Here is a 57,003-nt window from a genome sequence, read left to right on the forward strand (position 1 = left end):
CGCCGAAGGCGGCGCTCTTCCTCTTGCTCGCTGCGCTCGCGACCCACCCCTAACCCCTCCCTAAAAGGGAGGGGAATGTCTCAAATCCACCCCAAGGCGGACATCCCGCCGTCGGGTTTCAATCGGTATCATCGCCTCGTCTTTTGTGAAGCGGCACTAGCGCAGTTGCCGCCAGGCGTTGCTGACCGTCAAAATCCCGTCGAGCAGATCCTTGAGCCCCGCCTCGTCATTTGCCGCGACGACCTCGTCGAGCTTGCGGCGCATGCTGCGATAGACGCGCGACAGCGCTTCGGCGACATCGCCGCCGGCCTCGCGGTCGAGCCCGGCATCGAGGCCGATCAGGATCGCGCGCGCGCGGTGCGCGGGCTCGGTTGCCGACACGCGCTGTCCTTGCCGGACCATCGCGGCGAGCACGCCCACCGCGACCTCCAGCTCGTCGTAAAGCATCGTCACCAGCTCGACCGGGTCGGCGGCGGCGGCGCGGCTTTCATGCTGCAATCGGCGATAAAGCCCGGTCGCACGAACGGTCGAGGCGGTGGCATTCACGGCGGCGGCCCTTAATTATTCTGGTTGTTCCACATCTCGATCTGCTGTTCGAGATAGGATTGCGTCGCCTTGAACGCCGCGAGCTTGGCGTCGAGCCCGCCGAATTGTTTCTCGAGCCGCGCTTTGTAACTGCCCTCGCGCTCCTCGATCTTTTCGAGCTGCTCGGCGAGCGTTTCCTTCTTGGCGTCGAGCGATTTCGCCACCCGGTCGATGACGCCGTCGGTCGCCACCGCCTTGTCGCGGATCGCGTCGAGCGCGAAGGCGATGCCGGGGTCGCTCGTCTCGGTATGCGTCGCGTCGCGTCGCGGATTGAACAGCGCCTCGACCGCCCCCGCGTCGGCCGCCAGAGCCTTGTCGAGTTTGGCCGAATCGAGCGACAGCAGGCCGTCGCGCGTCGACGAAACGCCGATGTCGCTCAGCTTGTTGATGCTGCCGTGGCTGGTGACGACCTTGCTGACGAGCGCTGCAAGTTCGCGTTCGAGTTCGCGCAGCGCCGTCGTCGAACCCGACATATTGGCCGCCGACGACAGGCTCTTCTTCATCTGGTTATAGACCGCGACGAAATCGCCGACGGTCTGCTTGATCATGTCGAGCGGCCGGCTCGCCCCGATATCGACCGGCTGGCCGGGCGCCGCCTTCTTGAGGGTCAGCGACATGCCGGGAACGACGTCGTCGACGATGTTGGAGGCGCGGCTGAACGCGACGCCGTCGATGGTGAACTCGGCATTGGCGGCGCTCTGGCCCAGCGTCATGCCGCCGCCCGAACCATAAGCGAATGTCGAAAGGCCGGGATCGGCCCCGCTGTCGGCGGTCAGGGTGAAGGCGCCGGTTTCGCCCGTCGGCCCTTTCAGGATGATGCGGTGGCCGCCGTCGTCGGCGATGATCGACGCGGTGACGCCCGAGCCGCTCGCGTTGATTGCCTTGGCGAGGCCATCAAGGCTGTTGTTCGTGGCGCCGATGGTGATCGTCTTGTTCACCCCGCCGACGGTCAGCGTCATCGTGCCCGTGCCGATCGCGGCAGTCTTGTCGGCGACGACGCCCGAATAGGCGGTCTGCGCGCGCGCGAGCTGCGTCACCTCGACCGTTGCGGCAAAGCTGTCGGCGGCGATGCCGGCGCGCGATGTGGCGGACAGCACGCTGTCGTCGGAGACCGTGGGCGTGCTGCGCAACGTGCCGTCGGATACCATCTGGCCCAGCGAATCGGCGAAGCCGTCGAGGTCTGACCGCGCCTGCGCCAGCGCGCTGATCCGCGTCTGGTTCTCCTGCGTCAGCTGGTTGACGCGCTTGACCTTGGGCTCGCGCGACGCGGCCGAAAGGTCGGTGACCAATTGTTTGGTGTCGACCCCCGATCCGAAACCGAGGCTGTTGGCGATGGAGCTGACCATATTCGATATCCTTCGAACAGCTTAACGGCAGCGCGGGGCGAAGATTAAGCCCGGCGGTATGTCGGTTTTTTTTGGGGGAGCGGATGCTCGTTACCCATCCATAACCGTCGCCCCCGCGAAGGCGGGGGCCGCTATCGGCCGAGCGTAAGGTTGCCAGCGGCCCCCGCCTCCGCGGGGGCGACAATGTCTTTTCCTGCCCGACTACTGCCGCCGCCCGTCGGGATCGAAATGATGCGAGGGCGGCACGTCGACGGCGGGCTGGGTCCGGCCCTCGGCCATCGCGCGTTCGAGCTGGAAGACGAAGGCGAGTATCGTCGCGACCGCGACGAACAGCTCTTCGGGGATCACGCGTCCGGCGCGCGCGGTGAAATAGATCGCCCGCGCGAGCTGTGGATATTCGAGGATCGGGACATCGGCACCGCGCGCCAGTTCGCGGATCGACAACGCGATGTCGCCGCGCCCGCGCGCGACGACCACCGGCGCGGCATCGATGCCGGGGCGATAGCGCAGCGCGACCGAGAAATGCGTCGGGTTGGTCAGGATGACCGTGGCGTCGGACACCGCCTTGCGCGCCGAGCCGCTCAATATGTCGTGCGCGCGCTGGCGCTGCGCCTGCTTGAGTTCGGGGGCGCCGTCGGACTGGCGCATCTCCTCTTTCACTTCCTGCTTGCTCATCATCAGCCGCTGGTTGCGCTGGAACCAGACCGAGGGGACATCGATCAGCGCGATGACGACGAGCCCGCCGGCGAGCGCGACCATCGCCTGGCCGATCGCCTGGCCGGCCAGCCCGATCGCGGCGTTGAGGTCGGTCGCGGCCATCGTCATGATCGCGGGCAGGTTTACCGCGACGAGCCAGTAGCCGATGGTGCCAAGCAGCAGCACCTTGGCGATCGTCTTGCCGAGTTCGATCACGCCGTGCAGTCCGAACATGCGCTTGATCCCGCTCATCGGGTTCATGCGATTGCCCTTGAAAGCGAGCGCCTTTTCGCGCCAGCCGAACGAGCCGAGCAGCGCGGGCGCGGCGATCGCGGCGCCGAGCGCGAGCGCGAACAGGCTGGCGAGCGGCAGCAGGATCTCGACCCCGTTGCGCAGCAGCGCCTCGCCCGGCGCGAAATCGCTGACGTCGGCGGCGGTGAGCGTCAAACCGCGACGGACGAGTTCGCCCGCCGACTGGACGAACCAGCCGCCCGCGGCGATCAGCCAGCCCGCCGCGGCGAGCATCATCAGCGCGGTCGCGAGTTCGCGCGACATCAGCACATCGCCCTCGCGCGCGGCGTCGGCGCGCTTCTTCGGCGTCGGGGCTTCGGTTTTCTGGTCCTTTTCGGTTTCGCCGGCCATGTCGTCAGCCCCCGGCCGCGAGCATGCGCGCGGCGTCGAGCGCGTCGGACAGCGCGCGTGCAATCGCTTCGGCCATCACCGGGGTCGCCATGCCAAGCAGCACGACGCCGGCGAGCAAGGTCGCGGGGATGCCGACCGCGAACAGGTTGAGCGCGGGCGCCGAGCGGCCGATGACCCCCATGATCATCTGGACGAGGATCAGCACGAAACCGACGGGCAGCGCGATCGTCAGGCCGGCGGCGAACATCAGGCTGCCGAACCGCAGCAGGCCGCCGATCGCATCGAACGAGGGAAAGGCATTGCCGGGTGGCAGCGCGCTATAGCTGTCAACGATGATCTGGATCAGGATCAGATGTCCGTCGGCGGCGAGGAAGAGCGCGGTTGCGAGCATCGAGAGGAACTGGCCGATCGCCGAACTGGCGCTGCCGCTCAGGGGATCGACCATCGACGCGAAGCCGAGGCCCATCGCGTTGCTGATCGCCTCGCCCGCGAGCAGCGCCGCGGCGAGCCCCATCTGGAGCACAAAGCCGATGCAGAGGCCGATCAGCGCCTCGCCGAGGATCAGCAGGAAACCGGGGAAAGAGACGATGCCTTCGGGCGGCAGCGCCATCCCCGACGCGGCGACCGCGGGCACGCCGACCGCGAGCGCGATGACGAGGCGGAGCTGCACCGGCACATTGGTCGCGCCGAACACCGGCGCGGCGATGAAGGCCGCGCCCGGGCGGATCATCCCCAGCATCCACAGCTGGAGCATCGCCTCGATATTGGGGACGTCGGCGGGGTTCATCGATGCCCTAGCGGACGAGCGCCGGGATCTGCGCGAAGATTTCGCGCGTGAAATCGGCGAGCAGCACGAGAATGCTGCCGCCGAAGATCGCGAGGCAGATCGCCGCGACGATCAGCTTGGGCACGAAGGTCAGCGTCTGTTCGTTGATCGAGGTCGCCGCCTGCACCATGCCGAGCAGCACGCCGACGACGAGCACCGGGATCAGCAGCGGCGCCGAAGCGAGGGCGAGGATCCACAGCGCCTGCTGTGCCACGCCGATGAAATAGTCGGTTTCCACCCTGCTATCCTACGAAGGAGGAGGCGAGCGATCCCATCGTCAGCGCCCAGCCGTCGACGAGGACGAAGAGCAGCAGCTTGAACGGCATCGATATGATCGTCGGCGACAGCATCATCATGCCGAGCGACATCAGCGCCGACGCGACGATCAGGTCGATGACGAGGAACGGCAGGAAGATCAGGAAGCCGATCTGGAACGCGGTCTTGAGTTCGCTGGTGACGAACGCCGGCAGCAGGATCGAGAAGGGGACGTCCTTCGGGCTCGCATAGGCGGGCGCCTTGGCGATCTTCGCGAACATCATCAGGTCGGTCTTGCGCGTCTGCTTCATCATGAAGCCGTGGAGCGCGACGCCCGAACGCGACACCGCTTCGCCGATGTCGATTTGCTCTTGCCCGTAAGGCTCGATCGCGACGCGGTTCACTTCGCTGATCACCGGCTGCATCACGAACAGCGACAGGAAGAGGCTGAGGCCGACGAGCACCTGGTTCGGCGGGGTCTGCTGCAGCCCCAGCGCGTGGCGCAGGATCGACAGCACGATGATGATGCGCGTGAAGCTGGTCATCATGAGAAGCAGCGACGGCAGCACCGTCAACAGGCTCATCAGCACGAGGATTTGCAGCGACAGGCTCAAAGGACGGCCGTCGCCGCCGATTTCGGCGACCGCGCGGTTGAGGCCGTCGGCCTGGGCATAAGCGGCGGGCGCAGCGGCCAGCAGCGCGAGGCCGCCGATCAGCGCGGCGCGGCGCAGCCAGCGTTTGCGATCAGTCGGCATGGAAATCGCCCTCGCTATTATCGGCAAGGCGGGTGATGCCGTTGCGCGACACCGCGACCAGGATCTGCTGGCCGGCGAATTCGACCACCGCCAGCTTCGACCCCGGGCCGAGCGGCAGCACGCCGACGAGTTCGACCGGCCGTGCCGGCCGCGTTCCTCCGCCGGTGAGCGGCACGCCCATCTGGACGCGCTTCCACAGCCACAGGCTGCCCCATGCCAGGCCGCCGATCATCGGCAGCAGGATCAGCAGACGGAGGATATATTCGAGCATCAGACCCTCCGCTCGAAGCCCGCGATGCCCCGGTCGGGGGCGACGACTTCGGCGACCTGGATGCCATAGCGGCCGTCGACGCTGACGATCTCGCCCTTCGCGATCAGCGTGCCGTTGGCGTAGATGTCGAGCAGATCGGTCGCGGCGCGATCGAGTTCGATCACGCTGCCTTCGGACAAGGCGAGCAGTTCCGCGAGGGTCATCGACGTCGATCCGACCTCGACCGACACGCGCAGCGAAACGCCGGCGAGCAGATCGAAATTGGGGGCTGCGGCGATATCCTTGTTGTCGCGGCGGTCGCGGCGCACGGGCGCTTCGCTCACATCAGTCATGGTCCGGTCCTTCCTCGATTTGTTCGATCATGATGGCGGCGTTGCCATTGGCCTCGCCGATGCTGCCAAAGGCAAAATTGCGGCCCGCGACGGTCACCGGCACATGGCGCGGCATCACGAGCGGGATGATGTCGCCGACCTCAAGCGCGAGCAGCTTGACAAGGCTGATCTCGGGGCGTGCGAGGACCGAGCGGACGGGCAGGCGCACATCGCGCAGCGCCTTGTTGAGCGCGCCGGTCCATGCGGGATCGGTGTCGGGTTCGCGCGTGTCGCCCGCCGCCTCGGCCCCGGCGATGCCGCGCAGTGCGGCAACCGGGTAGGCGCAGGCGATCGTCCGGCCCTCGAACGGCGCGCTGCGCAGGACGAAGCGCTGGACGAGCATGTCGTCGTCGGCGCGCACCGCGGCGAGCTTGGCGGGATCGGTGGTGACGCAGTCGAGTTCGGGCGCGATCGGCAGTTTGTCGCTCCACGCGGCCGCGAGCTGGAGCCCCATGTCGCGGCCGATGCGCGCGGCAAAGCGTTCCTCGGCATCGGTCAGCTCTTCGCGCTCGGCGGCGAGCTGGCCCTTGCCGCCATAAAAAATGTCAACGAGCTGGAGGATCAGCGGGCGCGGCGCAGCGAGCAGCATCGGCCCCTTGAGCGGCGGGGCATGATAGCGCCAGAAGATTGCCGGGGCGGCTTCGGCGCACCAGGCGGCAAAGCCGAGCTGTTCGGCGCCGGCGCGTTCGACCTGGATCGCGGGCGCCCCAAGGGCGCGGAGCAGGTCGCGCAGGCTCCGCGCGAACCGGGCGGCGACGGCGTCGAGCGCGGGAAAGGCATAATTGCCCTCGGCACGGCGCAGCAGCAGCGACGCCTTGCTGTCGGGCGTCTCTGCGGCCGCGGCCTTGGCCACCGCTTTGGGAGGTTTGGCGTGGAGCGTCACTGGATCACCAGGCTCGTGAAATAGACATTGTCGACACCCCCGAAACCTTCCTTGTCGCGCAGCACATCGTTGATCGCCGCGGTCAGCTGACGCTGAAGCCGCTGCTTACCCTGCGATGTGGAGAGCAACGCCGGATCCTGTTCGGCGAGCACCATAAGCACGACCGAGCGGATCGGCACCGCCTGCCGTTTGATATTATTGATAACCTTGCCGTCATAGAAGGTGGAAAGGCTGATACCGATCTGCAGAAAACCCGATCCGTCGGCGAGGTTTGTCGTGAACGCTTCGGTGATCGGATAATAGGTGATCTCATATTTGCGCGGATCGACCTTATACTTGTCGTTCGGGACCGACACGGTGCCGGTCTTAAGCGGCGCCTCGTCGCCTTCACCTTCGGCGGCGGGTGCGGCTTCGCCCTTGTTGCGCAGGACGAGCTTGGGGAAATTATCCTCAGGCTTCGCCTCATGCGCCGATAGCGCGCCGAAATAGATACCCGCGCCGACGCCGGCGCCGATCAGCGTGATCGCGCCGACGCCGATGAACAGCAGCTTCTTGAACTTGCCCTTCTTCTTGGGCTCGGCTTCGACTTTATCCTTGGTCATGTCCTGGCTCCTGATCAGGCGAAGCGGACGCGGGTCGCGGCGCGCTCATCGCTGGAGGATTTCGGGCGCGCCTCGGCGCGTTCGGGGGCGATTTCGATGAGATGGGCGGAATCCTGTGCGGCGCCGCGGCCCTGGCCGTGCCCTGTGCCTTGCTGCGACCCGCGACCGGTTTCGCCCGGCGTGCAGGTGACTTCGGCACCCGCGACCCGCACGCCCTGCTGGCGGAGATCCTCGACCAGGCGGCTCTGTGCGGCATGGACGACGGTGGCGGTCGCTTCATGCTGGGTGTCGAGCTTCAGCGACACGCCGCCCTCTTCCTGCCGCATCGCGACGTCGAGACGGCCGAGGTGGCGCGGCATCAGGCGAAAGCTGATATCGCCGCTTTGCGATTTCGTCGCGGCGATGTCGCGCGCGAGCTGGTCGATCCACGCATCGTCGCTCGTCATGTCGAGCACGCGTTCGGCGACCGGTGCCGCGGCGGCCGCTTCGGCAAACGATCCGGCGGCCACCTGTGCGGGGGGCGGCGTGAAGATAACCGTCATCGACGGACCCGCCTCGGCGATCTTGGTCTTGGGAAGGATGAAATCGGCCGCGATCGCAGCAGGCGGCGTGGCTTCGCGCGGCTTGGCAGCGGCGGAAAGCACCGATGCGTCGCCTTCGCGGGCCGGGTTCGCTGCGTTGGTGGCTTTGGCAGGGGCGGGCTTGGGCGCGGGCGATGCCGCGGGTGTGGCAAGAACCGGCGTCCAGACGGCGGCCGGTGCGGCGGGCTCACCCGTTTCGACGACGGCGGGATCGGCCGGGCCGTCTGCCCCGCTATCGACCTGTATGGCCGCCGCGGGCTTGGGAGCGCGGGTATCGCCCGGCAAGGCATAGCCGGGCTGGGCGGCGATCTGCTCTGCGACCGGCGCAGAAATCTGCCCGGTGACCGCGAGCAGGAGCTTCGTCGCCTTCGTCGCGGGATCGTCATGCGCCGGCGCTGCTTCGGCCGCGGTTTCAGGCTCGGCGGGCGGCGTGGCCGCCGTTGGTAACATGGGCGCCGTGCCGGTGACTGGCTGAGCCGGCATCATCGGAACGGGCAGCGGCAAGGCTGCGCCGGCCGGTGCTTCGGCCAGGACGGGCGGCATCGGCGCCGCGGCGACCAGTTGGTCGAATGCCGGCAAATCGCCGCCGGGCGATCCGGGCAGCGCGAGCGCGGCAAAGACGGGTGGCAGGCCGGCCGGGGCTGGGCTGTGCTGCAGCGCGCTCATCATGCGATCCCGCCCTCGATCAGGCGCAGGCTCATCGTGCGGCGGCGGTGCGGACGGTTGGCGTCGCTGCGGCGCTCGGCTTCCTGTTCGGCCGATTTTCGGCCGCGCTCGTAGAGGCGCACCGCCGATTCTTCCTTGACCATCGCGCTCTGGACGAGTGCGCCCATCTCGTCGCGGCGGGCGCTGGCGCCTGCCAGCGGAGCAACGAGATTTTCCTTCGCCATGTCGAGCCGCATCGCGAGTTCGCCCATCGTGTTGAGGGCGCGGCCGGCGACCGCCCCCTTCGCCATCGCGAGATCGGCGCGCAGCGTCTCGAGGCGCTTCTGCAGCTCGACGAGGCTCGCGAGTTCGCCGTTGGCGCGCGCCAGATTCGCCTCCGCCATCTGATGTTCGACGGAGCGCACGCGAATGATCCGTTTGCGGCGTGCGGTGCGAGCATTCATGCAGAAAATCCTTCGATAAGCGTCTGGCGCGAGGTGGGGAAATCGACCTGCGCGGCGGCAGGCTGGGAAACGAAAGCAAGCTGGTCGGCGCGGCACGCGATGGCCTCGTCGAGCACCGGATCGCTGCCCGCGACATAGGCGCCCATCAGCATCAGATCGCGATTCTCTTCATAGGCCGACCAGAGCTTGCGGAAGCGCGCGGCGGCGGCGGCGTGCACCGGGTCGACCGAATCGGCCATGGTGCGCGACAGCGAGCGCGCGACGTCGATCGCGGGATAGACGCCCTGTTCGGCGAGCTGGCGCGACAGGATGATATGGCCGTCGACGATGGCGCGCGCGCTATCGACGACCGGATCGTCGATATCGCCGCCGTCGGCGAGGACGGTGTAGAGGGCGGTGATCGAGCCTCCGCTTTGCTTGTCGATGCCGGCGCGTTCGCACAACGAGGGAATGAGCGCGAAGACCGACGGCGGGTAACCCTTCATCGTCGGCGGCTCGCCCAGGGTCAGCCCGATCTCGCGCTGCGCATGCGCGACGCGGGTCAGGCTGTCGATCAGCAGCAGCACCTTCTTGCCTTCGTCGCGAAAGGCTTCGGCGATCGCGGTCGCGCGCATCGCGGCGCGCAGGCGGAGCAGCGGCGGATGGTCGGCGGGGACCGCGACGACGACCGACTTCTTGCGGACTTCGGGGGGCAGCTTGGTCTCGACGAAGTCGCTGACCTCGCGGCTGCGTTCGCCGATCAGCCCGACGACGATGACGTCGCATTCGGTCCCGGCGATCATCTGGCCCATCAGCACCGACTTGCCGACGCCCGAGCCCGCGATGATCGCGACGCGCTGGCCTTCGCCGACGGTGAGCAGGCCGTTGATCGCGCGCACGCCCATGCCGAGCGGCTTGGTGACGCGGCCGCGGCGCAGCGGATTGACCTTGCGCCCGGCGAGCGGCCACTGGAACTGCGACTTGACCGGCGGGCGGCCGTCGAGCGGATTGCCCTGTGCGTCCATGATGCGGCCGAGCAGCGCCTTGCCGACGGGAACCATCGAGCTGGCGCCATGCGGTTCGACCGGCGCCCCGGTGACGAGCGGCTTGTTCATGTCGAAGGGCAGGACCAGGCTGCGGTGACCGCGAAAGCCGACGACCTCGCCATAGACATAGTCATTGTCCGCCGACTTGATGCGGACGTTGCTGCCGAGCGGCTGCGGAAAGCCCGACACTTCGAGCATGATGCCTTCATGCGCGACGAGCGTGCCGATGCGGCGCGGCGATGATTTGGCGAGATCGACGGGAGCGAGCAACTGCTGCGCGGTGATCGAAAGGCGGCGCGTCATGCGGCGTCTCCGGTGCGGCCGAGCGCGGCGCTGAGTTCACCCAGATAGACGGCGCGGCCATGCTCGATCCAGCCGGCCGAGCTTTCGATACGCACGGTGCCGCGCACCATTGCGGCGTCGGCTTCGACCGGCAGGCGAAGGTCGGCGTCGACTAGCAGCGCGGCGTCGAGCGGGTGGACCCACAGGGTGCGCGCCTTGTCGGCTTCGGCGACGAGCGCGGCGGCGGTTTCGGCCTGCTCCTTCAGCCACGCGGGATCGATCGGCGCGTCGGCGACGATCTGGCGGACGAGGCGCTCGACGGTCTCGGCGATCAGCTGGGCGAGTTCCTCGCTCGGTTCATCCTGCAGCGCTTCGGCGCCGGCGATCAGCGCGAGCAGTTGATGGCGCTCGGCGGTGTGGGCGGCTTCGGCGAGGCGCTGGCCTTCGGCGAGGCCGCGGGCGAACGGATCGTCGGCGGGCTCGGGTTCGGCGCCTGTTTCGGCAGGCGCATCGGTGCTGCGTACCGCGGGGTCGAAGGACAGCGGGCGAAAGCCGCCGCCCCGCGCCATGGCGGCGGCGAGCGCGACGGGCGCAAAGCCGGTTTCGGAAGCGCGATCAGACATAATCGTCGCCCGCGCCCGCGATCATGATCTCGCCCGATGCCGCCATCTGGCGCACGACGAGCATGATCGCCTTTTGCGCCTCGTCGACGTCGGTGCGCTTGACCATCGTCATCTCGGCCATTTCGTCGCGGATCGTCTCCGACGCGCGCTTCGACATGGTGGCGAGGCAGAGGTCGACCATCTCTTCGTCGGTGCCCTTGAGCGCGATCGCGAGTTCGGCGGCATCGACCGAGCGCAGCACGGTGCCGAGGCTCTTCTTGTCGAGGTCGCGCAGATTCTCGAAGATGAACATTTCTTCCTCGATCGCCTGCGCGAGCAGTTTGTCGGTCTTCTTGAGCGCGCGGATCGTGCGCTCCGAAAGCTGCTTCGGCATTTTCTTCATGATCTTGGCGACGTCGCTCGGGCCACCGATCGCCTGTTTGGCGACGCGCTGGCCGTCGACATTGGCGCTGGCGAGGACGGCTTCGAGATCCTCGATCGCAGCGGCCGGAACCGAGGTGAGCTGCGCGGCGCGCAGCACGAGGTCGGCCTGGAGCAGTTCGTCGAGCGTTTCGATCGCGCGCGCGGCGATGTCGGGGACGAGCACCGACAGGATCAGCGCGCCGACCTGCGGATGCTCGCTGGCGAGCAGGCCGCTGATCGCGTCGACGTCCATCCAGCGCAGCATTTCGAGCGATGCGGCGCTCCGCTGCGGCGCGACGGCGGCGAGGATATTGTCGGCGCGGACGTTACCGACCGCCTGGTTGATCACGGTGCGAATGCGCGTGTCGGCACCGATCGCGAGCGCGCTGACATCGCGGCTGCGGACGACGAAACGGTCGAGCGCCTGCTCGATCTGCGCCTCGCTGGCGTTGGCGGTGTCGAACATCGCTTTCGCGAGCCCGCGCACTTCCTCGGGGCCGAGATGCTTGAGGATCGTCGCGGCTTCGCTTTCGTCGAGCAGCATCAGCAGGATCGCGGCGGCGGACGATCCGTCGATCGCGGGCTTCGGCGGCGCGGCGAGCATCATGTCGTCGGCATCAGCCACGGGCGCCCTCCTGCATCAGCTGGCGCACGACGAGCGCGGCGCGCGCCGAATCCTGGCGGACGAAGGCGCGGACGAGGTTGGCGCGGGCTTCATAGCTCGGCGCCGCCTCGATCATCTCGAGGGTGATTTCGCGGCGATTGCCGCCGGGCGGGAGTGCGGGCTGGCCGTCGGTCGCGGCGAGCAGCGAGGCTTCGAGCGAGGCATTCTGTGCGGCGCGCGAGGCGGCGCGTTCCTTGGCGGCGCGGATCAGCGGGCGGCCGATGAAGAAGAAGGCGAGCAGGGCAGCGATAATCGCGCCGACCTGTTTGACCAGCGGCAGGAACCAGCCCTGATCGTAGAAGGCGGGGCTTTCGTCCTCGACCTTTGCGAAGGGGCGCTGGCTGATCGCGACCTGATCGCCGCGCGTCGCGTCGAAACCGACCGCGCCTTTCACCAGCGCATCGATCTTTGCCATGTCGGCCTGCGACAGCGCCTTCTTGCCCTGGTTGAGCGCGACCGCGACCGACACGCGGCGGATCTGGCCCTGCGGCTGATGGGTCACCGAAATCTCGCGGCCGACTTCATAGGCGCGGGCGGCATTTTCGTTGCTTTGCGTTTCGGGGGCGCCGGCGGGGGCGGCGGCGGCGGCCGGGGCATTGCCCGCGACGGTCGTCGCCTGCGGCGGCTCGTTCGACAGCGCGCCGGGGATGCCGACCGCGGGGGGCGGGGCCTGGCCGCTGACCTGGCGGGTGATCTGTTCGCTGCGCAGCGCGCGATCGTCCTTGGGAAAGCTTTCGCGCGTCGCCTGGCTTTCGGACATGTCGACGTCGGCGTGGACCTCGACGCTATAATTGCCGGCGCCGAGCATCGGGCCGAGCAAGGTGTCGAGCGAGCGGCGAAAGCGGTCCTCGACCTGCGTCTGGAGCTGGAACGCCTTCATGTCGCCCGATGTCGCGGTGTCGGACAGCAACGCGCCGCGCTGGTCGATCACTGACACCTGGTCGGCGTTCATGCCGGGCACCGACGAGGCGACGAGGAAGCGGATCGCCTGGACCTGCCCGTCGGACAGCGAGCGGCCGTTCTGCAGCGTCAGCATCACCGACGCGGTCGCGGGCTTGTCTTCGCGGACGAACAGGCTGGGTTCGGCGGCGGCGATGTGGATGCGCGCGCTCTTGACCGCGTCGATCGCCTCGATCGTGCGGGCAAGGTCGGCTTCGCGCGCGGCGCGGAGCGTTTCGCCCTCGATCGCGCGGCTCGCGCCCATCGGCAGCGATGCGATCAGATTGTCGCCGTCGGGCGCCGCCTTGGGCAGCCCCTGCCCGGCGAGCGCGATCCGTGCGGCGTGCATCTTGTCGGCATCGACGGTCAGCGCGCCCGTCGCGGGATCGATGTTGTGCGCGATGCCCGCGGTCTGGAGCGCGTCGGCGACCGCCGACTTGTCGGCATCGGCGAGCCCGGCGAACAGCTGCGCCTGCGGTGCCGACTGCATCGTGAACCAGGCGAGCGCGGCAAGGCCGATCGCGGTGGTGGTGGCAATCGCGGGCAGTGCGCGCTGGACGGCGGGCTGGCGGACGAATTGCTGGAGCGGCGCGAGGCGATTGCCGAACGCGGGAACGGGCAGGCGGTTGCCGTTGTCGACGGGGGTGAGGGTCTGTGGGTCGGCCATGGGTTACACCGGCATGTTCATGATGTCGCGGTAGGCGGAGAGCAGCTTGTTGCGCACCTGCAGCGTCGTCTCGAAGCCGAGCGAGGCCTTCTGCCGTTCGATCATCACGCTGACGATGTCGTGCGTGTCGCCGCGCTCATAGGCTTCGCTGAGCTCGCCCGCCTTCGTCTGCTGGGCGTTGACCTGCTGCAGCGCATTGTTGATCGCGGCGCCGAAATCGGGCGTGGCTTCAGCGCCCTCGGCCGCGCCGATGCCGCCGCGGCCCGCGGCGCGTTGCAGCGCCTGGTTCTGATTGAGGATCGAACTGCGCATCTGCAGCAGCCGGCTCTGGTCAATCGTGCTCATTGCATTTTCATCCGTCCTGGGCGCGGCGGTGCGCCGCACGCAAAGAGTGATGCAAAGCGCGTGCCAAAAAAATAATTATAGCAATTTCAAAAGGATGATTGTGAAGGCGCCACTGCCGGCCACCCATCGAACATTTTTTTGACGGACCGGCTTAATCGCGGTGAACCCCCGCCGTTACTGCTTTTCGTGACCGCTCGCCGAGCCCTCACACCACGGGAATGGCCCTTGGGCCGGAAAGGAACATTATGACTGTCATCAACACCAATGTGAGCGCGCTTCGTGCCCAGAACAACTCGCGTGTTGCGGGCCGTATGCAGTCCGAAGCCATGGAGCGCCTGTCGAGCGGCAAGCGTATCAACAGCGCCAAGGACGACGCAGCCGGTCTTGCTATCGCAACCCGCATGGACGCCAGCGTCCGCGGTCTCAATCAGGCCGTGCGCAACGCCAACGACGGCATTTCGGCAGCGCAGACCGCCGAAGGCGCGATGGGCGGCATCTCGAACATCCTCGTTCGTATGCGTGAACTGGCGATGCAGGCGTCGACCGGCACGATGGGCGACGACGACCGCGATGCGGTGCAGACCGAAGTCACCGCGCTGATCGCCCAGATCGGCGACATCTCGTCGCGCACGACCTTCAACGGCACCGCGCTGCTCGACGGCACCGCCGACATCGACATCCAGACGGGCCTTAACGACACCGAAGTCGTCAACATCGCGATCGGCGATCTCTCGGCCACAGGTCTGGGCGTTGGCGGTCTCGACTTCTCGACCGCTGCCGGTGCCTCGGCCGCGCTCGCAACGCTCGACACGGGCATCCAGACGGTTGCTACCGAGCGCGCCAATCTCGGTGCGCAGCAGAACCGCCTCGAAGCCACTGTCGACAATTTGACGTCGACTGTCGTGAATCTGGCGGACGCCAAGTCGCGCATCGAAGACACGGACTTCTCGGCCGAATCGACGAAGCTCGCCGCGGCCGGCATTCTGGCCCAGGCGTCGACGGCGATGCTCGCCCAGGCGAACCAGAGCCAGCAGGGCGTGATGAACCTGCTCCGCTAAGCGGAACGCCTTATGAAATTCAGGCTATGTTGGTTGGTCCCTTGATAGCCTGATCGGATGCCCCGGCCCCCACAGCCGGGGCATCTTCTTTTCGGGTGCGGGGAATCTCGCGGGACGGCGGATTGCGGCCGGTTGCGGACGCTAGCTAAATAACCGTCGCCCCCGCGAAGGCGGGGGCCGCAATCGGCCGAGCGCAAGGTTGCCAGCGGCCCCCGCCTTCGCGGGGGCGACGGTTATGGATGGTTAGCGAATGGCAGCTCCCCACCCCGAAGCCGGCATCAGCGGCCAGGCTTCTAATGAAAATCCCGTGATTTTGGCAGGATGCGCACGTTGCGCGGGTGGCCGTGGCGCTGGGCATGGCCGCGCGGCTGCTGCGGATGCCGGACCTCGTCCGCCGGGCAAAGCTCGGGATCGAATGGCTGGTCGCTCCCCAGTGCGTCGAGCATGTCGGTGCGGTCGACGATGCGGTTCGCCATCAGGTGGATGACACCCTCCATGCTTCGCTGCACCTCACCCTCGGCAAGCATCAGCCGCGACGCCATGACCGCGCGGCGATAGCGTTCGAACTGGCGCGCCCAGAGCAGGATGTTGACGATCCCGCTCTCATCCTCGAGCGTGATGAAGATCGCATTGCCCTTGCCCGGGCGCTGGCGGATCAGCACGACCCCTGCGGTGCGGACGATCGACCCGTTTTTTGCCGCCGCGACCCCTGCGGCGCTCAGCACCCCTTCGCGCTCGAAGTCGCGGCGGAGGAATGCCATCGGATGCCCCTTCAGCGACAGCCGCGTCGTCTGATAATCGGTGAGCACATGTTCGACCATCGGCGTCGGCGGCAGCCGGGCATCCGCTTCGTCGCCGAGTTCGTCCGCCCCGGCGGCACCGAACAGCGGCAACACCCCCTGCCGCACCCGCCGTGCATCCCACAGCGCCGGCCGCCGTTCGAGCCCCATCGACCGGCACGCATCGGCATCGGCGAGCAGGCGCAGGGCGCGCGAAGGAAGACTGGCGCGGCGGGCGAGTTCCGCGACCGAAGCGAAGGGGGCGGTACGCGCCTCGACGATTTGCTTCGCCCATTCCTCGCGAAAGCCGTCGACCTGCCGGAAACCGAGCCGCAGCGCGAGGCTGTCATCGCCGCGCGGTTCGAGGCTGTTGTCCCAGCCGCTCGCATTCACCTCGACCCCGCGCACCTCGACCCCATGCTCCTGCGCATCGCGAACGAGCTGCGCGGGAGCATAGAAGCCCATCGGCTGCGAATTGAGGATGCCGCAGGCGAAGACGGCGGGGTGATAATGCTTGATCCACGAAGAGACATAGACGAGCCGCGCGAACGACTGGGCATGGCTTTCGGGAAAGCCATAGCTGCCGAAGCCCTCGATCTGCTTGAAACAACGTTCGGCGAAGTCCTGCTTGTAACCGCGTGCGACCATGCCGCCGATCATCTTCTCGCGAAAATTGTCGATCGTCCCGACATTGCGGAAGGTCGCCATCGCGCGCCGCAAACCGTTCGCTTCCTCGGGCGTGAAGCCGGCGGCAGTGATCGCAAGATTCATCGCTTGCTCTTGAAAGAGCGGCACCCCGAATGTGTCACCCAAGACGTCAACCAGTTCGTCTTGGGGATATTGAGGGGCGGGCGAGGGATATTCGACCGGTTCCTCTTCATTCCGACGGCGGAGATAGGGGTGTACCATATCACCTTCGATCGGTCCCGGACGAACGATCGCAACCTGCACGACCAGATCATAGAATTTCCGGGGGCGTAGGCGGGGCAACATGTTGATTTGCGCCCGGCTTTCGACCTGAAAGACGCCAATGCTGTCACCCTTGCACAGCATTTCGTAAACGGCTGGATCCTTGGAATCGATGTCGAGTTCCAAGGTGTGATTGCCCAGCCCATGCTCGCGCATCAGGTCGTAGCATTTGCGGATGCAGGTCAGCATGCCGAGTGCGAGGACGTCGACCTTCATGAGCCCGAGCGCGTCGATGTCATCCTTGTCCCATTCGATGAAGGTCCGATCCTCCATCGCGGCGTTGTGGATCGGGACGAGTTCGTCGAGCCGCCCTTCGGTCAGCACGAAGCCTCCGACATGCTGCGACAGGTGGCGCGGCGCTTTGAGCAATTCGCCGACGAAACGATGCAGCCGTTCGATCTCGCCATTATGCGGATTGAGACCCGCCTCGATCAGCCGTTCGATGGGCACTTCGTCGCCCCAGCTTCCCCAACTCGTGTCGGCGAGCCGCGCGGTTACGTCCTCGCTGAAGCCGAGTGCCTTGCCGACCTCGCGGATTGTGCTGCGAGGCCTGTAATGGATGACGGTCGCGGCGATCGCGGCGCGATCGCGGGTGTAACGATCATAGATATATTGGATCACCTCCTCACGCCGCTCATGTTCGAAGTCGACATCGATGTCGGGCGGCTCGTCACGTTCAGCGGACACAAAGCGCGAGAATAGCAATTTATGCTCCATCGGGTCGACCGAGGTCACGCCGAGCAGGAAGCAGACGATCGAATTGGCGGCAGAGCCGCGGCCTTGGCAAAGAATTGGCGGTTTCTGTGAACGGGCATAGCGGACGAGATCATGGACGGTGAGGAAATAATAGACGTATTTCCGCCTTCGAATCAGGCGAAGTTCGTTGCCGACAAGTTTGCGAACCTTGGGAGGAAGCGGGCTGCCATAACGGGTCTCGGCCGCTGTCTTCACCAGATGATGCAGATAGGCAAAAGGCTTCCAGCCGGGCGGCACCGGCTCATGCGGATATTCATATTGCAGGTCTTCGAGGCGAAAGGCGATGCGCGCGAGCAGCTTCGCGCTTTCGTTGATTGCCTTGGGGTGATGCTTGAAGAGGCGCCCCATTTCGACCGGCGCTTTCAGATAGCGCTCACCATTGGCGCGCAGCAGCTTGCCTGCCTTCTGGACGGCCGTGCCTTCGCGGATGCAGGTGATGATGTCGTGGAGCGGGCGCTGGTGCCTGGTTGCATAAAGCGCATCATTGGTCGCCAGCAATGGCACCCCGGTCGCCGCCGACAGCCGCTGGCGCTCGGCCAGCCGGCGCGTATCGGCGCCCGATTGCGGCATTGTTGCCGCGAGCCACAGTGATTTGGGCCGCGCGCGCTTGAGCGTGCGCAGCAGCGCTTCATTGCCTTCCATCGCGATCAACAGCAAGTCGTCGTAATGCTCCAGAAGATCCTCCAGATTGAGAACGCAATCGCCTTTTTGCGCGCGCAGGTTGCCGGTCGAGAGCAGCCGGGTCAGCCGCCCCCACCCATGACGGCTGACCGGATAAGCGACGATGTCGGGCGTGCCGTCGGCAAAAACGAGTCGCGCCCCGACTACCAACCGGAAATTCGCGACGGTTGCAGGCTGTCTGACCTGCAGGTCCTTCAGGAACGCCCACGCCCGCACCACCCCCGCCACACTGTTGCGGTCGGCGATGCCGATACCGGACAAGCCGAGGTTGATCGCTTCCGCGACCATCTCGGCGGGGTGAGAGGCGCCGCGCAGGAAGCTGTAGTTGGTCGCGGCGACGAGCTCGGCGAAGGCCGGCGCCGGGGCAGGCGTTTCGGTCATGCGAACAGCCCGTGGATGTACCAGCGCGGATCGGCCTTTTCCTCGTAAAGCCCGTGGCGGAACAGCCAGTAGCGGCGCCCATGGACGTCCTCGACGCGGTAATAGTCGCGCGTCAGCCCGCCATTGTCGCGGCGCCGCCACCATTCGGCGGCGATGCGTTCGGGCCCCTCGTAGCGGCGCACCGCATGCGTCGCGCGCCGCCAGCGAAAGCGGTGCGGCGGGCCGTCGGGAACCTCGGCGATCACTTCGATCGGTTGCGGCGGATCGAAGAGATGGAAGGGGCGCGTCGGCGGTTCGCCGGGTTCGGGGGCGGGCCAGGGGGCGGGCGGCGGGGCGTCGGCGGCGGGAAGTTCGAGCTGCGTCTGTTCGGGGATATGCGTATCGGCGGGGCGATATTTGCGGATGCGCGCGCGCCCGAGCCGCGTCGCCAGCCGGTCGACGAGTTCATCGATCGCCCCCGCCTCGTTCGACGGGCGCACCGCGCCGCCTTCGAGCCCCAGTTGCGTCGCGGCAAGCGGGTCGAGGCGCGGGACGGCCAGGCGGATCATGTCGAAACCAAAGCCGGGGTCGAGCGGGTCCGCGAGGCTGTCCATCCGCTCGGCGAAGAGCCGCATGACCAGCGCCGCGTCGCGCGTCGCATGGCCGGTCTCGACCGCGATGCTGCGCGCCAGCCCGTCGCTGCGAAAGAAGGTGGCGCGGAAATGGCGCCCGCCCTTGCCGCGTTCGGCCAGAACGCCCATCGCCTCACCGGCGAGTTCGCCAAGGATCTTCGTCGCATGGGCGGTGCGCGCGATCGGTTCGGCAAAGCGGCGTTCGGCGATCACCGGCGGCAGCGTCCGGCGCGGGTCGAGGACGCTCAGCGCATCGCCGAGCAGGCGGCGCAGCGCGGTCGCGGCGTCGCTCCCGAAGCGCGCGGCGATATTCGCCATCGGCCGCGCGCTGAGGTCGCCGACCGTCTTGAGCCCCGCGCGGACCAGCGCGGTCGTCGCTTCGGCTTCGAGTTCGAGCGCCGCTATGGGCAGCCGGCGGACCGCGGCATCCTCGTCGGGCGCGGGCAGCGTCTGATAGCGCGCCAGCGCGCGCGCCGCTTCCGGCGTGCGCGCCGCGGCGTGGCGCAGCGTCATCCCCAGCCTGGTGATCCGCCGGTCGAGATCGTCGATCAGCCCCGTCTCGCCCGCGAACAGATGGGCGCAGCCGGTGATGTCGAGGATCAGTCCGTCGGGCGGGTCGAGCGCGACGAGCGGCGTATAGCGGCCGCAGCCCTCTGCCATCCGGTCGAGCCACAACTGGTCGAGTATGGGATCGTGCGGAACGGCGAGCAGGTCGGGGACGCGGGCGCGCGCATCGGCAAGCGGCATGCCGGCTGCGAGTCCGAGCGTCTGCGCGCGGACATCGGCGCTCGCAAGGCGGAAAGCACCGCGCTGCTTCTCGATCGTGACGAGCGGCGCGTCAGGCGGCTGCGGCGCCGCGCGGACGAGTCGCTCGGTGGAGAGCAGGGGAAAGAAGAGCGCCAGATAGCGCCGGCTCCCCGAAGCTTTGCCCAAAACCTTGCTCAAAACTTCGCCCGAAACTTCGCCCGAAACTTCGCCCAAAACTTCGTATGTCATGATTCCATTCCAGCTGCCAGCGGGAGCCGGCGGGTCCGGCGCGCCAGCGAAGCAGTTCGAGGTCGAAAGCCGGCGCGCCGGGGGCGTTCGCTTCGCGTTCGCGCGAGGCGGCTGCGGTGATGCCCCAGCGCGTTTCGGCGACGCTCGGCACCGGTGCGGCATTCAGGCGAAGCATCAGCAACGTCGTGCCCGCATCGCGTGCGCCGAGCGCGAGGCGGCGGCCGGCGGTGAGGTCGAGCATGGGAAATTTGCCCCAGCTTTCGACGATCACCGCCGCCGATCCCGTGCAGCGGACCGCGTCGTTCGCACAGGCGAGCAGCATTTTGGGGTCGGGGGCCTCGACGAGCAGCAGCCGGTCGGGGTCGCCCCCCAGCTCGGCGATCCCGGGGGCATGGATATGGCCGGTCCGGCGCCCCGCATCGGTCGTGCGGAGCCACAGCAGCGGTGCGTTGCCCGGCCTGCGCAGCGCGACGAGCGCCGCGAAAGCCGCGGCACTCGTCGCGTCGAGCGCGTCGGCCGCGAAGAATTCATGACATCGTCCGGTCGCGAAACCGCCGCCGAGCGCCGCGTCGAAGGCATCGTCTCCAGACGCCAGCCAGCCTTCGGCCGGACGGCTTTCGAGGCCACCGCTGGCGGCGAGCCGGGCGACACGTTGGCGCAGTCCGGCGAGTTGAGGGGACGACTCGTGCATAATTTGTTCCTGATATGTTCCATTAGCGCGCGAGCGGAGGCACTTGTCAAGCAAGACTCTGACACGCGGTCGCCGTTATTCGCCTGAGGGTGGAATAATGTCCGGCGCGCGTGCGTATGCGTTCCATGACGAAGCTTTCCGCCGTTTTTCCTTCGCTGTCGCGATACCGCGACGCCCGGACGAGACCGCTGCGCATCGCGCTTTTTTCCGGCAATTACGACTGTGTCCGCGATGGCGCGAACCGGGCGCTCAATCGCCTCGTCGCCTATCTGGAGGATCGGGCGGGGGCGGATGTCCGCATCTATTCACCGACCGCGCCGCAAAAGGCTTTCGCATCGGTCGGCGATATATTTTCGGTCAAGTCGCTGTGCATCCCGGGCCGGCCGGAATATCGCCTGGCGCTGGGGCTGACGCGGGCTGCGCGGGAGAATCTTGCCGGGTTTGTGCCCGACATCGTCCATCTCTCGGCTCCCGACGCGCTCGGCCGTCAGGCGCAGAAATATGCGCGATCCGCCGGAATTCCGGTCGTTGCCAGCCTGCACACGCGGTTCGAAACCTATCTCGACTATTACCGGCTCGGCATGCTGCGCCGCCCCGTCGATGCCTATCTTGCGCGATTTTACGGCGACGCCGACCATATCCTCGCCCCGACGCCGCCGATCCGCGACGAGCTGGCCGCCCGGTTCGGATCGGAAAAACTGTCGATCTGGTCGCGCGGGGTCGATCGCGACATGTTCGGGCAGGGGCTGCGCAGCCAGGCCTTTCGCGCGCGACTGGGCTATGGTCCCGACGATGTCGTGCCGCTTTTCTTCGGCCGTCTCGTCCTCGAAAAAGGACTGGGGGTTTTCGCCGATGCGATCGCCGCGCTCCGCGACCGGGGCCATGCCGTGCGCCCGGTCGTGATCGGCGAGGGACCGGCGCGCGACTGGCTCGCCCGGCGCCTTCCCAATGTGACCTTCCTCGGTTTCCTCGATGGCCGAAAACTGGGCGAGGCGGTGGCGAGCGCCGACGTTCTGATCAACCCCAGCGTCACCGAGGCGTTCGGCAACGTCAATCTCGAGGCGATGGCATCGGGCCTCGCGGTCGTTTCGGCCGATGTCGACAGCGCTTCGGCGCTGATCGATGACGGGCGGACCGGCCTGCTCGTGCCGCCGCACGATGCCAATGCCTATGCCGATGCGGTCGCGTCGCTGATCCGCCAGCCGGCGCGTCTGCGCGACATGCGCCAATCGGCAGCGGTCGCCGTCGATCGCTATCGCTGGGATGCGATCCTGGCCGATGTGGTGCGGGTCTATGAACGGCTGGCGGGGCGCGATCCGGCCTTGCTTTACGCGAAGGTCGCCTGACAATGCGGCCCATGATTTGGCGCAGTCGGGCGATAGAGGCGTGAAGGCCCGGTGGAACAAGGCACGCGGCTTCGCCGACGACGTCGCCGCGATGCGCCGCTATGCGCGCTCGCTGACCCGCGATCGCGACGATGCCGACGATGTGGTTCAGGACGCGCTGGTTCGCGCGATCGAACGTCAGGCGACCTATCAGCAGGGCCGGGACCGGCGGCGCTGGCTGCTTGCCATCGTCCATAATGTCTTCGTTTCGGGGACGCGCCGCGAGGCGGCCGAGGCGCGCCGCAATGACCGTTTTGCCGAGACGCAGGTCGCGCATGCCGACGCCGCGCAGGAGCATCACACCCGGTTGAGCGAGATTGCGCGGAGCTTCGCGGCGCTGCCCGATCATCACCGCGCCGTGCTTCACCTGACCGCGATCGAAGGCTTGAGTTACCAGGAGTGCGCCGATGTGCTCGGCGTGCCGGTGGGAACGATCATGTCGCGCATAGCGCGGGCACGCGCGGCGTTGCGCCAACAGGAAGATCAGCGACCCGAACGGGCGCTGCGTATCGTGGGAGGACGAGATGACGGCCACACCGAATGATCAGGAGATCGACGCGTATATCGACGGGCAGCTCGATACCGAGGGGCGCTTTGCCGTCGAGGATTATCTGCGCCTTCACCCCGACATGGCGGCGCGCGTCATGGGCGATCTCGGGCGGCGGAGCGCGCTGCAACTGCTGGCGCGTGACAGCGATCCGCTGCCGTCCGGCTTCGACGCCGGCGCCGGGGTCCGCTCGTCGCCCTCCCGTCCGCGGTGGCGCCGCTGGGCGCCGATGGCCGGATTGACGGGGTCCGGGGTCGCGGCCGCCCTTCTGGTGATGCTGCAGGGGCCGCCGGCCTATGTCGACGATGCCCTGACGTCGCACATGGTCGCCGGGCTGCGCGCCGATATGGCTTCGCAGATCGAGGCGCCGAAGTTCGACGCCCGCGAGATCCAGCGTGCGACCCGGATCGCGGTGCCGAAAGTCCCGGCCGACTGGAAGGTCACCGACGTGCAGCTTTTTCCGACCGATCGCGGACCGGCGGTGGTGATGGCGCTCCGGACAAAGGATGGCGACCATCTTTCGCTCTTCACAAAACGCGGACGAAACGGTGCGCCCGAACAGCCCGATGCCGTTCGCGAAGGAGCGCATTCGGTCGCTTATTGGCGCCGCGGGGACATGTCCTATGCGCTGGTCGGCGACCGCGGACCCGCAGCGATCGACGCCCGGGCCGAAGCCCTGGCGCGAACCTGGTCCTGATCGAAGATCAAACCGGAACCGGGAACGGTTCTTCATTTGAGGGGGATGAAATGACACGGAACAGCATGTTGATGATCGCGGTGGCCGCGACCTTTGCCGCGGGCGGTTGCGCCAAGAAGGCGCCGAACGATCTGCCGCCACCGCCCGCCTGCTGCGGACCAGCGGACGAGGACCGGATCGTTCCGGGGTCGCAGCGCGACTTCCTCGCCAACATATCCTCGGACCGCGTCTATTTCGGCTATGACCAGTTCAACATCGACGCCGAGGATATGGCGACGCTCCGCAGCCAGGCCGCCTGGCTGGCCCGCTATCCCGGCGTCCGCGTGACGGTGGAAGGCCATGCCGACGAGCGCGGAACGCGGGATTATAATATCGCGCTGGGCGAACGGCGTGCGAATGCCGCAAAAAACTACCTCGCTTCGCTGGGTGTCGACCCCGATCGCATGGGCGTCATCAGCTATGGCAAGGAACGGCCGGCGGCGGCCGGTTCGAACGAGGAAGCCTATGCCCAGAACCGGCGGGCGGTGACGCTGGTCATCGAACGCTGATCAAAAAGGTTCGGCGGCGCGATCAGGGCGTGGCCGCACCCGCGCCGCTGTCGCCGCCCAAGGCCCGGAACAGCGCGATCCGCGTGTTCACGAGCAGCAACTGGGTCGCGATCTCGCTGCGCCGCGCCGCATAGAGGCTGCGCTGGGCATCGAGGCTGGCGAGGAAGCTGTCGACGCCGCCCTTGTAGCGCGCGTCGGTGAGCGTCGCGGTGTCGGCGGCGGCTTCGGTGTTCGCCGCCGCGGCGCGGACGCGTTCGGATATCGTGCCTTGCACCGCGAGCGCATCGGCGGTCTCGCGGAACGCCGTCTGGATCGCGCCCTCATAGCCCGCGAGCGCAGCGTCGCGCTGGGCCTTCGTGACATCGACCCCGGCGCGGCGGCCGCCGGCGTCGAAGATCGTCGCGGCCGCATCGCCGCCCGCCGACCAGTTGAAGGCACCGCTGTCGAACAAGCCGCCGAGCGCATTGCTGGCGAAACCGAGCAGTCCGGTCAGCGAGATCGACGGGAACAATCGCGCGCGCGCGACGCCGATGTCGGCGTTGGCGGCGCGCAGGCGATATTCGGCCTCGATCACGTCGGGGCGGCGGAGCAATATCTGCGAGCTGACCCCGGCGGGTAGCGCGACCACGCCCGGCGTCACTTCGGCGAGGCCGGCGGGAAACAACTGGCGGTCGACATCGCCGCCGACGAGCAGGCGGATGAGATTTTCGTCCTGCGCGATCGCGCTCGTCTGCGCAGCGATCGCATCCTCGGCGGTTGCCAATATCTGTTCGGCCTGGCGCAGATCGGTGCGCGGCGCGACGCCGCCGTCGAGCCGCGCCTTGGTCAGCCGGACATTCTCGCGCGCGTTGGCCGCGGTATCGCGCGCGATGGCCAGCAGGTCGCGGTCGGCGCCATAGGTTGCCCACGCCTGCGCCAGGTCGGCGATCAGCGCCAGCCGGACGGTGCGCGACGCGGCTTCGGTGGCGAGCGCGCTGTTGCGGTCGGATTCGGCGGCATTGGCAAGGCGGCCGAACAGGTCGAGTTCGAATGCGGTGATGCCGCCGCGCAGCGAGAAATCGCCGCTGCCCCCCCTGTTTCCGGCGCCGCTGCCGCTGCCATTGCTTCCAGAGTCCGAATAGCTGGCGCCGGCGCTGATCCCGATCTCCGGGAACTGCCCCGCGCGGCTGACGCGCGCCTGCGCGCGCGCGGCGGCGACATTGGCATAGGCGACGCGAAGGTCGCGGTTGTTGGCGAGTGCCTGTTCGGCAAGCGCCTGCAACCGCGGGTCGGTGAAGACGGTGCGATAGGAGAGGATCGGCAGCACCGCCTCGCTCTGCAGCAGATAGGCGTCGCCGACCGGCCAGCTTTGCGGCACCGGCGGCGCGGGGAGCACCGTCTTCGGCGCGAGCGAGCAGCCCGCCAGCGCCAGCGTTCCGGCGAGCAGGAGGGGACGCGTCATCCTCATGCCGGAAGCTCCGTTCCGGGTGTGTCCTTGTCCCCGCCCTTGTCTTTGCCGAAGCGGCGGCGCAGCGCGGCGAGACCGTCGCGTACCCCCCTTCTGACGAGGACGAAGAAGAGCGGGATGAAGAAGATGGCGAGGAAGGCGGCGGTCAGCATGCCGCCGATCACCGCAGTACCGATCGCGACGCGGCTGTTCGCCCCGGCGCCCGTCGCGATCGCCAGCGGCAGCACGCCGAAGATGAAGGCGAAGCTGGTCATCAGGATCGGGCGCAGGCGAATGCGCGCCGCGTCGATCGCCGCTTCGATCACGCGTTTGCCCTTGCGTTCTTCCTGCTCGGCGAACTCGATCATCAGGATCGCATTCTTCGCCGCGAGCCCCATCGTCGTGAGCAGGCCGATCTGGAGATAGACGTCGTTTTCGAGCCCGCGCAGGGTCACGCCGACCACCGCGCCGATCAGGCCGAGCGGTACGACGAGGATCACCGCGAGCGGGATCGACCAGCTTTCGTACAGCGCGGCGAGACAGAGGAAGACGACGAGCAGCGAAACCGCATAGAGGAAGGGCGCCTGCCCCGACGACAGCCGCTCCTGATAGGAAGACCCCGACCAGGCCACGCTGGTGCCGGGGATTTGTCCCGCCATCGCCTCCATCGCGTCCATCGCCTCGCCCGAGCTGACGCCCGCGGCGGGCTGGCCCGAAATCTCGAACGCCGGAACGCCCTGAAAGCGCGAGGTGCTCGACGGCGTCGTCGCCCAGCCGATGCGCGAAAAGGCCGAGAAGGGCGACATTTCGCCGTCGGCCGAGCGCACATACCATTGATCGAGATCCTCGGGCTTGGCGCGATAGGGGGCGTCGCCCTGGACATAGACGCGCTTGACGCGGCCCTTGTCGATGAAGTCGTTGACGTAACGCCCGCCCCACGCGGTCGCGAGCGTGTTGTTCACGTCGCTGTTGCTGAGACCGTAGGCGGTGAGCCGCTGCGTATCGATATCGATCTTGAGCGTCGCGACGTCGGGAAGATCGGACAGGCGCACCGACGTCAGCCTGGGGTCGGCATTCGCCATCGCGAGCAGCCGGTCGCGCGCGGCGGCGAATTGCTCGCGGCTGAGGCCGCCGCGGTTCTGGAACTGCATCGTGAAACCCGACGTGTCGCCAAGGCCGCGCACCGCGCCGGGGACGAGCGCGAAGACCTGTGCGTCGCGCAGCCCGCTCAGCGCCTTGCGCGCGCGCTCGGTGATCGCATCGGCGGTGTTTTCCTTGCCCGGCCGGTCGTCCCAGTCGACGAGGTTGACGAATCCCTGGCCGGTATTCTGGCCCGCTGCCGCGCCGCCGCCGCCGCCGGCGATCAGGAACAAGGCGCCGGTGTTCGCCTTTTCATGGTTCAGGAAATAATTTTCGACCGCGTTGCGCACTTCGAGCGTGCGCTCCTGGGTGGCGCCGGCAGGCAGGCGGAACTGGACCTGGACGCGGCCCTGATCCTCGTTCGGCAGGAAGCCGCCGGGCAGGCGGAGGAACAGGACGGCGAGGAGAACGAGGATGACGGCATAGATGCCGAGGAAGATCCATTTGCGGTCGACGACCGCGCCGACGCTGCCGACATAGCGGTTCACTATGCGGTCGAAGCGGGTGTTGAAACCGGTCTTCAGCCGTTCGCCAATCGCGTGCAGGCGCGGAAAACGATGCGCCCCGACCGTCTCGCCATGCGCTCTCGGCTTGAGCAGGCTCGACGTCAGCGCCGGGCTCAGGATCAGCGCGACGAGCACCGACAGCGCCATCGCCGAGACGATGGTGATCGAGAATTGCCGGTAGATGACGCCGGTCGAACCACCGAAAAAGGCCATCGGCAGGAACACCGCCGACAGCACGAGCGCGATCGCGATCAGCGCGACCTGCAGTTCCTGCATCGACTGGATCGTTGCCTCGCGCGCCGACATGCCGGGATTTTCTTCCATCAACCGCTCGACATTCTCGACGACGACGATCGCATCGTCGACGAGCAGGCCGATCGCGAGCGTCAGCCCGAACAGGGTCATCGTGTTGATGCTGAATCCGGCCATATAGAAAATGCCGAAGGTGCCGAGCAGCACGACGGGCACCGCGATCGCGGGGATCAGCACCGCGCGCCAGCTTTGCAGGAAGACGAACATGACGAGGATGACGAGCAAGATCGCCTCGAACAGCGATTTCTGTACTTCGCTGACCGACAGCTTGATGAAGGCGGTCGCGTCGTTGGCGTAAGAATAGGTAACGCCGTCGGGGAAGTCGGCGGCGAGCTCTTCCATCCGGGCCTTCACCCGCTCGGCGGTGTCGAGCGCGTCGGACCCGGGCGACAGCGAGATCGACATGCCGGCGCCGGGGTGGCCGTTGATGCGGCTGATGACGGCATAGCTTTCGGCGCCGATCTCGACGCGAGCGATGTCCTTGATCCGCACGCTCGACCCGTCGGGAAGCGTCTTGAGGACGATATTCTCGAACTCTTCGACGGTCTGCATCCGCGATTGCGCGGTGACCGTCGCGTTGAGCATCTGTCCTTGCGGCGCGGGCAGCCCGCCGACGTCGCCGGCAGCGACTTCGCTGTTCTGCGCGGTGATCGCCGAAATCACATCGCCCGGCATCAGCGACACCGCGGCCAGCCGCTGCGGATTCAGCCAGATGCGCATCGCGTGCGGCGCGCCATAGATATTGACGTCGCCGACCCCTTCGACGCGCGACAGCGGGTCCTGGATGTTCGACGCCATATAGTCGGACACGTCCTGGTTCGACCGCGTATTGGTCGAATCATAGACGGCGACGAGCAGCAGCGTATCGGCGTTCGACTTGGTGACGCGCACGCCCTGTTGCTGCACCTGTTGCGGCAGGCGCGAGATCGCCGACTGGATCTTGTTCTGGACCTGTACCTGCGCGATGTCGGGGTCGGTGCCCTTTTCGAAGATCGCGGTGATGTTCGCCTGCCCGCGCGAACTCGACTGCGAACTGAAATAGAGCAGGCCGTCGATCCCGGTCAGCTGCTGTTCGAGCACCTGCGTGACGCTGTTCTCGATGGTTTCGGCCGATGCGCCGGGATAGGTCGCGCGGATGTTGACCTGCGCCGGCGCGATGTCGGGATATTGTTCGATCGGCAGCGAAAAGAGCGCGCCCAAGCCACCGAGCATGACGATGATCGCGAGCACCCAGGCAAAGATCGGCCGGTCGATGAAAAGGCGCGACATGGGGGCTTATTTCCCTTTTTCTGCGCCTGCTGCGCCTTTGCCCGCGGGTGCCCCCACCCGCTGCGGGCTGTTCGCCGGAACCGGCTTGATCGCGGCGCCCTGTTTCAGGTTGCCGAGCCCCTGGGTGATCACCTTTTCGCCGGGCTTCAGCCCATCGGTGACGACCCAGTTGGCGCCGACCGTCCGTTCGGCAGTGACCTTGCGGCGCGCCGCCTTGTTGTCCTTGCCGACCAGATAGACAAAGGCCGACCCGTCGAAGTCGCGCTGCAACGCGGTTTGCGGGACGAGGATCGCGGCGGGGTTGATCGCCTGGTCGAACAGCGCGGTGACGAACATGCCGGGCAAAAGCAGCCCCTGCGGATTGGGGAAACGCGCGCGCAGCGTCACCGTGCCCGTCGCTTCGCTGACCGTGATGTCGGAAAACTGGACCGTGCCCGTGAAGCCGTAATCGCTGCCGTCCTCGAGCTTCAGCCGCACCGTGGTGCTCCCCGGCTGAGTGCCGCCGCTCGCCAGCGCCTGGCGCAGCCGCGTCAGCTCGGCGCTCGATTGCTGCATGTCGACATAGAGGGGATCGGTCTGCTGGATCAGCGCGAGCGGTTCGGCCTGGCTTGCGCTGACGAGCGCGCCGGGGGTCGCGAGGCTGCGGCCGATGCGCCCGCTGATCGGCGCCGACAGCGTCGTGAAGCGCAGGTTGATGCGCGCGGTATCGAGCGCCGCGGCATTTTGCGCGACGGCGGCGCGGGCGACGCGCGCCTGGGCCAGTGCGTCGGTATAATCCTGCTGCGCGACCGCCTGCATCTTGGCCAGCGGTTCGAAACGCTTCGCCTTTTCCTCGGCCGCCTGCGCGCTGGCGCGGGCGCTGGCGAGATTGGCCGACGCCTGGTCGACCGCGGCCTGATAGAGGCTGGGGTCGATCTGGTAGAGCGGCTGACCGGCGCGGACGAGGCTGCCCTCGGTGAACAGGCGGCGGCGGATCAGGCCATTGACCTGCGGGCGCACCTCGCTCGTTTCGAACGCGACGGTGCGGCCGCCGAGTTGGGTGGTGACCGGAACCGCCTGCATCGTGACGGTGACATATCCGACCTCGGGCGCCCCGCGTCCGCGGCCGCCCGCGTCATCCTTGCCGGAACAGGCGCCCAGCGACAGCATCATGGCACACCAAGCTCCGGCGCGGAGCAGCGGCCTTTTGTCCAGCATAGTCGCCAGCATATTGATTGGTCTCGTGTCGGTCCGCCGACGGCGGGGGGATGGCGCCTATTCCACCATTTGGAAGGTCGCATGCAAGCGCTTTCAAGCCTTTGCGACAAAGTGCGACAATTTGGCTGCGGCTTTGCCCGGCCGGAACATTGACACCGGTTACCTTTGCGTTTAGCCAGACGCCAGCCCCGAAATCTGCGATGAGGATGCATCATGTTCGCCAAAACCTATCACGCCACCCATCCCGACATGATGGAATGCGTCGACAATGACGCGCTGCGCGACCGCTATCTGGTGTCGGGCATGTTCGAAGCGGGCGCGGTCAACCTCAACTATTCGCACAATGAACGATTCGTCATCGGTGGCGCGGTGCCGCAGGGCGGGGCGCTGAAGCTTCCCGACCAGACCGCGCCCGCGTCCGCGGCCGGACACCCCCTCCTCGAACGGCGCGAGCTGGCCGCGGTCAATATCGGTACCGCCGGGGCGATCAGCGTCGACGGCCAGCGCTTCGAGATGAAGAACAAGGAATGCCTCTATATCCCGATGGGATCGAAAGAGGTGCTCTTCGAAGGCGATGGCGCGCGTTTCTATCTCGCCTCGCTTCCCGCGCACAAGGTGTGCCCGATCAAGCATATCACGCTCGACCAGGCCAATCCGCTCGCGCGCGGCGACCTTGCCAATTCGAACCAGCGGACGATCTACCAGCTCGTCATTCCGGGCGTCTGCGAAAGCGCGCAACTGCTCCTCGGCCTGACGGTGCTCGAGGAAGGCAGCGTCTGGAACACGATGCCGCCGCACCTCCACGACCGCCGCAGCGAAATTTATCTCTATTTCGACCTGCCCGAGGAAAATGATCGCATCTTCCATTATATGGGCGAGCCCGACAGCATGCGGCACATCGTGATCGGCAACGAGGAAGCGGTGATCAGCCCGCCCTGGTCGATCCACATGGGGTCGGGGACGAAGAAATATGCCTTCATCTGGGCGATGGGCGGCGAGAATCTCGACTATACCGACATGAACGTCCTCGACATCTGCCAGTTGAAATAGTCTGGGCCCACTCGCTTCGTCATCCCGGACTTGATCCGGGATCGATTTGCGAAGGACTGCGCTTTGGGTCATGGACCCCGGATCAAGTCCGGGGTGACGAGAGGATAAGACGAACGATGCAAATGTTCGACCTGACAGGAAAAGTCGCGCTCGTCACCGGCGCCAACACCGGCATCGGCCAGGGCATCGCGCTCGCGCTTGCCGAAGCGGGTGCCGACATCGCCGCCGCGGGCCGGTCGCCCGCCGAAGAAACCGTCGGCAAGGTGCGCGGATTGGGACGTCGGGCCGAGAATTTCGCCGCCGACCTGTCGAGCGTCGGGGCGGTGCAGCCGCTCGTCGATGCGGTGCTGGCCGAGTTCGGCCGCATCGACATCCTCGTCAACAATGCCGGGATCATCCGGCGCGCCGATGCGGTCGACTTCACCGAAGCCGATTGGGACGCGGTGATGGACACCAATTTGAAGACGCTGTTCTTCCTATGCCAGGCGGCCGGACGCCATATGATCGCGCGTATCGAGCAAGAGGGGGGGGGCGGCAAGATCATCAACATCGCCTCGATGCTGACCTTTCAGGGCGGCATTCGCGTGCCGAGCTATACCGCGTCGAAATCGGGGGTCGGCGGCCTGACCAAGCTGCTCGCCAACGAATGGGCAGCGAAAGGAATACAGGTCAACGCGATCGCACCGGGCTATATCGCGACGAACAATACGACGGCACTGCAGGCGGACGAGACGCGCAATCGCCAGATCGTCGAGCGCATTCCAGCCGGCCGCTGGGGCGATCCGGCCGATATCGGCGGCGCGGCGGTGTTCCTCGCGTCGTCGGCGTCGGATTATGTGCAGGGCCATATCCTCGCCGTCGACGGCGGCTGGCTCGCGCGCTAGTCCGACGCGATGTCCGACCGTCTTGTCTTCTTCGGCGAACTGCTGATCCGCCTGACCGCGCCGGGCAACGAGTTGCTGATGCAATCGCCGTCGTTCGCGCTCCACGTCGGCGGCGCCGAAGCCAATGTCGCGATCGGGCTGGCGCATCTCGGCCATGATTGCGCGATGGTCGGCCGGGTTCCCGACAATGCGCTCGGACGCGGCGCGGTGGCGGCGGTGCGCGGCGCGGGCGTCGATTGCGCCGCGGTCGCCAGCGGCCCGGGGCGGATGGGGCTGTATTTCCTCAGCGTCGGCGCGGGGCTTCGCGCGTCGGAGATCGTCTACGACCGCGCCGGGTCGAGCTTCGCCGCGAGCGGTGCGGCGGATTATGACTGGGATGCGCTGCTCGCCGGTGCGGGCCTGCTTCATCTGTCGGGGATCACCTCGGCGCTCGGAGCACGCTCGGCGGAGGCCGCGCTGGCGGCCGCGCGCACGGCGAAGCGGCTTGGCGTCCCCGTCAGCTTCGACGGCAATTATCGCGCGATGCTGTGGGAAGCGTGGGACAGCGATCCGCGCGCGATCCTTTCGGAACTCATCGGCGCCGCCGACATCCTCTTCGGCAACCACCGCGACCTGTCGCTCGTGCTCGGCCGTGAATTCAGCGGTGACGGCGCGGACCGGCGGCGCGAAGCCGCCGAAGCCGGCTTTGCCGCTTTCCCGAATCTCTGTTTGATCGCGTCGACCGCGCGCCACACGGCGACCGCCGATCATCACCGCATCGCGGCGCGCGTCGATCTTCGCGCCTCCGCGCACCAGACCGACGAGGTCGACGTCACCGGCATCGTCGATCGCATTGGCGCGGGCGATGCCTTTGCCGCCGGGGTGCTCCACGCCTGGCGCACCGGCGGCGATGCGCGCGCGATGGCCGAAACCGGCCTCGCGCTGACCTGCCTCAAACATTCGCTGCCGGGCGACGCGAGCCGCTTCGGCGCGGCCGATATCGCGGCCTTCCATGCCGGCGGACTCGATGTGCGGCGGTAGGCGCGGCAATTGGCATTATCGCTTCGGTAATGATGTCGATTGCACGCCCGGCCGAGGAATGTCTGAATTGGGGTGGGGAGCGGACGTTGCTTCGCCCATCCTCGTCATCCCGGGCTTGACCCGGGATCCCGCTTTTCTTGGGGAGCACCGGCAGTTTCGGCATCAAGCGGGACCCCGGATCAAGTCCGGGGTGACGATGAAGGGAATGTCCACTCCCGGCCGATAACCGCGGCTTCTGCCCTGGGTATGCGAACCAATATAATCGTCGTATCTTGCAAATCTTGCCGGAACCGGGCCGGCAATGGACCGGCGTCCGCACGCGCTCACCCGAGTTGTACGACAAACGTGCTTGACATCGATCATGCAATGTTTCAACTTCCTATGACACCGGTTACCTGAATCGGTCAACGAAATGATAAAAGGGGAGAGGGCGCTTGGCCCGCCGGATTGCGGCGGCCTCCAGCCACTCTCGAAAAAATTCGGCAAAATGGTCATTCGGCCATTTTGTTTGGGGAAGTAACCGGTGTCATTTCTTGCTTCGGCGGACATGCGCTGCGAAAGGGAGGACCATATGGCTATTCGAACGAAGCGGGGCGTGGGCGTATTGGCGAAGCTGGCGGGCGGCGTGTCGCTTGCCGTGCTGGCATCGGTACCGGCCTTTGCGCAGGATGCGGGCGGGCCTGGCGGTGCGGGGGCGCCGGCGGATGAAATCATCGTCACCGGCATCCGCGCGTCGCTCGAGCAGGCGGCCGACATCAAGCGCGAAGCGGCGCAGGTGATGGACGTCATCACCGCCGAGGATGTCGGCAAGCTGCCCGACGCCAACGTCGCCGAAGCGCTGCAGCGCGTCACCGGCGTTCAGATCACCCGCGTCTTCGGCGAAGGCCAGTCGGTGTCGGTGCGCGGCCTGCAACAGGTTCGCGTCGAAGTCGACGGGCGGACGCTGCTCGGCTGGTCGGCGCGGCTGTCGCCGCCCGAAAACGACCAGCTCGGCCGCTCGTCGGGGCTCGACTCGGTGCCCTCCAGCCTGTTCGGCCGCCTTGAGGTGCGCAAGTCGCCGCTCGCGAGCCAGGCCGAAGGCGGTCTGGGCGGCACGGTCAATCTCGTCACGCCCAAGCCGCTATCGTTCAAGGAACCCACGGCTTCGCTTCGCGTCCAGGGCGTCTATTCGGAGAATAGCGACAAGTTCGAACCCGCGATCACCGGCTTCGCGACGACGAAGTTCGCGGATGACCGCATCGGCATCATGATCGCGGGCGAATATCAGAAGCGCACCTCGGTCACCCAGACGTTCGAGCGCAACAATTTCCTTAATCGTACCTATACGGGCCCCAATGGCGGCGTGATCCCGACCCCGACGCTGCTGCAATATGAGCAGTTCACCGTCGATCGCTCGCGCCTCGGCCTCAACGGTGCGATCCAGTTCGAGGTGACGCCCGAATTCACCCTCACCGCCGACGCGCTCTATTCGAAACTCAAGACCGGGCGGCGGCAGGACTTTTTCGCCTTCCGTCTGCCGACCGGCGCCAACCCGGTCACCAACCGCGTCGTCGAGGACGGCATGGTCGTCGCGGGCAACGCCAATGGTACCGTCACGACCGCCAGCCAGATCCGCAACGAGCCGACCGAGAGTTTTCTCTATGGTCTCAACGGCAAATATGAGAGCGGCGGGCTGACGATCGAGGCCGACGGCTATTACAGCAAGGGCACGATCGACCAGACGATCCAGATCATCACGCTGCAAGGGACTGCGCTGGTCCCTGGCGCTTTCGATTTTCGCGGCGGCGGCATTCCGTCGCTCGACCTCGGCAGCTTCGATCCGACCAGCTATTCATCGTACAACCCCGCCACCAACGGCGTGCGCAGCAACCGGCTGATCGGATTGCTCGAGGAATGGACCGGCAAGCTCGACGTCAGCTATGAAACCGCGGGCGGCGTGACCATCTCCGCCGGGGTGCGCTACACCGACCTCCACGCCCGGTCGAACGCCTTCCGCAGCCAGGTCACCCCGACGCGCGCCGAGATCGAACCGTTTTTGAAACCGATCGGTGGTTTCCTGCCCGACATCGCGGGGAATTTTCCGCGGAGTTTCCTCGGTCTGTCGCCGGATTATGATTATATCTTCAATCGTGCCCAAGGGGCGGAACCCAATCCCGACGCGAACGGCAAGTCGACCTTGCTGCCCAATTTGCAGCGCGACTATGATTTCAGCGAACGGACGCTCGCGGGCTATCTGATGGTGTCGGGCGAAGGCGAAATCCTCGGCATGCCGTACAAGGCCAACGCCGGGGTCCGCATCGCGTCGACGCGCCTGTCGGTGGACTCCTATGTCAACGTCGGCAGTGTCAGCACGTTGCGCAACGACAGGAATCGCTACACCAACGTGCTGCCCAGCGCGAATATCGCCTTCAACGTCAGCGACAATTTCCTGATCCGCGTGTCGGGGTCGCAGACGATGCAGCGCGCGTCGATCGCCGATCTCGCGCCGTCGACCTTCTTCAACGCGACGAACCTGTCGGTCACCGGCGGCAACGTGAATCTGAAGCCGCCGATTTCGACGCAGGCCGACATCAGCTTCGAATATTATACCGGCAAGAGCTCGCTGATCTCGGGGGCGGTCTTCTACAAGGATGTGCAGGATTTCATCGCCAGCTTCGTGACCACCGGCGTCGATCTCGACCTCGACGACCAGGGCCGCGAACTGACCTTCTCGCGTCCCGAAAATCTCGCGAGCGCGAAGATCAAGGGATTCGAAATCGGCATCCAGCAGTTCGCCGACTTCCTGCCCTCGCCGTTCGACGGCCTCGGGATCATCGCCAACTACACCTATTCGGATTCGGAGGACAATGCCGGCTTCCCGCTCGTCGCGGTGTCGAAGAACAGCTACAATCTGGTCGGCCTGTACGAAAAAGGCCCTTTCTCGGCGCGCGTCGCCTATAATTATCGCGACGAGGCGGTGTTCGAATTTTCCGAAGGCCGGCCCAGCTTCGTCGGGTCGCGGTCGCAGCTCGATGCCCAGCTCGGCTTCGACATTACCGAGAATTTCGCGCTGTCGCTGCAGGCGCAGAACCTGATGCCGAAGAAATCGGCGACGAGCGAATATAGCAATTTCAACCCGACCGCGCTCAACAGCTATGCGCTTTCGGAGCGCCGCTTCTCGGTCGGGGTGCGGGCGAAATTCTGATCCTGTATCCGGCGGCGGCATCCGTCCACGCCGCCGCCGGAGCCGGGTCGCAAGGAGATGGAATGTGATGATTTCGGGTAAGCGGCGTGCGCATCTTGTTGCTGGCGCGGCAGCCGGCGCGATGCTGGTCCTGCCGGCGCACGCCGAACCGGCGAAATTGCCCGAAATCCTCTCCGCCCGCGCGACGATGGCGGCCAATCCGCTGCCCGATTTCTCCTACGCCGGCTATGGTTTCGGCATCGCGCCGATCCCCTCCGACGCGGGAACGATCGTCGACGTCACCGACCATGGCGCGATCCCCGACGACGGGCTCGACGATACGAAGGCGGTGCTGCGCGCGCTCGCCGCGGCCAATGCGGTGAAGGGCAAGGTCACGCTGCGCTTTCCCAAGGGACGGACGCAGATCACCGAAGTGCTGCGGATCACGCGCAGCGACATCGTCCTCGACGGCGCGGGCGACGGCCCCGGCGGCAGCGAACTCTGGTTCCCGCGCCCGCTGAAGCTGATCGACCAGAGCCATGATTATGACGAGCTGCGCGCCTATCTGGTCCACGAAAAAAAATATCAGGTCGAGCCCGAAAACAACATCGATTACCTGTTCACCGAATATAGCTGGGCGGGCGGCATGATTCTCGTCGCCCCTGAAAAGAGCCGGCCGGTCTCCTACGACGGCAGCAAGGACGTCCGCGATCCGGTGCTCGCGAACGGCGTGTCGGGCAAGCAGTTCGGGCGGACGCTGACGGTCGACAATCCGGCGAAGCTGAAGGTCGGCGCCGTCGTCCAGCTGCAATGGTTCTCGGTCGCCGGGCCGGACAGCAAGATATTGAAATCGCTCTATGGCGACACCGACCTGCCGATCGGCTCGCACCACTGGACCTCGCCGAACAGGCCGGTCGTCGTGCAGGCGACGCGCGTCGCGGCGATCCGCGGCAAGACGGTGACGCTCGGCGATCCGCTGCTCCACGACGTGCGTGCCGACCAGCCCGCGGTGCTTGCCGACTGGCGGCATCTCGAACATGTCGGCATCCAGAATCTGCGGCTGCAATTCCCCGAGGCGCCGGCGTTCGGCCACCATCTCGAGCAGGGGTATAACGGCATCTACATGACCGGCGTCTTCGACGGCTGGGTGAAGAAGCTGACGATCGACCGGTCGGACAGCGGCGTTCTCACCGACAATGCCGCCAGCCTGACGATTGCCGACGTCATCACGACGGGCGACCGCCGCGCGCATTATTCGGTCCATGTCGGCGCGGTGCACAATGTGCTGGTCCGCGATCTCAAGGTCGAAAATCCGGTCGTCCATCCGCTCAGCATCAACACGCGCTCGACGCGGTCGGTCTTCCTGCGCTCCACCGTCGCGCTGGAAGGCGTGATCGATCAGCACAGCGGGTCGAACCACCAGAATCTGTTCGACCAGGTCACGCTGCACATCGACCCGAAACAGGACCCGAAGCAAGAGGGGGCCGCGTGGCACTATCGGCTGTGGATGGGCGGCGGCGCGCCCTATTGGAAGCCCGGGCACGGGCTGTACAACACGCTGTGGAATGCGCGGCTGGTGATCCCCGACGCCGTTCCGGCGGACGCCGAGGTCGCGATCACCAGCGGCCTCGAAGGGCCGGGCGAGCGCATCGTCGGGCTGCACGCGAACCGCAAGATCACCGTGAGCTACGATCCCGCGCCCTATATCGAGGCGACGGGCGAGGCGATCGATGCCGTCCCTTCGCTCTACGACTATCAGCTGGCGCGGCGCCGCCGCTGAGCTCTACCGGCCGGGCGGCGCGACCGACTGGCGTTCGACGAAAGTCGAGGTGAGCGCGGCGGGATCGGCGTCGATCGCCTTGGCGCCCGAGCCGAGGAAATCGGGGACGAGCAGCTGCGCCGCGCGCACGCCCATCTGGCGGATCGGCCAGCGCACCGTGCTGAGCGCGGGCCAGATATGCGTCGCGGTCGGCGAATCGTCGAAACCGATGATCGACAGGCGGCCGGGCACCGCGACGCCCTTGCTATGCGCGACGCTCATCACGCCCGCCGCCATTTCGTCGTTCGAACAGAAGATCGCGGTCGGCGGCTCGGCCAGCGCCAGCAGCTTTTCGCCCGCTTCGATTCCCGCCGTATAGCGATAATTGCCCGGTGCATAATGGTCGTCGGCCAGGCTCAACCCCGCCTCGGCCAGCGCCTCGTGAAACCCTTTTTCGCGCTCGGCGGCCGAGCGGAACCCCTCTGGCCCGCGCACGAAGCCGATGCGGCGGTGGCCGAGGTCGACCAGCTTGCGAACGGCCTCCTTGACGACGTCATGATCGTTCGAGGACACGCAATGCTGCGGATCGTCGAGCGGGGCCGATCCGACGCGCACATAACGCACGCCCAGGCTTTCGCAGAGCGCCGCCAGCTCGTCATTCTCCGAAATCGGCGGCAACAGCATCGCGCCGATCGGCCGCTGTTTCTCGAGGAAGGTGCGGACATCGTCGAGCATCCTGTCCGATCCGCGGTCGACCGGGCGGACGAGCAGCGCGAGGTCGCTGTCCTTGATCGCGTCGAGCACGCCCTGCTGGAAACCCAGCACCGTCTGCGCGTTGGGGTTGTCGTGGAGCAGCGCGATCAGGAAATTGCGGCGGAAGGCGAGTGCGCGCGCCTGCGGATTGGGCACGAAGCCGAGCGTTTCGATCGCCTGCTGCACCGCCTTGCGCGTCTTTTCGCTGATGAATTCGGACCGGTTGATGACGCGGCTGACCGTTTTTTTCGAAACCCCGGCGAGCGCCGCCACGTCATTGATCGTCGGTTGTTTTCCGCCCGTCTGTCCCGCCATGATATCCGCTTTCCTCCGCAAGCCCTGCCCGATGCGCAGCATCGGTCCCACCATTTTGGCCCGCGACATCCTTGATGGGGGTTCGGGGGGGCAAAATCAACAGCGACGGCGGCTATTCGCTTGCTTTTGACACCGGTGTCTTTTAAGCCTGTCCGCGGAAGAGGGAAAAGCACGCAAATGGCAGCGACCACCGATCAGCAAAATGTCGCCAAGGCGTTTCTCGCCGCGCGCGAAAAAAAGACACCGCTTACCTTGTATCCCGGCGCGATGCCCGAAGCGATGGCCGACGCCTATCGGATCCAGGACGCCGCGATCGGGTTCGACGGCCGGCGGATCGGCGGGTGGAAGGTGGGGCGAATCGCCGCCGACCTCATCGACCGCTACGGCGACAATCGCCTGACGGGACCGATCTTCGCCGACGAGATTGTCGATGGCGCGGGTGACGTCCGGCCCGTCATGCCCGTCTATACGGACGGTTTCGCGGCGGCGGAGGCGGAGGTCCTGCTGTGCTTCGGCACGGTCGAAGACCGCGATTACGACCTTGTTTCGGTGCGCGATTGCATCGCCGACGTGCGCACGGGAATCGAGATTGCGAGTTCGCCCTTTCCCGAGATCAACCGGCACGGACCTGCGGTCACCGCATCGGACTATGGCAATAACAAGGGGCTGGTGCTCGGTCCGCCGATCGCCGATTGGCGGACCAAGGACTTGATCCGTATGCCCGTCGAATTCGCGATCGATGGCGAAACCGTGGGCGCGGCGACGATGGAGGCGATGCTCGACGGCCCGTTCGGGTCGGCGCTGTTCCTGATCCGCACCCTCCGCGCGCGCGGGATCGCCTTGCTTCCGGGGACGTGGCTGTCGTCGGGCGCGATCACCGGAATCCATGAAATTCGTCCCGGTCAATGCGGCGAAGCGCTGTTCGACGGAAAAATCCGCGTCGGCTGCACGATTACGGACTAATAGACAGATCGGGAGAGATTTATGGCACAGGCAATCGCGGGCGAAGGAGCGGCGCCGGTGCCGAAGACCGGGCGCTATCGCTGGCTGATCGTCGCGCTGCTGTTCGCCGCGACGACGGTCAATTACATCGACCGCACGATGCTCGGCCTGCTCGCGCCCGTCCTCGGCGACGAGCTGCGCTGGTCCGAAAACGACTATGGCAATATCGTCACCGCGTTTCAGGCCGCCTATGCGCTCGGTTTCCTGGCCATGGGCTGGCTGATCGACCGCTTCGGCCCGAAGATCGGTTACAGCATCGCGATCGCCGTCTGGACGATCGGCCATGTCGCACACGGCTTCGCCTCGTCCGTGGTCTCCTTCATGCTCGCGCGCGTCATACTCGGAGTTGGCGAGGCAGGGCATTTTCCGTCGGTCGTCCGCGCCTCGAGCGAATGGTTCCCGCAAAAGGAGCGCGCCTATGCGATCGGCTGGGTCAACAGCGCGACGACGATCGGCGTCATATTGACCGCGCCGACATTGTGGCTGTTCATGACCTGGCTCGGCTTCGACTGGCGCCAGACCTTCATCTATACCGGGCTGTTCGGCGCCGCGCTGTTGCTGCTCTGGCTCTGGCTCTACAGCAATCCGCGCGAAAGCGGGAAGGTCAGCGACGCCGAACTCGCGTGGATCGAACATGATCCGCCCGAACAGGTCCTTCACATCGGCTGGGGCCGCATCGTCACCAAGCGCGAGGCCTGGGCGTTTGCGATCGCCAAATTCCTGACCGACCCCGTCTGGTTCCTGATGCTGTTCTGGCTGCCCAAATATTTCAGCACCACCTATGACGTCGACCTGAAGGTCGTGCTGCTGCCGATGATCATCATGTATCTCTTGTCCGATGCGGGCAGCATCGTCGGCGGCTGGGTGTCGTCGAAGCTGATCCACATGGGGCGCAGCGTCAATTTCGCGCGCAAGGCGACGATGCTCGGCGCCGGCTGCTGCGTGCTGCCGTTGCTGTTCGTCACCGGGCTCGACAATATGTGGCTCGCGGTTGTCCTGATCGGCATCGCCCTCGCCGGGCACCAGGCCTTTTCGTCGACGATCCTGTCGATCCCGCCCGACATGTTCCCGAAACGCGCGGTGGGGTCGGTGATCGGGCTCGGCGGCTTCATGGGCGGCGTCGGCGGGATGATCATGGCGAAGTCGACCGGGCTCGTCCTCGACGCGACGAACGGCAATTACACCGTCATCTTCGCGGCGTGCACGGTCGTCTATTTCCTCGCGGTGTTTGCGGTCCATCTCTTGAGCCCGCGCCTCGCGCCGGTGACGGTGGAGCGCGCATGACGCGTCCGCTGATCCTGCATCCCGACCGGCTGTTCCCGTCCGGCCCGGCGCAGCGCGATATGGCGCGCCGGCTCTATGCCGAAGTCGCGGACCTGCCGATCGTCAGCCCGCACGGGCATACCGATCCGGCATGGTTCGCGGGCAATGCGCCGTTCGGCAACGCCGCCGAACTGCTGCTGCATCCCGACCATTATGTGTTCCGGATGCTCTATTCGCAGGGCATTTCGCTCGATGCGCTCGGCATCGGTAATCCTGCTGCCGACCCCCGGACAAGCTGGCGGCTGTTCGCGGAAAACTATCATCTGTTCCGCGGCACCCCGACCCGGATGTGGATGGACTGGGTCTTCGCCGAAGCGTTCGGCCTCGACGTGGCGTTCGAAGCGGCGACGGCGGATCATTATTACGACCATATCACCGACGCGCTCGCGACCGACGCCTTTCGCCCGCGTGCGCTGTTCGACCGTTTCGGGATCGAGGTGATCGCGACGACCGAAAGCCCGCTCGACACGCTGGAACATCATGCCGCGATCCGCGCCGCGAACGAAAGCGGCGCCTGGGCGGGGCGGGTGATCACCGCCTATCGCCCCGATCCCGTTGTCGATCCCGAATATGAGGGGTTCCGCGACAATCTGACGCGTTTCTCCGACCTGTCGGGCGAAGATGCCTTCAGCTACGCCGGTTATCTCGCCGCGCACCGGAATCGCCGCGCCTTTTTCGCCGAAATGGGCGCGACCTCGACCGACCACGGTCATCCGACCGCCGCGACCGCCGACTTGCCGGACGCCGAGGCCGAGGCGCTGTTCGCGCGCGTCACCGCGGCCAATGTCAGCGCCGCCGATGCCGAACTGTTTCGCGCGCATATGCTGACCGTGATGGCAGGGATGAGCGCCGACGACGGGCTGGTGATGCAGATCCACCCCGGCAGCTTCCGCAATCACAACCCCTGGCTGTTCGGCCGCTACGGCCGCGACAAGGGCGCCGACATCCCGACGCGCACCGATTATGTCCACGCGCTGCGCCCGCTGCTCGGCAAATATGGCAATGAAGCGGGGCTGACGATCATCCTCTTCACGCTCGACGAAACAAGCTATGCGCGCGAACTCGCGCCGCTCGCGGGCCATTATCCGGCGCTGAAGCTCGGCCCCGCCTGGTGGTTCCACGACAGTCCCGAAGGGATGCGGCGTTTCCGCTCGCAGACCACCGAAACCGCGGGCTTCTATAATAGTGTCGGCTTCAACGACGACACGCGCGCCTTCCTGTCGATCCCGGCGCGCCACGACGTCGCGCGGCGCATCGACTGCGGCTTTCTGGCCGGGCTCGTCGCCGAGCACCGGCTTGCGGAATGGGAGGCCGCCGAGCTCGCGGCCGACCTCAGCTACCGTCTCGCCAAGGCAGCGTACCGGCTGTGAGGCTCTCTGCGCAAACACCGCTCCCGCCCGCCGTCCGACGGCCCGATTACGACCGCTCGGCACAGGCGGCGGGGATTGTCCACATCGGCATCGGCGCCTTTCACCGCGCGCATCAGGCGGTCTACACCGACCGCGCGATGCGCGCGGGCGACCGCGACTGGGGCATCATCGGCGTGTCGCTGCGCTCGGGCGACGTCGCGGCGCAGCTGAACCCGCAGGACGGCCTCTACACGGTCAGCGCGCGCAGCGCGGCCGGCACCGATCTTCGGCTGATCGGTGCGGTACAGAAAATCCTCGTCGCGGCCGACGATCCGCAGGCCGTGGTCGACGCGATCGCGGCGCCGACGACGCATATCGTCAGTTTCACGGTGACCGAGAAAGCCTATCTGCGCCGCCCCGACGGCGCGCTCGACCTCGCTGCCGCGGTGTATCCGGCGAGCCTCTACCGGTTCGTTGCCGCCGGTCTTGCCGCGCGCAAGGCGGCCGGGCTGCCCGGGCTGACCCTGCTCAGCTGCGACAATCTTGCCGGCAATGGCGCGGTGCTGCGCGGCCTCATGCGTGCTTATCTCGCCGCCTATCATCCCGGCCTCGCCGCGTGGTTCGACGGCGAATGCACCTGTCCCGCGACGATGGTCGACCGCATCGTGCCCAGGGCGACCGACGCCGATCGCGCGACGGTCGAAGCCGAACTCGGCGTGCGCGACGAGGGCGCGGTGGTGACCGAGGCGTTCAGCCAATGGGTGATCGAGGATGATTTCGCCGGGCCGCGCCCGCGCTGGGACCGCGTCGGCGCCGAACTCGTCGCCGATGTCGCGCCCTATGAAACCGCGAAACTGCGCATGCTCAACGGCGCGCATTCGGCGCTCGCCTATATCGGGCTCGGGCGCGGGCATGAATTCGTCCATCAGGCGATCGCCGATCCCGGCATCCGGCCGGTCATCGAACGGCTGATGCGCGATGAAGCCGCCCCGACGATCCCCGCGGCGCCCGGACAGGATCTGGCTACCTATGCGGGCGCGCTGCTCGACCGCTTCGCCAACCCCGCGCTCCATCACCGGCTGGCGCAGATCGCGATGGACGGCAGCCAGAAGATTCCGCAGCGCTGGCTGGCGACGCTCGCCTGGCATCAGGAGCGCGGTAACCGTTGCCTGTCGCTCGAAGCCGCCATCGCAGCGTGGATCGCCTTCCTGCGCAGCGGCAATCCGATCGACGATCCGCTCGCAGGCAAGCTGCGCGACGCGGCGGCAGGCCCCTATGCGATCGAACGGCTGTTCGGCGACGGCGGCCTGATCGCGTCCGACTGGCGGCCCTAAGCGGGAACCAGCAACCCCCGATTTTCCCGTACCTCGGCGTCGAGCCAGTCGATGAAGGCGCGGATGCGCGGTTGCGGCGCGACGTCGCGGTGGAGTGCGAGCCAGAAGGCGCGCGCGATGACCTGGCCGGGCCGCACACGCACCAGCGCCGGATCGCCTGCGGCGATGAAGCAGGGCAGCACGCCGACGCCGGCGCCGCCCGCGATCATCCGCCGCTGGGCAAGGATCGACGAGGATCGCACATTGGCGCGCAGCCCCGGCTCGATCTCGTCCAGATAATCGAGTTCGGGGGCATAGAGGATGTCGGGCATATAGCCGATCACCGGGATGCCTGCGCGCAGCAATGGCACCGCCGACGCCGCCTCCTGCCAGTCCGGGCGGTCCGCGGGGGCATAAAGGCCAAGGCTGTAATCGGACAGCTTGCGCGTGATCAGCGGGCCCTTGCGGGGGCGCGCGAGCAGCACCGCCATGTCGGCCTCGCGCCGCGACGGGTTGAGGAAGCCCGACGAGGCGACCAGGTCGATCTCCAGATCGGGATGCGCGGCGACGAAACTGCCGAGCCGCGGCGCGATGAAGCTGTTGCCGAAACCTTCGGTCACGCTGAGGCGCAACTGCCCCGACAGGACCGCGCCGCCGCCCGGAGCCATATGGATGCGCGCCGCCGCCGCCGCCATTGCTTCGGCGTGCGGGAGGAGCGTGCGGCCCGCCGCGGTCAGCACGAATCCCGTCGGCGCGCGTTCGAAGAGCGTCTGGCCGAGCGATGCTTCGAGCGTGCTGACGCGGCGGCTGACCGTTGTTGCATCGACATGCAATGCCGCGCCGGCGCGGGCGAGTGTGCCATGTTGCGCGACGAGCAGGAAATATTGCAGCTTGTCCCAATCCATATGCTGCAAATATGCAGGGTCAACCTGCAAGTCTATCCCTTGCATTCGCGGCGCATATGGTCTGTTGCAACGGGCAATCACAGACGGGAGATTCTTTCCATGCGACAGATTGATCATCACATCGGCGGCGGTGCCGGCGGCAGCGCAGGTGGTGCCGGCCGCTTCGCCGACGTTCTTGACCCGAACAATGGTGGCGTCCAGGCGCAGGTCGCGCTTGGCGATCGCGCCGTTCTCGACCGCGCGGTCGCCGCGGCAAAAGCCGCGCAGCCCGCCTGGGCCGCGACCAATCCGCAGCGCCGCGCGCGCGTGATGTTCGAATTCAAACGTCTCGTCGAAGCCAATATGAACGAGCTCGCCGAGATGCTGTCGAGCGAGCATGGCAAGGTGATCGCCGATTCGAAGGGCGACATCCAGCGCGGGCTCGACGTCGTCGAATTCGCCTGCGCCGCGCCGCATATCCTGAAGGGCGAATATACCGTCGGCGCCGGTCCGGGCATCGACGTCTATTCGATGCGCCAGCCGATCGGCATCGGCGCCGGCATCACGCCGTTCAACTTCCCGGCGATGATCCCGCTGTGGATGGGCGCGATCGCGACCGTCGTCGGCAACGCCTTCATCCTGAAGCCCAGCGAGCGCGACCCGAGCGTGCCGGTGCGCCTGGCGGAGCTGTTCCTTGAAGCGGGCATGCCCGAGGGGATTTTCCAGACCGTCCATGGCGACAAGGAAATGGTCGACGCGATCCTCGACCATCCCGATATCGGCGCGGTCAGCTTCGTCGGTTCGTCGGACATCGCCCATTATGTCTACAATCGCGGCGTCGCGAACGGCAAGCGCGTCCAGGCGATGGGCGGCGCGAAGAACCACGGCATCGTCATGCCCGACGCCGACCTCGACCAGGTCGTCAATGACCTCACCGGTGCCGCTTTCGGTTCGGCGGGCGAGCGCTGCATGGCGCTGCCCGTCGTCGTCCCCGTGGGCGAGGACACCGCGAACCGGCTGCGCGAAAAGCTGATCCCGGCGATCGAGGCGCTGCGTGTCGGCGTGTCGACCGATGCCGAGGCGCATTATGGCCCGGTGGTGACGCAGGCGCACAAGGACAAGGTCGAAGGCTGGATCGCGAAATGCGCCGAAGAGGGTGCCGAACTGGTCGTCGACGGCCGCGGCTTTACCCTGCAGGGCCACGAAAAGGGCTTCTTCGTCGGCCCGACGTTGTTCGACCATGTCACCCCCGACATGGAAAGCTACAAGGAAGAAATCTTCGGCCCGGTGCTGCAGATCGTCCGCGCCGCCGATTTCGAAAGCGCGCTCGAACTGCCGTCGAAGCATCAATATGGCAATGGCGTCGCCATCTTCACGCGCAACGGCCACGCGGCGCGCGAATTCGCTGCGCGCGTCAACGTCGGCATGGTCGGCATCAACGTGCCGATCCCGGTGCCCGTCGCCTATCACAGCTTCGGCGGCTGGAAGCGGTCGGCGTTCGGCGACACCAACCAGCACGGCATGGAAGGCGTGAAATTCTGGACCAAGGTCAAGACGATCACCGCGCGCTGGCCCGACGGTGTGGCGGGTGGGGCTGGCGACGCCGGCAATGCCTTCGTTATCCCGACAATGGGCTGACGGGACGAACCAATGAAACCCGGCTCGGCCATCGGGCATTCTTTGGGCGGTGCGGACATCGGGTCGGCGCCGCTCAGGAGAATGACGATGACGCGCTGGGTCTTGCTTGCCGGAACGCTTTTTCTCGCTGCATGTAGCGGCGGCAAGGATGAGGAGTCCGGCCCCGAAGCCAGCGCGACGATCGGGCCGCTGCAAAAGGCCGATCGCCCGGCGCCCGCCAAAGCGCCTGAAGCGACGGTGGACGCCGACCTTCCCGAAGCCGCCGAAAAAGCAGCTGCAAAACCCGAAGCGGCAACGAAGGGCGACGGCAAGACGATCCCGACGGCCATTCGCGGGCGCTGGGCGCTGAAGGCGGCCGACTGCGCTGCGAAGAAAGGCACCGACCTCACCGCGCTGACGATCGATGCGACGAACCTGCGCTTTTACGAATCACACGGTGAACTGGCACGGGTTCGCGAGAGCGATGCGAACCGCATCACTGCCGATTACCGGTTCAGCGGCGAGGGAGAGGAATGGGATCGCCGGATGCAACTCGAACTCGCCGATGGCGGCAAGGCGCTCGTCCGCCGCGATACGGGTGAGGGTGCCGCTACCGGCGCAATGCGCTATACGCGCTGCGCCGGTTGACGGCTTTTCGAAAGGGAGACTCACGATGGACCTTCGCATCATCGCAATCGCCGCCATATTGCCGCTCGCCGCCTGCACGCAAGAACGGCCGCCCGTCGAATCGGCGCCGCCGCCGCCCGAAGCCGAAATGACGTGCAAGGCCGACGCGGTGCAATCCTATGTCGGCCAGAGCGTCACCCCCGACCTCGGTGCGGCCATCCTCAAGGCATCGGGCGCCCGCACTTTGCGCTGGGGCCCGCCGCGCTCGGCGATGACGATGGACTATCGCGTCGACCGCGTGAACATCATGTACGACGACGCCTCGAAGATCACGCAGGTCACCTGTGGCTGAGTCCGGCCGTCGCAATCACAGCTCGGCGTCCCCCTTCGAACCCGTCTACGGCTATAGCCGCGCGGTCCGGGTGGGCAGCCGCATCGACGTCGCGGGTTGCGCGCCGATCGAACCCGACGGTTCGTCGACCCCCGGCGACGCCGGGGCGCAGGCGGCGCGCTGCATCGCGATCATCGGCGAGGCGCTTGCAGCGCTCGGCGGCAGCCTTGCCGACGTCGTGCGCACCCGCATGTACATCACCGACGCGGCCGATGCCGATCTGGTCGGGCGGGCGCACGGATCGGCATTCAAAAATGTGCGTCCGGCATCGACGATGCTGGTTGTGCCGGCGCTGATCCGGCCCGAATGGAAAGTCGAAATCGAAGCCGAAGCCATTATCGAGAAATGACCATGACCGACCAGTTCCAGCTTACCGACGACCAGCTCGCCATCCAGGATATGGCGCGCAAATTCACCGCCGACCGTATCACGCCCTTCGCGGCCGAATGGGACGAGAAGCATCATTATCCCGTCGATGTGTGGAAGGCGGCGGGCGAACTCGGCTTCGGCGCGATTTACGTGGCCGAGGAATCGGGCGGCATCGGGCTCGGCCGGATGGAGGCGGCGCTGATCATGGAGGCGATGGCCTACGGCTGCCCCGCGACCAGCGCCTATGTCTCGATCCACAATATGGCGACGTGGATGATCGACCGCTTCGGTGGGACGGAGATCAAGGCGCGCTTCCTGCCCGACCTCGTCAGCATGGAAAAAATCGCCAGCTATTGCCTCACCGAACCGGGATCGGGGTCCGACGCCGCCGCGCTCAAGGCGACCGCGAAAAGGGATGGCGACCATTATGTGCTGAACGGGACGAAGCAATTTATCTCGGGAGCGGGCTATAACGACATCTATGTCTGCATGGTCCGTACCAGCGAGGAGAAGTCGAAAGGCATCTCCTGCCTCGTTATCGAAAAGGACACGCCGGGCCTCAGCTTCGGCGCCCCCGAGAAAAAGCTCGGCTGGAATGCATCCCCCACCGCGCAGGTGATCTTCGAGGATTGCCGCGTGCCGGTCGAAAATCTGGTCGGCGCCGAGGGCGATGGCTTCCGTTTCGCGATGGCGGGGCTCGACGGCGGGCGCCTCAATATCGGCGCCTGCTCGCTCGGCGGCGCGCAGCGCTGCCTCGACGAAGCGATCGCCTATACCAAGGACCGCCAGCAGTTCGGGCAGCCGATCGCCGATTTCCAGAACACCCAGTTCATGCTCGCCGACATGGCGACCGACCTCGAAGCCGCGCGCGCGCTGCTCTATATGGCGGCCGCGAAAGTCACCGCGAACGCGCCCGACAAATCCCGCTTCTCGGCGATGGCGAAGCGGCTCGCGACCGACAATGGCAGCAAGATCGTCAATGACGCGCTCCAGCTGTTCGGCGGCTATGGCTATCTCAGGGATTATCCGATCGAGCGGTTCTGGCGCGACCTGCGCGTCCATTCGATCCTCGAAGGCACCAATCAGGTGATGCGGATGATCGTCGGAAGGGACCTGCTGCGCCAATGATGCTTCGAGACGCCATTTCGACGAGCTCAATGGCTCCTCAGCACAAACGGGGTTTGTGGATTGCCGCTCGTCCTGAGGAGGGACTGAGCTTGGCGAAGGCCCGTCTCGAAGGACATTGCGCGTGACCGACGACATTCTGATTTCGACCGACGGCCGCATCGGCCGCCTGTCGCTCAACCGCCCGAAGGCGATCCACGCGCTGAACCTTGCGATGTGCGAGGCGATGATCGACGCGCTCGTCAAATGGCGTGACGACGATAGCGTCGACGCCGTCATCATCGACCATAGCGAAGGCCGCGGCTTCTGCGCCGGCGGCGACATCCGCATGCTCGCGGAAAGCGGCGCGAAGGACGGCAAGGAGGCGCGCGCCTTCTTCCACACCGAATATCGCCTCAACCATCTGCTCTTCACTTACCCCAAGCCCGTCGTTGCCTTCATGGACGGCATCACCATGGGCGGCGGGGTCGGCATTTCGCAGCCGGCGAAATATCGCGTCGCGACCGAGCACACCCGTTTCGCGATGCCCGAGACCGGGATCGGCCTGTTCCCCGATGTCGGTGGCGGCTGGTATCTGCCGCGCCTCGAAGGCCGCGTCGGGGCGTATCTTGCGCTCACCGGCGCGCGGCTCGACGGCGCCGAATGCCTCGCGCTCGGCCTCGCGACCCATTATCTGCCGTCCGAACAGCTCGCCGAAGCGAAGGAACGCATCGCGCAGCATCCGGATCGCATCGGCGGTATCCTCGGCGACCTCGCGATCACCGCGCCGCCGGCCGCGATCAGCCAGCATATCGACAAGATCAACCGGCTGTTCGCGAGCGATGCCTATGAGGATATCCTCGCCGCGCTCGAAACCGACGGCGGCGACTGGGCGCAAAAGGAACTGGGCACGCTGCGCGCCAAAAGCCCGCAGACGTGCAAGGTCGCGCTCCGCCAACTCAGGGAAGGCGGCGAGATGCACGACTTCGCCGCGCAAATGACGCAGGAATATGCGATTGGCAGCCGTGTCGTTCAGATGCACGACTTCATCGAGGGTGTCCGCGCGCTGATTATCGACAAGGACAACAGCCCGAAATGGGACCCGCCGACGCCCGAGGCGGTCACCGACGACTGGATCGACGCGATCTTCGCGCCGCTGCCCGAAGCTGAAAGATGGACGCCGCTAATCTAAGCTCGTCACCCCGGACTTGATCCGGGGTCCCGCTTCTTGACCCTTGCAAAGCAGGATGCCGGATCAAGTCCGGCATGACGAAAAACCGGAGATACGAATGACCTACGAAACCCTCCTCGTCGAACAACGCGGCGCCGTCACGCTGGTGACGCTTAACCGGCCGCAGGCGCTCAACGCGCTCAATTCGGGTGTGCTGGAAGACCTGATCGCCGCCTTTGCCGCTTTCGAAGCCGACCCCGCCCAGCGCTGCGCCGTCCTCACCGGCTCGGGCGACAAGGCCTTCGCCGCGGGTGCCGACATCAAGGAAATGGCCGACAAGCCCGCGTCTGATTTCTACCTTGAGGATTTCTTCTCGAAATGGACGAGCGACTTCGTGAAGAAAGTCCGCAAGCCGTGGATCGCCGCAGTGAACGGCTTCGCGCTCGGCGGCGGCTGCGAACTGGCGATGATGGCCGACTTCATCATTGCCAGCGACAAGGCGAAATTCGGCCAGCCCGAAATCAAGCTCGGCGTCGCCCCCGGCATGGGCGGCTCGCAGCGGCTGACCCGCGCGATCGGCAAGGCGAAGGCGATGGAAATGTGTCTGACCGGCCGGATGATGGATGGTGCCGAGGCCGAGCGGTCGGGCCTCGTCGCGCGCGTCGTCGCGCATGAAAGCCTCGTCGATGAAGCGCTGAAGACCGCAGCCACGATCGCCAGCATGCCGCCGATGGCCGCGATGGTGAACAAGGACATGGTCAACGCCGCCTATGAAACGACGCTCGACCAGGGGCTGATCTACGAACGCCGCCTGTTCCAGATCCTCGCCGCGACCGAGGACAAGGCCGAAGGCATGGCCGCCTTCATCGAGAAACGCGAAGGCGTATGGAAGGGTCGCTGACATGAAAATCGCATTCATCGGGCTCGGCAATATGGGCGGCGGCATGGCCGCGAACCTGGCGAAGGCGGGACATGACGTCCGCGCCTTCGACCTCAGCGAAGAGGCGCTGGCGCGCGCTGTCGAGTCGGGCTGCACCCGCGCCGCGTCGGCCGCCGAAGCGGTGAGCGGCGCCGAGGCGGTGGTGACGATGCTCCCCGCGGGCAAGCATGTCGCCGCAGTCTATGAAGCCGACGTCTTCCCGAACGCTGCGGCGGGCACCTTGCTGCTCGATTGCTCGACGATCGACGTCGCCACCGCGCGCGCGAATATCGAAGCTGCAACCGCCAAGGGCCTCGTCGCGGTCGACGCGCCGGTCTCGGGCGGCATCGCCGCTGCCAATGCGGGCACGCTGACCTTCATGGTCGGCGGCACCGATGACGGCTTCGCGCGCGCCGAACCGATCCTCGCCAAGATGGGCAAGGCGGTGATCCACGCCGGCGATGCGGGCGCGGGGCAGGGGGCGAAGATCTGCAACAACATGCTGCTCGGCGCCTCGATGGTCGCGACGTGCGAAACGCTTGCGCTCGCGCAGAAGCTGGGGCTCGATCCGCAGAAATTCTTCGACATCGCCTCGGTCAGCTCGGGCCAGTGCTGGTCGCTGACCAGCTATGCCCCGCTGCCCGGCGTCGGACCGGCGACCCCCGCCGACAATGATTACAAGGGCGGTTTCGCCGCGGCGCTGATGCTCAAGGATCTGCGCCTCGCGATGGAGGCGGCGGCGAGCGTCGACGCCGATGTCCCGATGGGGTCGAAAGCGCGCGAGCTTTACGAGGCGTTTGTCGAGGCTGACAAGGACGGCCGCGACTTTTCGGCGATCATCCAGGCTTTGCAAAAATAACTGTCGCCCCCGCGAAGGCGGAGAGCGAAAGTCGGTTTTGGGGTGGTGAGCGGACATATAGCCCTCTCCCCTTTAGGGGAGAGGGTTGGGAGAGGGGGACTTCATTCCGGCCCCTCTCAACTGCGGCTAGCCAGCAAGCTGGCAAGCCTGCGTATCTCTCCCCTGAAGGGGAGAGAGCGAGCCGTGAAACGCCGATACCCGCCACTTCCCACTTTTCGTCATCCCGGACTTGATCCGGGATCCCGCTTTTGGAGGCGCAGCAGGTCTTGAGGTCAAGCGGGACCCCGGATCAAGTCCGGGGTGACGATGAAAGAGAAGGCGGCTACCGGCAAAAACTCGCCGTCACCTATGCATCTGAGCCACTCAATAAAAATCCGCCGTCTCGCCGCCATTCTGCCGCGTCGTGCGATGCACCTGCGTCGGCGCGTCACTTCGCCCGGTCCGCACCTCGATCCGTCCGTCCACGCGCCGCACCTCGGCGGGCGACACGATGCGCGCCCGCGCGACACCGACCGCGGTCGCCTGCGACTTTGGCGCCGGCACGGCGGCCGGGGCGCTCGCGGCGAGTAGCAAGGCGGCGGCAAAGGACATGGCGTTCATGCTCTGCCGTAACGGCAGGTCCTGCCAGCGCTTTAACCCTGAATCGCAACATTTGGCAGGGTCGAAGGCCGGTTTCCGGCAAAAGAAAGGCCGCCTGCCCCACGCCGGGACAGGCGGCCATCTTTTCGTAAGCGAAAGGAGGCTTAGAAGCCGGCCTTCGCCGCCGCCTTTTCCTTGAGCAGCGGTGCGACCTCGAAACCGTGGCTTTCCAGCGCGGCGGCGATCTTGTCGGTGCCTTCCAGCCCGGCCCAGAACATCGGGCCGCCGCGATAGACCGGCCAGCCATAGCCATAGATCCACACGACATCGATGTCGCTCGCGCGCTGCGCCTTGCCCTCGGCAAGGATCAAGGCGCCTTCGTTGACCATCGGATAGAGGGTGCGCTCGATGATCTCCTGATCGGTGATTGCGCGCTTCTCGATCCCCGCCTTCCCTCGGAATTCGTCGATGATCTCGCCGACGCGCGCGCTTTCCGACGGATTGCGCTTGTCGTCATAGTCGTAGAAGCCCGCCTGCTTCTTCTGGCCCCAGCGGCCCTCGGCGCACAGCGCGTCGCGGATGCTTTCGATCCGGTTCGGATCGCGGTGCCAGCCGATGTCGACGCCCGCGAGGTCGCTCATCTGGAACGGCCCCATCGGCATGCCGAAATCGGTGTGGACCTTGTCGACCTGCGCCGGGGTCGCGCCTTCGAGCAGCAGCTTCTGCGCTTCGATCTGACGCGGCGCGAGCATGCGGTTGCCGATGAAGCCGTGGCACACGCCCGCGACGACCGCGACCTTGCCGATCTTCTTGCCAATAGACATGGCTGTGGCGAGGACATCGTCGGCGGTCTTGTCGCCGCGCACGACCTCGAGCAGCTTCATGACGTTGGCGGGCGAGAAAAAGTGCATGCCGAGCACGTCGCCGGGGCGGCTCGTCGATGCCGCAATCTCGTTGACGTCGAGATAGCTGGTGTTCGACGCGAGGATGGCGCCGGGCTTGGCGATCTGGTCGAGCTTGCCGAAGATCTCCTTCTTGACGTCCATATTCTCATAGACCGCCTCGATGATCAGGTCGCAGTCGGCGAGCGCTTCGAGTTCGAGCGACGGGGTGATGAGCCCCATCATCTGGTCGACCTGTTCGGGCTTGAAGCGGCCCTTGGCGGCGCTGGCGTCGTAATTCTTGCGAATGACGCCCAGCCCGCGGTCGAGTGCGTCCTGCTGCATCTCAACGATCGTGCAGCGGAACCCCTTTTGCAGGAAATTCATCATGATGCCGCCGCCCATCGTCCCGGCGCCGATGATGCCGACATGCTGGACGTCGCGCAGCTTGATGTCCTTGGGCAGGCCGTCGATCTTCGCGGCCTGGCGCTCGGCGAAGAAGATATGGCGCTGCGCGGCCGACTGGCTGCCGAACATCAGCTTGGTGAATTCCTCGCGCTCGAAGGCGAGGCCCTCGTCGAACGGCAGGCGCGTCGCCGCCTCGACGCAGGCGAGGTTCGCATAAGGCGCGTCGAAACCGCGCCAGCGCTTGGCATTGGCGGTCTTGAGTTGCTCGATCACCGCGACGTCGCCGAACACCGCGCGTTCGCGCGTCGGGCGCGGGCCGTCGGCGATCTTGGTGCGGGCAAAGGCGATGGCATCGGCGGCCAGGCTGTCCTCGCCGGCGAGGGCATCGACAAGGCCGAGCTCCTTCGCCTTGGCGGCGGGCAGCGGTTCGCCGAGCGAGGTCATCGTCGCCGCGGCCTCGACCCCGACGACGCGCGGCAGGCGCTGGGTGCCGCCGGCGCCCGGCAGCAGGCCGAGCTTGACCTCGGGCACGCCGAGCTTCGCCGAGGGGACGGCGACGCGGTAATGGCAGACGAGCGCGGTTTCGAGCCCGCCGCCGAGCGCCGTGCCGTGGATCGCGGCGACCACCGGCTTGGTCGCGGCTTCGATGCTGTTCAGCACCGCGTTGAAATCGGGACCGCGCGGCGCCTTGCCGAACTCGCTGATGTCGGCGCCCGCAATGAAGGTGCTGCCGTCGCAGCGCAGCACGATCGCCTTGACGCTATCGTCGGCCAGCGCCGCGGCGAAATGGTCGGCGAGGCCCTGGCGGACGTGCCAGCTCAGCGCGTTGACCGGCGGGTTGTTGACGATGACGACGGCGACCTCGCCATCCTTTTCCATCGTAACGCTGACGGGGGTTTCTTCGGACATGGGAGACTCCTTGGTTCTAACAGTCAGTCATCGATCGCGGCGTGGACGAGCGTCTTGACCTCGCGCCGCACGGGATAGGTGGAGGAGGGCATGAGCTGGGTCATGAAGACCATGCAGATTTCCTCGACCGGATCGACGAAGAAGCCGGTCGAAAACATGCCGCCCCAGTAAAAATCGCCCGCCGAGCCCGGAATACCCGCCGCCGCCGGGTCGAGCGTGACCGCGAAGCCGAGCCCGAAGCCGACCCCGGCATTCTCGTCCTCGCTGAAGATGCCGACGCTATGCTGGGTCAGGTCGCCGCCGCCGGCGAGATGGTTCGACGTCATCAGGTCGAGCGTCTTGCGGCTGACGATCCGCACATCGCCCAGCTTGCCGCCGCCGAGCAGCATCAGGCAGAAGCGGTGATAATCATCGAGCGTCGAGGCGAGCCCGCCGCCCCCCGAATGGAAGCTGCGGTCTTTTGCCCAGCGGCTGCGCGCGCCGCCGTCGAAACCCTGCATCTTGTCCTTCGGGTGAAAGGCATAGGCGTCGGTCAGCCGGTGCTGCTGGCCGGCCGGGACCTGGAATCCGGTGTCGACCATGCCAAGCGGCGCGAAGATGCGCTCGTGCAGCACCTCTCCGAACGGCTTGCCCTCGATCCGCTCGATCACCGCGCCGAGCACATCGGTCGCCATCGAATAGTTCCAGTGCGCGCCGGGATCGAACTGCAGCGGGATTTTCGCGAGGTCGGCGATGAAGCTGTCCATCGTGTAATCGGCGTCGAAATCGTCGATGCGTGCCTTGCGATAGGCGGCGTCGACCGGGGTGCGCTCCTGAAAGCCATAGGTCAGCCCGGCGGTGTGGCGCAGCAGGTCGACCATCAGGATCGGCCGCGCCGGCGGGCGCGTCAGGAACGGCACATTGCCGCCGCCCGCGACGAAGACGCCGGTGTCCCTGAATTCGGGGCAGAACTTCACCAGCGGGTCGGACAGCGCGACCTTGCCCTCCTCTACCAGCATCATGAAGGCGATGCTGGTGATCGGCTTGGTCATGCTGGCGATGCGGAAGATCGCATCATCCTTCAGCGGCTCGCCCGGCCGCGCTTCGCCGATGCACGAGCGGTGCGCGATCTCGCCGCGCCGCGACACCAAAGTCGCCGCGTGCGGCAAGCGGCCGGTATCGACATATTTGGTGGCGAGAAAGGCGGGGATGCGGCCCAGCCGCGCGGTGTCGAATCCATGGGTCATGCGCGCAGGCCTATCAGTGCGAGGTCTGGCCGAGCAACTGGCGTGTCACCGGGTGCGAACTGGTCAGCCCGCCATCGACCGCGATCGCCTGTCCGTTGACATAGCTCGCCTGATCGCTCGCCAGGAACAGCGCGACGTTCGCCAGTTCCTCGGGCTGTGCCGCGCGGCGCAGCGGGTTCAATTGGCCGAGCTTGTGCGTGACCTCTTTCGCTTTCGCATAGTCGAAGGTCGGTTTGGTCATGCCGGTTTCGGTCAGCCCGGGGCACACCGCGTTCACCCGCACGCCGCTCGTCGACAGCTGCTGCGCGGCGACCTTGGCAAGGTTGATCACCCCCGCCTTCGACGCCGAATAGGCGCCGGGGCCGGCGCCCGAATTGATCCCCGCGACGCTCGCGGTCAGCACGATCGCGCCGCCGCGCCCCTGATCGACCATTGCCTTGCCCGCATGCTTCACCATCAGCGCCGGGCCGATCAGGTTGACGCGCAAAGTCTCGGCCCAGGCGGCGGGATCGAAATCGAAGATGCCGCCCATGTCGCCGATGATCCCGGCGTTGGCGAAGGCGACATCGAGCGCGCCATAAGTGTCTTTGGCGGCCGCGACGAGGCTCGCGACGTCGGCTTCGATGCCTGCGTCGATTTCGAACGCGACGGCCTCGCCACCGGCATCTTTCACCAGCTGCGCGGTCTCATGCACCGCCGGGGTCTTGTCGCCGAGCACCAGCTTCGCCCCCTCGGCGGCGAAGCGCAGCGCGCTGGCGCGGCCGATGCCCGATCCGGCGCCGGTGATGATCGCGACCTTGCCGTCCAATGCTCCGCTCATACCACCACACCTCCATCGAGAACCATTGTCTGCCCGGTCATGAAACTCGACGCTTCCGAGCCCAGATACACCGCCGCGCCCGCGATCTCGCGCGGCTCGCCGATGCGGCCGAGGCAGGCATTCGAGGTCGAGGCTTTCAGATTTTCGGGATTTTCCCACAACGCCTTGGCGAAATCGGTCTTTACCAGCCCCGGCGCGATCGCGTTGATCCGGATGTTCGATGGCCCGAACTCGCGCGCAAGATTTTTGACCATCTGGATATCGGCGGCCTTGGTGATCGCGTAAGTGCCGATGATCGCGGTCCCGCGCAGGCCGCCGATCGACGAAACAAGGATGATCGACCCCGCCTTGCGCTCGCGCATGCCCGGCACGACCATCGTGATCAGCCAGTGCTGCGCGACGATATTATGGTCGAGCGTCTTGCGCAGCGCTTCGTCGCTGATCGTTTCCATCGGGCCGTAGTGCGGGTTCGATGCGGCGTTGCAGACGA

General features: G+C 66.4%; 51 protein-coding genes and 1 pseudogene (1 of these 52 only partly in view). 22 read left to right on the top strand and 30 right to left on the bottom strand.

From position 1 onward, the window contains the following. Positions 1-156: 156 nt before the first annotated feature. The 17 genes from FHR22_RS21060 to fliE form a co-directional block, all read right to left on the bottom strand. Positions 157-546 (bottom strand): flagellar protein FliS, encoded by a 390-nt coding sequence (locus tag FHR22_RS21060; protein ID WP_166946010.1) that lies wholly within the window; start codon positions 544-546, stop codon positions 157-159. 11 nt (positions 547-557) lie between these two features. After that, on the bottom strand, positions 558-1,931 hold the full coding sequence (fliD, locus tag FHR22_RS21065; protein WP_166946012.1) for a flagellar filament capping protein FliD: 1,374 nt from the start codon (positions 1,929-1,931) through the stop codon (positions 558-560). Positions 1,932-2,132: 201 nt separating this feature from the next. Beyond that, positions 2,133-3,269 (bottom strand): EscU/YscU/HrcU family type III secretion system export apparatus switch protein, encoded by a 1,137-nt coding sequence (locus tag FHR22_RS21070; protein ID WP_166946015.1) that lies wholly within the window; start codon positions 3,267-3,269, stop codon positions 2,133-2,135. 4 nt (positions 3,270-3,273) lie between these two features. Further along, positions 3,274-4,056 carry a flagellar biosynthetic protein FliR gene (gene fliR / locus FHR22_RS21075; RefSeq protein WP_166946017.1) on the bottom strand — a complete coding sequence of 261 codons (783 nt, stop codon included), beginning with the start codon at positions 4,054-4,056 and terminating at the stop codon, positions 3,274-3,276. Between the two features lie 7 nt (positions 4,057-4,063). Further along, positions 4,064-4,333, bottom strand: coding sequence for a flagellar biosynthetic protein FliQ (locus FHR22_RS21080; protein ID WP_166946019.1), 270 nt, complete (start codon positions 4,331-4,333; stop codon positions 4,064-4,066). Positions 4,334-4,337: 4 nt separating this feature from the next. Continuing rightward, positions 4,338-5,105, bottom strand: coding sequence for a flagellar type III secretion system pore protein FliP (fliP, locus tag FHR22_RS21085; RefSeq protein ID WP_166946021.1), 768 nt, complete (start codon positions 5,103-5,105; stop codon positions 4,338-4,340). Then, positions 5,095-5,376 carry a FliO/MopB family protein gene (locus FHR22_RS21090; protein ID WP_208417858.1) on the bottom strand — a complete coding sequence of 94 codons (282 nt, stop codon included), beginning with the start codon at positions 5,374-5,376 and terminating at the stop codon, positions 5,095-5,097. Before FHR22_RS21090 ends, fliP begins: the two co-directional genes overlap by 11 nt. Next, entirely contained in the window at positions 5,376-5,708 is a 333-nt protein-coding gene (gene fliN / locus FHR22_RS21095) for a flagellar motor switch protein FliN (RefSeq protein ID WP_166946023.1), read from the bottom strand. The genes FHR22_RS21090 and fliN overlap by 1 nt, the downstream gene beginning before the upstream one ends. After that, positions 5,701-6,600, bottom strand: a complete 900-nt coding sequence (locus FHR22_RS21100) for a flagellar motor switch protein FliM (RefSeq protein ID WP_341787166.1) — start codon at positions 6,598-6,600, stop codon at positions 5,701-5,703. Before FHR22_RS21100 ends, fliN begins: the two co-directional genes overlap by 8 nt. A gap of 26 nt (positions 6,601-6,626) precedes the next feature. Continuing rightward, a complete protein-coding gene (locus FHR22_RS21105; RefSeq protein WP_166946027.1) occupies positions 6,627-7,232 on the bottom strand; it encodes a flagellar basal body-associated FliL family protein in 606 nt (201 codons plus the stop codon). 14 nt (positions 7,233-7,246) lie between these two features. Further along, a complete protein-coding gene (locus FHR22_RS21110) occupies positions 7,247-8,482 on the bottom strand; it encodes a flagellar hook-length control protein FliK (protein WP_166946029.1) in 1,236 nt (411 codons plus the stop codon). Further along, complete coding sequence (locus FHR22_RS21115) at positions 8,479-8,922, bottom strand: hypothetical protein (protein ID WP_166946031.1); 444 nt, start codon at positions 8,920-8,922, stop codon at positions 8,479-8,481. The genes FHR22_RS21110 and FHR22_RS21115 overlap by 4 nt, the downstream gene beginning before the upstream one ends. Further along, the gene (locus tag FHR22_RS21120) at positions 8,919-10,250 is read right to left on the bottom strand and encodes a FliI/YscN family ATPase (protein WP_166946033.1); all 1,332 of its coding nucleotides are present in this window, start codon (positions 10,248-10,250) and stop codon (positions 8,919-8,921) included. The genes FHR22_RS21115 and FHR22_RS21120 overlap by 4 nt, the downstream gene beginning before the upstream one ends. Further along, positions 10,247-10,852, bottom strand: a complete 606-nt coding sequence (locus tag FHR22_RS21125; RefSeq protein ID WP_166946035.1) for a FliH/SctL family protein — start codon at positions 10,850-10,852, stop codon at positions 10,247-10,249. Before FHR22_RS21125 ends, FHR22_RS21120 begins: the two co-directional genes overlap by 4 nt. After that, positions 10,845-11,879: a flagellar motor switch protein FliG gene (fliG, locus tag FHR22_RS21130; RefSeq protein WP_166946037.1), complete on the bottom strand. Its 1,035-nt coding sequence runs from the start codon at positions 11,877-11,879 to the stop codon at positions 10,845-10,847. Before fliG ends, FHR22_RS21125 begins: the two co-directional genes overlap by 8 nt. Then, entirely contained in the window at positions 11,872-13,524 is a 1,653-nt protein-coding gene (fliF, locus tag FHR22_RS21135) for a flagellar basal-body MS-ring/collar protein FliF (protein ID WP_166946039.1), read from the bottom strand. Before fliF ends, fliG begins: the two co-directional genes overlap by 8 nt. Positions 13,525-13,527: 3 nt before the next feature. Beyond that, positions 13,528-13,869, bottom strand: a complete 342-nt coding sequence (gene fliE, locus FHR22_RS21140) for a flagellar hook-basal body complex protein FliE (RefSeq protein ID WP_166946041.1) — start codon at positions 13,867-13,869, stop codon at positions 13,528-13,530. A gap of 245 nt (positions 13,870-14,114) precedes the next feature. Here fliE and FHR22_RS21145 point away from each other — a divergent pair, with 245 nt between their 5' ends. Next, on the top strand, positions 14,115-14,927 hold the full coding sequence (locus FHR22_RS21145) for a flagellin N-terminal helical domain-containing protein (protein ID WP_166946043.1): 813 nt from the start codon (positions 14,115-14,117) through the stop codon (positions 14,925-14,927). Positions 14,928-15,220: 293 nt separating this feature from the next. Here FHR22_RS21145 and FHR22_RS21150 read toward each other — a convergent pair whose 3' ends face one another. Genes FHR22_RS21150 through FHR22_RS21160 form a run of 3 tightly spaced genes read right to left on the bottom strand, consistent with a single transcriptional unit; the run spans position 15,221 to position 20,791 of the window. Next, the gene (locus tag FHR22_RS21150; protein ID WP_166946045.1) at positions 15,221-18,493 is read right to left on the bottom strand and encodes an error-prone DNA polymerase; all 3,273 of its coding nucleotides are present in this window, start codon (positions 18,491-18,493) and stop codon (positions 15,221-15,223) included. Next, positions 18,490-20,049, bottom strand: coding sequence for a Y-family DNA polymerase (locus tag FHR22_RS21155; protein WP_243853953.1), 1,560 nt, complete (start codon positions 20,047-20,049; stop codon positions 18,490-18,492). The genes FHR22_RS21150 and FHR22_RS21155 overlap by 4 nt, the downstream gene beginning before the upstream one ends. Further along, positions 19,943-20,791, bottom strand: a complete 849-nt coding sequence (locus tag FHR22_RS21160) for an ImuA family protein (protein WP_166946047.1) — start codon at positions 20,789-20,791, stop codon at positions 19,943-19,945. The genes FHR22_RS21155 and FHR22_RS21160 overlap by 107 nt, the downstream gene beginning before the upstream one ends. 125 nt (positions 20,792-20,916) lie before the next feature. On the opposite strand from FHR22_RS21160, the gene FHR22_RS21165 reads away from it, so the two are divergent. The 4 genes from FHR22_RS21165 to pal are packed head-to-tail and all read left to right on the top strand — an operon-like array spanning position 20,917 to position 23,968. Further along, positions 20,917-22,137 (top strand): glycosyltransferase family 4 protein, encoded by a 1,221-nt coding sequence (locus tag FHR22_RS21165; RefSeq protein ID WP_243853955.1) that lies wholly within the window; start codon positions 20,917-20,919, stop codon positions 22,135-22,137. A gap of 40 nt (positions 22,138-22,177) precedes the next feature. Further along, entirely contained in the window at positions 22,178-22,720 is a 543-nt protein-coding gene (locus FHR22_RS21170; protein ID WP_341787173.1) for a sigma-70 family RNA polymerase sigma factor, read from the top strand. Then, positions 22,701-23,420: an anti-sigma factor family protein gene (locus FHR22_RS21175; RefSeq protein ID WP_166946053.1), complete on the top strand. Its 720-nt coding sequence runs from the start codon at positions 22,701-22,703 to the stop codon at positions 23,418-23,420. The genes FHR22_RS21170 and FHR22_RS21175 overlap by 20 nt, the downstream gene beginning before the upstream one ends. A 50-nt stretch (positions 23,421-23,470) precedes the next feature. Further along, positions 23,471-23,968: a peptidoglycan-associated lipoprotein Pal gene (gene pal, locus FHR22_RS21180; protein ID WP_166946055.1), complete on the top strand. Its 498-nt coding sequence runs from the start codon at positions 23,471-23,473 to the stop codon at positions 23,966-23,968. Between the two features lie 22 nt (positions 23,969-23,990). Here pal and FHR22_RS21185 read toward each other — a convergent pair whose 3' ends face one another. Genes FHR22_RS21185 through FHR22_RS21195 form a run of 3 tightly spaced genes read right to left on the bottom strand, consistent with a single transcriptional unit; the run spans position 23,991 to position 29,818 of the window. Further along, positions 23,991-25,409, bottom strand: a complete 1,419-nt coding sequence (locus tag FHR22_RS21185; protein ID WP_425057483.1) for an efflux transporter outer membrane subunit — start codon at positions 25,407-25,409, stop codon at positions 23,991-23,993. A 2-nt stretch (positions 25,410-25,411) separates the two neighbouring features. Continuing rightward, on the bottom strand, positions 25,412-28,621 hold the full coding sequence (locus tag FHR22_RS21190) for an efflux RND transporter permease subunit (RefSeq protein ID WP_166946059.1): 3,210 nt from the start codon (positions 28,619-28,621) through the stop codon (positions 25,412-25,414). Positions 28,622-28,627: 6 nt separating this feature from the next. Next, on the bottom strand, positions 28,628-29,818 hold the full coding sequence (locus FHR22_RS21195; protein WP_166946061.1) for an efflux RND transporter periplasmic adaptor subunit: 1,191 nt from the start codon (positions 29,816-29,818) through the stop codon (positions 28,628-28,630). Positions 29,819-30,031: 213 nt separating this feature from the next. On the opposite strand from FHR22_RS21195, the gene kduI reads away from it, so the two are divergent. The 5 genes from kduI to FHR22_RS21220 all read left to right on the top strand — a co-directional run bounded on the left by kduI (position 30,032) and on the right by FHR22_RS21220 (position 37,715). Then, entirely contained in the window at positions 30,032-30,868 is an 837-nt protein-coding gene (kduI, locus tag FHR22_RS21200; protein WP_166946063.1) for a 5-dehydro-4-deoxy-D-glucuronate isomerase, read from the top strand. A gap of 116 nt (positions 30,869-30,984) precedes the next feature. Next, positions 30,985-31,752 carry a 2-dehydro-3-deoxy-D-gluconate 5-dehydrogenase KduD gene (gene kduD / locus FHR22_RS21205; protein ID WP_166946065.1) on the top strand — a complete coding sequence of 256 codons (768 nt, stop codon included), beginning with the start codon at positions 30,985-30,987 and terminating at the stop codon, positions 31,750-31,752. 9 nt (positions 31,753-31,761) lie between these two features. After that, positions 31,762-32,772 (top strand): sugar kinase, encoded by a 1,011-nt coding sequence (locus tag FHR22_RS21210; protein ID WP_166946067.1) that lies wholly within the window; start codon positions 31,762-31,764, stop codon positions 32,770-32,772. A gap of 571 nt (positions 32,773-33,343) precedes the next feature. Next, entirely contained in the window at positions 33,344-35,956 is a 2,613-nt protein-coding gene (locus FHR22_RS21215; protein WP_166946070.1) for a TonB-dependent receptor, read from the top strand. Between the two features lie 64 nt (positions 35,957-36,020). Further along, on the top strand, positions 36,021-37,715 hold the full coding sequence (locus tag FHR22_RS21220; RefSeq protein WP_166946072.1) for a hypothetical protein: 1,695 nt from the start codon (positions 36,021-36,023) through the stop codon (positions 37,713-37,715). Positions 37,716-37,718: 3 nt separating this feature from the next. Here FHR22_RS21220 and FHR22_RS21225 read toward each other — a convergent pair whose 3' ends face one another. Then, positions 37,719-38,762, bottom strand: coding sequence for a LacI family DNA-binding transcriptional regulator (locus tag FHR22_RS21225; protein ID WP_166946074.1), 1,044 nt, complete (start codon positions 38,760-38,762; stop codon positions 37,719-37,721). A 177-nt stretch (positions 38,763-38,939) separates the two neighbouring features. Here FHR22_RS21225 and FHR22_RS21230 point away from each other — a divergent pair, with 177 nt between their 5' ends. Genes FHR22_RS21230 through FHR22_RS21245 form a run of 4 tightly spaced genes read left to right on the top strand, consistent with a single transcriptional unit; the run spans position 38,940 to position 43,770 of the window. Next, entirely contained in the window at positions 38,940-39,725 is a 786-nt protein-coding gene (locus FHR22_RS21230; RefSeq protein ID WP_166946076.1) for a 2-keto-4-pentenoate hydratase, read from the top strand. A 21-nt stretch (positions 39,726-39,746) separates the two neighbouring features. Then, positions 39,747-41,048: an MFS transporter gene (locus tag FHR22_RS21235; protein WP_166946079.1), complete on the top strand. Its 1,302-nt coding sequence runs from the start codon at positions 39,747-39,749 to the stop codon at positions 41,046-41,048. Next, entirely contained in the window at positions 41,045-42,457 is a 1,413-nt protein-coding gene (gene uxaC / locus FHR22_RS21240) for a glucuronate isomerase (protein ID WP_166946081.1), read from the top strand. The genes FHR22_RS21235 and uxaC overlap by 4 nt, the downstream gene beginning before the upstream one ends. Continuing rightward, on the top strand, positions 42,454-43,770 hold the full coding sequence (locus tag FHR22_RS21245) for a mannitol dehydrogenase family protein (RefSeq protein ID WP_341787181.1): 1,317 nt from the start codon (positions 42,454-42,456) through the stop codon (positions 43,768-43,770). The genes uxaC and FHR22_RS21245 overlap by 4 nt, the downstream gene beginning before the upstream one ends. On the opposite strand, the gene FHR22_RS21250 is transcribed toward FHR22_RS21245, so the two are convergent. Next, complete coding sequence (locus tag FHR22_RS21250; protein ID WP_243853957.1) at positions 43,767-44,699, bottom strand: LysR family transcriptional regulator; 933 nt, start codon at positions 44,697-44,699, stop codon at positions 43,767-43,769. The two genes, FHR22_RS21245 and FHR22_RS21250, sit on opposite strands and share 4 nt — an antisense overlap. 54 nt (positions 44,700-44,753) lie before the next feature. Between FHR22_RS21250 and FHR22_RS21255 the strand changes: the two genes are divergently transcribed. The 8 genes and pseudogenes from FHR22_RS21255 to mmsB form a co-directional block, all read left to right on the top strand. After that, positions 44,754-46,271, top strand: coding sequence for a CoA-acylating methylmalonate-semialdehyde dehydrogenase (locus tag FHR22_RS21255; protein ID WP_166946085.1), 1,518 nt, complete (start codon positions 44,754-44,756; stop codon positions 46,269-46,271). 87 nt (positions 46,272-46,358) lie between these two features. Beyond that, complete coding sequence (locus FHR22_RS21260; protein ID WP_166946087.1) at positions 46,359-46,898, top strand: hypothetical protein; 540 nt, start codon at positions 46,359-46,361, stop codon at positions 46,896-46,898. Positions 46,899-46,923: 25 nt separating this feature from the next. After that, positions 46,924-47,229, top strand: a complete 306-nt coding sequence (locus FHR22_RS21265; RefSeq protein WP_166946089.1) for an I78 family peptidase inhibitor — start codon at positions 46,924-46,926, stop codon at positions 47,227-47,229. Beyond that, a complete protein-coding gene (locus tag FHR22_RS21270) occupies positions 47,222-47,617 on the top strand; it encodes a Rid family hydrolase (RefSeq protein ID WP_166946091.1) in 396 nt (131 codons plus the stop codon). The genes FHR22_RS21265 and FHR22_RS21270 overlap by 8 nt, the downstream gene beginning before the upstream one ends. A 2-nt stretch (positions 47,618-47,619) precedes the next feature. Then, positions 47,620-48,765 (top strand): acyl-CoA dehydrogenase family protein, encoded by a 1,146-nt coding sequence (locus FHR22_RS21275; protein WP_166946093.1) that lies wholly within the window; start codon positions 47,620-47,622, stop codon positions 48,763-48,765. Positions 48,766-48,886: 121 nt separating this feature from the next. Beyond that, the gene (locus FHR22_RS21280; RefSeq protein ID WP_166946095.1) at positions 48,887-49,933 is read left to right on the top strand and encodes a 3-hydroxyisobutyryl-CoA hydrolase; all 1,047 of its coding nucleotides are present in this window, start codon (positions 48,887-48,889) and stop codon (positions 49,931-49,933) included. 97 nt (positions 49,934-50,030) lie between these two features. Next, a complete protein-coding gene (locus tag FHR22_RS21285; protein ID WP_166946097.1) occupies positions 50,031-50,813 on the top strand; it encodes an enoyl-CoA hydratase-related protein in 783 nt (260 codons plus the stop codon). Next, positions 50,812-51,690, top strand: a pseudogene (gene mmsB / locus FHR22_RS21290) (3-hydroxyisobutyrate dehydrogenase); the annotation flags it as partial. The gene FHR22_RS21285 and the pseudogene mmsB, both read left to right, overlap by 2 nt. Before the next feature lie 363 nt (positions 51,691-52,053). On the opposite strand, the gene FHR22_RS21295 reads toward mmsB, so the two are convergent. The 5 genes from FHR22_RS21295 to FHR22_RS21315 form a co-directional block, all read right to left on the bottom strand. After that, positions 52,054-52,290 (bottom strand): hypothetical protein, encoded by a 237-nt coding sequence (locus tag FHR22_RS21295; RefSeq protein ID WP_166946101.1) that lies wholly within the window; start codon positions 52,288-52,290, stop codon positions 52,054-52,056. Positions 52,291-52,433: 143 nt separating this feature from the next. After that, positions 52,434-54,467 (bottom strand): 3-hydroxyacyl-CoA dehydrogenase NAD-binding domain-containing protein, encoded by a 2,034-nt coding sequence (locus tag FHR22_RS21300; RefSeq protein WP_166946103.1) that lies wholly within the window; start codon positions 54,465-54,467, stop codon positions 52,434-52,436. A gap of 23 nt (positions 54,468-54,490) precedes the next feature. Continuing rightward, a complete protein-coding gene (locus tag FHR22_RS21305) occupies positions 54,491-55,693 on the bottom strand; it encodes a serine hydrolase domain-containing protein (protein ID WP_166946105.1) in 1,203 nt (400 codons plus the stop codon). 13 nt (positions 55,694-55,706) lie between these two features. Continuing rightward, a complete protein-coding gene (locus FHR22_RS21310) occupies positions 55,707-56,513 on the bottom strand; it encodes an SDR family NAD(P)-dependent oxidoreductase (RefSeq protein WP_166946107.1) in 807 nt (268 codons plus the stop codon). After that, positions 56,510-57,003 carry the 3' portion of an SDR family oxidoreductase gene (locus tag FHR22_RS21315; RefSeq protein WP_166946109.1) on the bottom strand. Its footprint extends 268 nt past the window's final position, so only the last 494 of its 762 coding nucleotides appear in the window; its start codon lies beyond the right edge, outside the window; the stop codon is at positions 56,510-56,512. Before FHR22_RS21315 ends, FHR22_RS21310 begins: the two co-directional genes overlap by 4 nt.

It is taken from the genome of Sphingopyxis panaciterrae (assembly GCF_011762125.1).
Taxonomy (GTDB): Bacteria; Pseudomonadota; Alphaproteobacteria; order Sphingomonadales; family Sphingomonadaceae; genus Sphingopyxis; species Sphingopyxis panaciterrae.

What these genes read in the sequence shown, in the direction of transcription:
- fliD (WP_166946012.1), bottom strand. Translation starts at nt 1,931, where the DNA reads ATGGTCAGCTCCATCGCCAACAGCCTCGGTTTCGGATCGGGGGTCGAC.
- FHR22_RS21070 (WP_166946015.1), bottom strand. Translation starts at nt 3,269, where the DNA reads ATGGCCGGCGAAACCGAAAAGGACCAGAAAACCGAAGCCCCGACGCCG.
- fliR (WP_166946017.1), bottom strand. Translation starts at nt 4,056, where the DNA reads ATGAACCCCGCCGACGTCCCCAATATCGAGGCGATGCTCCAGCTGTGG.
- fliP (WP_166946021.1), bottom strand. Translation starts at nt 5,105, where the DNA reads ATGCCGACTGATCGCAAACGCTGGCTGCGCCGCGCCGCGCTGATCGGC.
- FHR22_RS21090 (WP_208417858.1), bottom strand. Translation starts at nt 5,376, where the DNA reads ATGCTCGAATATATCCTCCGTCTGCTGATCCTGCTGCCGATGATCGGC.
- fliN (WP_166946023.1), bottom strand. Translation starts at nt 5,708, where the DNA reads ATGACTGATGTGAGCGAAGCGCCCGTGCGCCGCGACCGCCGCGACAAC.
- FHR22_RS21105 (WP_166946027.1), bottom strand. Translation starts at nt 7,232, where the DNA reads ATGACCAAGGATAAAGTCGAAGCCGAGCCCAAGAAGAAGGGCAAGTTC.
- FHR22_RS21110 (WP_166946029.1), bottom strand. Translation starts at nt 8,482, where the DNA reads ATGATGAGCGCGCTGCAGCACAGCCCAGCCCCGGCCGGCCTGCCACCC.
- FHR22_RS21115 (WP_166946031.1), bottom strand. Translation starts at nt 8,922, where the DNA reads ATGAATGCTCGCACCGCACGCCGCAAACGGATCATTCGCGTGCGCTCC.
- FHR22_RS21120 (WP_166946033.1), bottom strand. Translation starts at nt 10,250, where the DNA reads ATGACGCGCCGCCTTTCGATCACCGCGCAGCAGTTGCTCGCTCCCGTC.
- FHR22_RS21125 (WP_166946035.1), bottom strand. Translation starts at nt 10,852, where the DNA reads ATGTCTGATCGCGCTTCCGAAACCGGCTTTGCGCCCGTCGCGCTCGCC.
- fliF (WP_166946039.1), bottom strand. Translation starts at nt 13,524, where the DNA reads ATGGCCGACCCACAGACCCTCACCCCCGTCGACAACGGCAACCGCCTG.
- fliE (WP_166946041.1), bottom strand. Translation starts at nt 13,869, where the DNA reads ATGAGCACGATTGACCAGAGCCGGCTGCTGCAGATGCGCAGTTCGATC.
- FHR22_RS21145 (WP_166946043.1), top strand. Translation starts at nt 14,115, where the DNA reads ATGACTGTCATCAACACCAATGTGAGCGCGCTTCGTGCCCAGAACAAC.
- FHR22_RS21150 (WP_166946045.1), bottom strand. Translation starts at nt 18,493, where the DNA reads ATGACCGAAACGCCTGCCCCGGCGCCGGCCTTCGCCGAGCTCGTCGCC.
- FHR22_RS21160 (WP_166946047.1), bottom strand. Translation starts at nt 20,791, where the DNA reads ATGCACGAGTCGTCCCCTCAACTCGCCGGACTGCGCCAACGTGTCGCC.
- FHR22_RS21165 (WP_243853955.1), top strand. Translation starts at nt 20,917, where the DNA reads ATGACGAAGCTTTCCGCCGTTTTTCCTTCGCTGTCGCGATACCGCGAC.
- FHR22_RS21175 (WP_166946053.1), top strand. Translation starts at nt 22,701, where the DNA reads ATGACGGCCACACCGAATGATCAGGAGATCGACGCGTATATCGACGGG.
- pal (WP_166946055.1), top strand. Translation starts at nt 23,471, where the DNA reads ATGACACGGAACAGCATGTTGATGATCGCGGTGGCCGCGACCTTTGCC.
- FHR22_RS21185 (WP_425057483.1), bottom strand. Translation starts at nt 25,409, where the DNA reads ATGACGCGTCCCCTCCTGCTCGCCGGAACGCTGGCGCTGGCGGGCTGC.
- FHR22_RS21190 (WP_166946059.1), bottom strand. Translation starts at nt 28,621, where the DNA reads ATGTCGCGCCTTTTCATCGACCGGCCGATCTTTGCCTGGGTGCTCGCG.
- FHR22_RS21195 (WP_166946061.1), bottom strand. Translation starts at nt 29,818, where the DNA reads ATGCTGGACAAAAGGCCGCTGCTCCGCGCCGGAGCTTGGTGTGCCATG.
- kduI (WP_166946063.1), top strand. Translation starts at nt 30,032, where the DNA reads ATGTTCGCCAAAACCTATCACGCCACCCATCCCGACATGATGGAATGC.
- kduD (WP_166946065.1), top strand. Translation starts at nt 30,985, where the DNA reads ATGCAAATGTTCGACCTGACAGGAAAAGTCGCGCTCGTCACCGGCGCC.
- FHR22_RS21210 (WP_166946067.1), top strand. Translation starts at nt 31,762, where the DNA reads ATGTCCGACCGTCTTGTCTTCTTCGGCGAACTGCTGATCCGCCTGACC.
- FHR22_RS21215 (WP_166946070.1), top strand. Translation starts at nt 33,344, where the DNA reads ATGGCTATTCGAACGAAGCGGGGCGTGGGCGTATTGGCGAAGCTGGCG.
- FHR22_RS21225 (WP_166946074.1), bottom strand. Translation starts at nt 38,762, where the DNA reads ATGGCGGGACAGACGGGCGGAAAACAACCGACGATCAATGACGTGGCG.
- FHR22_RS21230 (WP_166946076.1), top strand. Translation starts at nt 38,940, where the DNA reads ATGGCAGCGACCACCGATCAGCAAAATGTCGCCAAGGCGTTTCTCGCC.
- FHR22_RS21235 (WP_166946079.1), top strand. Translation starts at nt 39,747, where the DNA reads ATGGCACAGGCAATCGCGGGCGAAGGAGCGGCGCCGGTGCCGAAGACC.
- uxaC (WP_166946081.1), top strand. Translation starts at nt 41,045, where the DNA reads ATGACGCGTCCGCTGATCCTGCATCCCGACCGGCTGTTCCCGTCCGGC.
- FHR22_RS21250 (WP_243853957.1), bottom strand. Translation starts at nt 44,699, where the DNA reads ATGCAAGGGATAGACTTGCAGGTTGACCCTGCATATTTGCAGCATATG.
- FHR22_RS21255 (WP_166946085.1), top strand. Translation starts at nt 44,754, where the DNA reads ATGCGACAGATTGATCATCACATCGGCGGCGGTGCCGGCGGCAGCGCA.
- FHR22_RS21260 (WP_166946087.1), top strand. Translation starts at nt 46,359, where the DNA reads ATGACGCGCTGGGTCTTGCTTGCCGGAACGCTTTTTCTCGCTGCATGT.
- FHR22_RS21265 (WP_166946089.1), top strand. Translation starts at nt 46,924, where the DNA reads ATGGACCTTCGCATCATCGCAATCGCCGCCATATTGCCGCTCGCCGCC.
- FHR22_RS21275 (WP_166946093.1), top strand. Translation starts at nt 47,620, where the DNA reads ATGACCGACCAGTTCCAGCTTACCGACGACCAGCTCGCCATCCAGGAT.
- FHR22_RS21285 (WP_166946097.1), top strand. Translation starts at nt 50,031, where the DNA reads ATGACCTACGAAACCCTCCTCGTCGAACAACGCGGCGCCGTCACGCTG.
- FHR22_RS21295 (WP_166946101.1), bottom strand. Translation starts at nt 52,290, where the DNA reads ATGAACGCCATGTCCTTTGCCGCCGCCTTGCTACTCGCCGCGAGCGCC.
- FHR22_RS21300 (WP_166946103.1), bottom strand. Translation starts at nt 54,467, where the DNA reads ATGTCCGAAGAAACCCCCGTCAGCGTTACGATGGAAAAGGATGGCGAG.
- FHR22_RS21305 (WP_166946105.1), bottom strand. Translation starts at nt 55,693, where the DNA reads ATGACCCATGGATTCGACACCGCGCGGCTGGGCCGCATCCCCGCCTTT.
- FHR22_RS21310 (WP_166946107.1), bottom strand. Translation starts at nt 56,513, where the DNA reads ATGAGCGGAGCATTGGACGGCAAGGTCGCGATCATCACCGGCGCCGGA.